This is a genomic window from Streptomyces sp. sk2.1 (assembly GCF_008120935.1).
Lineage (GTDB): Bacteria > Actinomycetota > Actinomycetes > Streptomycetales > Streptomycetaceae > Streptomyces.
The window spans coordinates 1-57671 of the sequence record NZ_RDBO01000021.1; the positions used below are offsets into that span (position 1 = coordinate 1).

Sequence of the window (57671 nt, forward strand, 5' to 3'; positions counted from 1 at the left end):
CCGGAATGGGTCGTGCCGGCTTCGGGCCGACCTCGGACGGGACGATCGTGGTCAGCTCGCCCCGGTAGGAGACCGGGTCCGGGCCCCAGACGGCCGCGCACACGTCCAGCAGCTCGTCCAGGACCGCGCCCCGCATGGGCCGTCCGCGGCCTTCCCGCGTCACGGCGGACAACACGTCGAACGCTCAACAGGCAAGTGTCATACGGTGGTTGTCCCACTGCCCGTCCGAAGGAGTGCACACATGCCGGTCCCGATCGGTCTCGGTCTTCCGCAGATGAAGCAGTACGACATCGGCCGCGACGTGGCCGCCGTGGCGCGCGCGGCGGAGGAGACCGGCTACGAGAGCCTGTGGGTCTTCGAGCGGATCGTCTTCCCCGAATCCCCCACGCAGGGGCTGTACGGCGTACCGGGGCTGCCGTGGCCCGAGCAGTACCGCGGTGTCGCCGACCCGCTGATCACGCTCGCGCTCGCCGCCGGGGCGACGGAGCGGGCCCGGCTGGGCACCAGTGTCCTGGTCGCGCCGCTGCACGTGCCGTTCCAGCTGGCCCGTTCGCTCGCCTCGCTCGACGCCGCGAGCGGCGGCCGGGTGGTCGCGGGGATCGGCACGGGCTGGTCGCTCGACGAGTACGCGGCGGCCTCCGTGGCCCCCTTCGAGAAGCGGGGCGCGGTCCTGGACGAGCTGCTGGACGTGTGCGCGGCCGTCTGGGGCCCGGACCCGGTCTCCTACCGGGGCGAGCTGACCACGATCGTCCCGTCCGAGGTCGGCCCGAAGCCGGCACGACCCATTCCGGTCTACCTGCCGGCGACCGGTCCGCGGGCCATGCGCCGACTGGTGGACCGGGCGGACGGCTGGATGCCCGTCGCGATGGGGGCCGACCGGCTGGCCGAGCAGTGGAAGCAGGTCCGGGACCTGGCGGCCGAGCGCGGCCGGGAACGGCCGCTCCACGTCTGCGTGCGGGTCAACGCCAGGTACAGCGCCGAGCCGGTCGCCGGGGCGGGCCGGGAGGCGTTCCACGGCGATGTCGCCCAGATCGTCGAGGACCTGGCGGCCCATGCCGCGACGGGCGTCCCGGAGTTCCTGATCGACCTCCAGGGCACGACCCGCGACGCCGCGGAGCTGATCGACGTGGCGGCCGAGGTGTACGCGGCGGCCCGTGCGGCGGGCGTCTGACGGCACGGGCCCGGGGTGAGGCACCGGGCGGCCCGGACGCATCCGGCGCAGATGTGCCGCGGCCTTCGCCGAGCCGTTCGCGGCCGCCTTCCGGTACCACTGCTCGGCCTCCCGCGGGCGGGCCCCTCCAGCAGCTCGCCGACGTCGAGCATGCCCATCGGTTCCCCGGTCCCGGCCGAGCGGCGGTACCACTGCTCGGCCTCCGCGAGGCGGTCGGTGTGGCGGAGGACGGTGCCGAGGTTGTTCATGACCTGCGGATCCCCCAGGTCGGCGGCCCGCCGGTACCACTGCTCGGCCTCGGCCTCCCGTCCCGCGCCCTGGACCAGGTGGGCGAGGGAGTACATGGCCGACGCCTCCCCCGCGTCGGCCGCGGCGCGCAGCCGTCTCTCGGCCTCCTCCGCCCGGCCGCCGTCCCGCAGCACCATGCCCAGGGCCGCCATCCCCGGTGTGCCGCCCCCGTCCGCCGCACCGCGCAGCCACGCCGTGCGGCCGGCCGAGGCGGCGTCCAGGCCCTGCCGACGCACGGCGGGGGCGCAGCCCTGCTCGGCGGCGCGCCGGTGCCACCGCGCGGCCTCGGCCGTTCCCGGTGGCGGTCGACCGCCGCGTTCCGGTGGGCGCGCACAACGGTCGAGTCGACCGGGACGACCCGGACCGGATCGCCCTCGACATCCGCCCGGGCGAGCGGGGCGGTGAGGACGCGCTCCCGGGTCCCGTCGATCGCCCGGTTCCGAAGCCGGGTGCGGACGCCCTTCCACGAGCCGTACGCGGCGGACAGGTGCGTCCGCTGCGAGCCGGTCCGGAAATCCCACGCGATCGCGTCGATCACCTGCCGGTGATCGCGTCACCGACTGCCCCGCTCCGGTGCCCGGCCAGGCGACGACGGCTCCGTCCGTGCCCACTGCGCGTCGGTCAACGGCACGACCGGACCAACGATCACATGTCGGCGCGGCGGGTCCGGCCGCTGTCAGCTCCTGCAGTCGGCCACGTTGTCACTGGTGCCGGGCACGGCGGCGGAGCGTGCGGCCTGGAAGTTGGCCTCGAACGCGTCGAAGACCGCCGGCGTGGTGATGCGCAGCATGGCCTCGTCGTTGTTGCGCAGGGCCGGGCCGCTCCAGTTGTGGCTGCCGGTGAACATCACCTTCTGGACGGTGCCCGCGTACATGCCGTCGACCATCCAGTTCTTCGAGTGCACGATCCGGTTGGGCGTCGTGGAGTCGCCGTCGTCGTCGTGCTGGTAGCAGCGGTTCGTGATGCCGGAGACGCCGTGCAGGGCGGTCCAGGTGCCGGAGTCGGTCTCGCTGTAGACCAGATCGACCAGGCAGCCCTGGCCCGCCAGCGTGCGCAGCTTGTCCGCGACGGCCTGCCGGGTGATCTTCAGCATCGCGGCGTGGACGGTGGTGCGGCGCGCGGTGCCCGCGGAGTCGGTCCAGCGGCAGGTGATGTTGTCCATCGCGTTGACCACGGTGTCCGTGGTCGCGTCGCTGCCCGCGCGGGGGAAGAAGTAGTACTTGTAGTCGCCCGCGTTGCCGTACGTGTAGGACCAGGCGGTGCGGTTCTGGGCCGGGAGACGGGTGAAGTAGTCCGCGTAGCCGTCGTACATGGCGGTGTTGCCGGCGACGGTCACCGAACTGTTCCAGTAACGGCTGTAGTTGGACGGCGTCAGGTTCGAGGTGAGCTGGACGACGACGTTCTTCTGGGCGCCGTCGCCGACGCTGCTCGCGAGCAGGAACTTGTTGTGGTTGATGCCCGTCTGCTCCGTGCTGAGGCACGAGCGGTCCTTGGCGCACAGGGCCACCCAGGAGGCGGCGGAGGTGCTGGTGCCGAGGCTGCTCCTGAGGAGGTCGTAGGAGGCCCGGTACTCCAGGGTGCTCTCGTCGAGGACGACCTTGACGCCGACGCCCCGGGCCTTCGCGGCGCCGAGGTCCGTGGCGATCGTCTCGTCCCACAGGTGGTACATCGCGAGCCGCAGGACCGAGCCGCTGTCCGCGTTCGCGATCACCGAGCGGACCTGGGCGCGGATGGCCTGCTGTTCGGCGGTGGTGCCGGTCGGCTTGTTGAAGACCGGGCCGGCGGGGACGGTCGCCGCGTCGGCGGTCTGCGCGGGCACGAGCAGCGTGGCCACGCAGGCGGTGACGGCGAGCAGCACGCCGGCCGCACGCCGGCCCGGCGCGGAGGAACGCGGCGAGGCGGACCACCGGGACAGGGGCCACGAGCGGGTTCTGGCGAGCGTCGGTATCATCGTCGGCTTTCCTCTTTCCTCGTGCTTACGCGCGGTGCGCTGTGCGGATCTCTCGGTGCGTCAAACCGGTTCAGCAAAGCACGACTTCAGCGCGAGGTCACCCGGTTCGGGCGCCGGTTTCCCGGGGCGTCGTGACCGGCCGCCGTCGCGGCGAGGCGGGCGCGCGGGGCGGTCGGCGCCGGGTACGGGTTGCTTGTGGCAAGGGCCCGTGCCGCGAGTATCCGCGGCACGGGCATCCGGCACACGATTCCGGAGAGGACCGACAGCCGGGCCGCCCGCCTGCGCAAAGGGTCACACGGCGGACGGTCACCCCGGCTTCGCCGAAGAGCGGTACGAGAAACGCGACACCATCGCACGGGCGATCAACCGGCTCAAGCACGCCGGATCAGCGGCCGCTCGCCACGACAGGCGCGGCCGCGTCTTCCTCGGCACCGCGACCGCCGCGGCCCTCGCCGTCCGGCTCCGCGCATGACCGGCCGGACAAGTCCCGGCCCGGTGGGTCAGGTCCGCATGCCCCGGCTCCACCGGGCGGGTTCGGTGAAGGGGTGCCCGCCCGGTGGCATCCGGGGTGCCGGTCAGCCGAGTGGCAGTTCCAGGACGGCTTCCCGGCCGGTCGGGGAGGTGATGGTGGTGGCGGCGTCCTGCTTGCCGGTGAACGCGTAGAGGCGGTCCCGGCTGTTGACGACCAGGGCGAGGCGGTGGCCGTCGGCGAGGTCGTGGGCGGCGGGCTGGAGCGTCCAGTCGACGGTCCGGTCCGTGCCGGTGTCCAGACCGGTGATGGTGAGGGGCTCGTGGGTGATGATCCGGGCGTTGCCGTCCGGGTCCACGTCGAAGAGGTAGGCGACCAGGGTCGCGGCGTCACCCTCCTCGACGCGGACGGTGAGCTCGATCCTGGCGGCGCCGCGGATGCGGCGCCCGCCCGCCAGTTCCTCGGTGGACCAGACCAGGAGCCGGTCCTGGTCGAATCCGGCCGGGTCGTAGGCCTTGGGGTTGCCGAACCACTCCTTCTGCCCGGTCTCCATGATGTCGTCCATGGCGGTGGCGGTGGTCTCGTACCCGGCGGTGAACGTCCGGCTCCAGCCCGCGGACGGCTTGTCGGACAGGGCGGCATCGCCGTCCCCGTTGCTGCCGCTCAGGTACCAGGCCTCGGTGCCGGTGGTGGCCTCGGACCAGGAGCCGAGCGATTCGCGCCGGGCTTCCTCGACGATCCGGTCGCCGCCGATGCCGGTCGGTTTGGTCTTGTAGGTGAACATCACCTGGCTGTTGACCACCGGCCAGTCCGGCACCTCGTCGGCCGCGCCGAGCAGGTGGTGGTCGAGCCAGGCGTATGCCTCCGTCATCGGTGTCAGGAAGCCCCGGAACGGGGTACCGCTCGGCATGCCGGTGATGCCGACGCCTTCCGGGGCGCCGTGGTCGCCGATCCACAGGTTCAGGTGCTTGGGAACGGTGAGCTTCTCGAAGGTCGCGATCGCCTCACCCGCGGGGAACAGGCTCTCGTGCCAGGTGTTGGAGTAGAAGGTCGGGACGGAACGGGAGTTGGTGATGTCCACGTAGGTCTCCGGGGAACGCGCGGTGCCCCACTCCACCACCTCCTCCATGTTCTGCCCGTCCTGGAAGTTCTGGAGGATGCGCCACGTCGCCTCGTCGAACTTCTCCTTCTCCTTGCCCTCCTCGGCTCCGGTGAAACCGATCAGCAGCTCCACGGCCTTCTCGTGCCGGGTGCCGTTGTCGTAGAGGCTGGTGGCCAGGTTGCCCCACGTGCTCAGGGCGACCACGGTGGCAACCCGGTTCTTCTCGTCGTGCGCGGCGACCAGCTGGCTGATCCCGGAGCCGTAGGACAGACCGAGGAACCCGACCTTGCTCGGCGTGAACAGCCCTTCCGCGTGGTCGATCACCGCCGAGCCGTCCGACCAGTCGTCCGGTCCGGCGACGCCGATGAACCCGTCGGACGTGAACGGCCCGCCCGGCTCGCCGAACCCACGGGGCGTGTACGCCAGGACGTGGTAACCGCGCGCCGCCAGGGAGAGGTAGCCCACCATGAACGGCATCCAGCCGTACGGGTTCCACCCGGCCGGCACGATCACCACCGGGCGCGGCTCCGAGGTCTTCTGCTTGATCGCGAACGCGGAGAGACCGATCTCCCCCGTCACGGCAATGCGCGGGAAGCTGACTCCGGCCTCCCGCAGGACCCGCTCCACCAGCTCCCGCAGCTCGTCCGGGAGCACCCCGGCCGGGGCCGTGCCCTGGAGGGCCGCGAGCAGGGCCCGGGCGACGGCGAGCACCGACGGGTTGATGTCGAGGCTCGCGCCGCGCCAGATGCCGTGGGCCGCGATGTCGGCGAGGGTCGCGTCGGTGACCGACGCGATGGGCTCTCCGCCTTCTGTGGTCATATGAACCGCTCCGTTCTTCTGTGGCTGGACGACCAGGACGCCCGCCGGGGCGCCAGGCGGATCATGGGCAGGAGCACACGCACCGAAACGGAAGGGCGACCGGCCGCACTCGATCGGATGGAGAACCACCAACCCGTGGTCCGGGGCAGCGGTGTACTCCGCGGACGGGCCGGGCCCGGCCGGTGGCCTTCTGCGAACAGGCCCGAAGGGGCGCGGCCACCGGCCGAGTCCGGTCGCGGCGGCCGTGAGCGGACCGTTGACGCGGCCATCGGCAGGTTGACGCCCCCGACAGACACCCGGCCGACGAAACGGGCGGCACCCGAAGAACCCATCGGGGCCGACCGGCCACCGATGTCGTCCGCCTCGACGGCCGGCCACCCCTGACGGGCTGCCGGTCGTCGCACCATCGGCATACGCGTGTGGGTCCCAACCGAGTACGCGTGGACGTGGCCCAGGAACGGGCGCCTCAGCGGAAGGCGGCGACATTCTCCAGGACCCACTGGTGGAACGGCCTGGCGGGTGATCCGGTGACCCTTGGGACCGTGTCGCGCACCGCCAGCAGTTCGTCGTTGACGTCCCCGCCCGTCACATCCAGCACCGCGTCCGCGGCCTCGGCTCCCAGGAACGTGGACATGTGCCGGTGGGCCTCCGCCCGATCGATCTCCGCACATGGCACCTCCCGCCCCAGGGCCGCCGCGATGGCCTCCACCTGCTGCCGGGCCGTCACCCGCTCCGGGCCGGTCAGCTCATACGTCCGCCCCTGGTGACCGGGCTCGGTCAAAGCCACTTGCGCCACCGCTGCGATGTCCGCAGGGTGAATCGTGGGCAGCCCGGTGTCCGCATACGGCACGCGGACCGTCTGGTGCTCACGGATTGACGCCGCCCACCACATGGCGTTCGAGGCGAACTGCGTCGGCCGCAGAACCGTCCAGGCCATGCCACTGTCCTTGAGCAGCTGCTCGACAGCCATGTTTTCGCGGGCGGGGCCCAGATGCGGATGCGTCTGGGCGGTGATGGACGACACGAGCACCACGTGCTCGACACCCGCTCGGCGGGCGGCATCGAGGATGTCGGCATCAGAGCCCATCCGCGACACGAGGAACAGCGAGCGCACTCCGTCCAGCGCGGACTTCAGGGAGGCCATGTCGGCGAAGTCGCCTTCCTTCGCCTCCACCCCTTCGGGGAACGAGGCCCGCGCAGCGTCACGGGTGAGCCCCCTCAGCGGCCCTGCACCGCACGCGTGCAGCCCCTTGAGCAGAGCGCTTCCTATGTTCCCGGTGGCGCCCGTCACGAGAATCACGTGTCTTCTCCCGTCGTCAGATGGTCAACCGGGGAGAACACTAGAACCTCAACCATGCTTGAGATCAAGATGATCGCCGGGCAGGGCGCCGACCGGCGAGCACCTCCTCCGCCACTCGGTCGGGCATCTCGCCACCGAGCACGCGGACACCGACGTCCGCGGCCACGGCAGCACCGCCGCCTCTCAGGCCCTGGATCGGCTTCCGGCCCCTGTCGCCCTTTCGGGAGTGGTGGCCGGTCGATCACGACGAGAGCGGGATGCGGCGTCGTGGAAGGTCGAAGAGGATCGCAGTCGGCTCGGTCGTACGCCTGCCCCTTCAGCAGCTCGGCCTTGGTGACGTTTCCTTCGACCGCTTCCGACGCGCAGGCGATGAGGGCGGCCCGGGCAGCCGCGTGATGGCCCTCGGCGCCGTGAGTACCTTCCCCGCCCTGCTGGACAGCACCCAGATCCACCCGGCTCTCGAAGAGAAACCCCACCCGGACCCCCTCGGCGTTCACAGCCTCTCGTCAACTTGGCCCGGTCTTCGTCCTGGCCGCGGTGACCTCATTTGTTGAGCAACGCACCCATGCCACGCGGAACGGCCGGCAGGCTGTGCCCATGGACATGGAAGTGCTCGGCGCAGACGACTACGAGTCGGTGCATCGGGCAAGCCGAGGTTTGGCGGCACGGTACGGGATGGTGACGCTCAACGCCATGATGGAGGCGTGGGAGGCGTTGGTGCAGGATGTCGAGGAGGGCTTCGACGCCGAACTCGCCTGGGAGTACGCGGACATGCTGCGTTGCCGCAGGTGGCTGGCGGAGGCGTGGCCCGTGTTCACCGACAGGATTCGAGCCGCGCGGCAGGCGGAGCTCGACGCGCTGGATGCCCGCTTCCAACTGGCTACCGTGCCGCTGCACGGCCAGGCGGACGATGCGCGGTGGCATTCACGGCGACCACTCCTGATCGTCGGCGACACTTTGCTGGAACTGCCTGGATCCTGGGCCCGGTGACACGTGCGAGCTGATGTCCAACCGCCGGCCGGATCACCGGAGAGTGCCTCTGGCCCGGGAAGGCAGGGCTTGTCCAGGGTCCTGTCCGCCCCTATGAGAGACGCTGTCCAGGTGTGCGTGGCATCGCGCGGATCGTGATCGCGGCTGTGGACGCTCTGGACGTGCACCTCGGGAAGACGCTGGGCGGAGCACGCCCTACCCGGCCCCGGCTCCCGCCATCCGGCGAACCAGCAGGGCCAGTCGGTCGGCGGTCGCTGAACCCCGCGGGACCGTGTGGGCGACGAGCAACTGGTCCGGATCACCGGGCAGTGCCAGCGTCTCGTAGCCGAACTCCAGCTCCCCGACGGCGACGTGCACCAGCCGCTTCACACCGTGAGTCTTCTCTTTGACCGGGTGGTCGGCCCAGAGCCGGCGGAAGTCCTCGCTCTTCGCCGAGAGCTCGCCGACCAGGGAGGACACCGCAGGGTCGTTCGGGTGCCTGTCGGCGTCCAGTCACAGGTACGCCACCGTCTCGGCGGCGACCGCGGCCCAGTCGGGGTAGTGGACGGGCGCGGTCGGATCGAGGAACACCTGACGGGCCTGGTTGCGTTCGGAGGGCGGCTTCCCGGAGAAGCCGGCGATGGCAGGTCTGCCGACCTGGTCGACATCTCCTCCATCGCCGCGCATGTCGCCTTCCCCGGCTATGCGGTCCACGGCGCGGCCAAAGCCGCCCTCACCCAGTTGTCCACCACGCTGCGCGCGGAACTCGGCCCCCGTGACGTGCGCGTCACGAACATCGAACCCGGCCTGACCGACACCGAGCTGGGACAGCACGTGGACATCCCCGCCCTGTCACAACAGCTGCAAGGCATGTTCGAGGTCATCGACGCGCTCTCCGCCGACGAAATCGCAGACGTGGTCGGCTTCGTCACCAGCCGCCCCCCGCACGTCAACCTGCGGCAGGTGATCGTCCTTCCCACCCGTCAGGCATGAGAAGCCGCAGCTCGACCGAACTCGTCCCCGGTGCGGTGATCGAACCACCGGACGCCCGTCAGCGTCGGCGGCCGGCTCCGGTGGTCGTCGCGGGACGCGGCCTCGGGGCCAGGGCCGCGCGCAGTGCCGGGGTGAGGACGGTGCGGGTCTCGGACGGGGTGAGGGCGGCCGGGGTGGGAAGGGGATTGAGGTAGCGGGTGTAGATCAGACCGCCGAGGATCGTCACCACGGCCGTGGCGCGGGCGGTGGCGTCCCGACCGCCGAGAAATTCAACAAGCCGGGCCAGCAGCTCGCGTTCCAGGTATTCGCGGATCACCTCGGCGGCCTCGTCGCCCCGGGCCGTGAGCTGCAGGAAGTCGGCGTCCTCCCACAGGCCCGTCACCGCGTCGATCAGTCGGTCGGGGAGGGTGGCCGGGTCACCGCCGAGAACGTCGTCCACCGCCAGCGCATTGGCGCACTGGAACTGCATCACGTCCGCGAACAGGCCCTTCTTCGAGCCGAAGTGGTAGGCGATCAGCGCCGGATCGACGTCCGCCACCGCGGCCACCGCACGGACCGTGGTGCCCCGGTATCCGCGCTCCAGGAACAGCGCACGGGCCGCCGAGACGATCGCTTCGCGGGTCGGGGGATTGCCGCGGGGACGACCTCGGGTGCGGGCAGGGGCGGGAGCGGCGTTATTCATCGGCGTTGAGCCTGCGTGGCGGGATCGGCACAGTCAAGGGCGTTCCAGCAATCACGCGAAGGGCTGACCCGACATCATGCGTATCGCAGTCTTCGGCGCCAACGGGCCGACCGGCCGCCACCTCACCGACCAGGCCCTCGCCGCCGGCCACGAGGTCGTCGCCGTGACGCGCCGTCCCGGCTCCCTCTCCTCCGGTCCGCCCGGCCTCACCGTGGCCGTCGCCGACGCCACCGATCCGGCGGCTGTCGACGCCGTGATCCCCGGGACGGACGCCGTCCTGTCGGCGCTCGGCACACGCTTCGGCAAGGAGACCATCACGACGTACTCGGCGAGTGCCACGGCCATCACCGGGGCCATGACGCGCCACGGCATCAAGCGGCTCCTCGCCGTCAGCTCCAGCATCGCCGACCCGAACTGGCGCCCCACCGGCGCGCACTTCTTCAACCATGTGCTCGACCCCCTGGTGAACCGCCGCCTCGGCCGCACCCTCCACGAGGACATGCGCCGCATGGAGAGCGTGATCCGGCGGACGGACCTCGACTGGACCCTCGTCCGGCCATCGGGCCTGTTCGAGCACCCCGTCGTCACCGACCACCACACTGCCGAGGCCAGCGCCGACGGCGTCTTCACCGCCCGCACCGACCTCGCCGCAAGCATGCTGCGCGAACTCGAGGAACGGCGATACGTCCGTACGGCCATGGGCGTCATCACCACGGCCGTGAAGCCGAACATCGCCAAGCTGATCTGGCACGAGGGCGTGAAGAAGAAGTGAGCCGGAGGGCGACCCCCGGACTCTCCGCCGTGGCCAGGTCATTCCTCACCGGCCCCCGCACAGCCACGCTCGCCACGCTGCGCCCCGACGACACCCCGCACGTCACCCCGGTCCGCTTCGCCTTCGACGCGGCCACCGGCCTGGTCCGCGTGACCACCCAGGCGGGAGCCCGCAAGGCCCGGAACGTCGCGGCGGGCGGCCCGGCGGCCCGGATCGCGCTCTGCCAGGCGGACGGCATCCGCTGGGTCACCCTCGAAGGCCGGGCCACCGTCACCCACGATCCCGCGCACCTGGCCGAGGCGGTCCGCCGGTACACCGAGCGCTACCGCACACCCCCGCACGACCCGCCGGACCTGGTCGTCATCGAGATCGCCGTCGACCGGGCCCTGAGCCTCAATCTCTGATCAATCCGACGCAGTGAAAGCGAAGTGACACCGCGATGCCCACCCTGCCCGTCCTCGACTCCACCCTCCACCACCACGAGTCCGGCGACCCGGACGGGCTGCCGTTCGTCTTCCTCCACGGCAACCCCACCTCCTCGCACCTGTGGCGGAACGTCCTGCCGGGCGRGGCCGCGCCCGGCCGCCGCCTTCTGGCCCCGGACCTCATCGGCATGGGCGACTCCGGAAAGCCCGACATCGCCTACTCCTTCGACGACCACGCCCGCTACCTGGACGCCTGGTTCGACGCCCTCGGCCTTGCCGAGGCCGTCCTCGTCGGCCACGACTGGGGAGGCGCGCTCGCCTTCGACCGCGCCGCGCGTCTCCCCGGCCGCGTGCGCGGCCTCGCCTTCACCGAGACGATCATCAAGCCGCTGGCCGGCGACGAGTTCCCGGCCGCAGGACGGGAGTTGTTCACTCTCCTGCGTACCCCCGGGGTGGGCGAGGAGATGGTCCTGGAGAAGTCGCTGTTCGTCGAGGGGCTCCCGGACACGCTCGCCACCCCACTCGCCCCGGCCGACCTGGAGGTCTACCGTCGCCCCTTCCCGACCCCGCGGAGCCGTCGCCCGGTGCTGGCCTGGACGCGCATGATGCCGTTGGACGCCGAGCCCGCGGACGTGGTGGCCCGCATCGAACAGTACGACGCCTGGCTGGCCGCCAGCCCTGAGGTTCCCAAGTTGCTGGCCGCGTTCGAGCCGGGCCCGGGCGCCATGACCGACCAGCGCGCCGTGGCATGGTGCGAGGAGAACATCGCAGGACTGGAAGTTTCCCGCCACGGCCCGGCCGGCCACCACTCCCCCGAGGACCGGCCCGAGGAACTGGCGGCGTCGATCGACGCCTGGGCCATCCGTCACGGGCTGGCAAGCCGATAGCCGCCCCACGACGAAACCGGCGGGCCGGCGCCCCGGTGGTTCCGGCGGCCGTCGGACCTTCTCGGGGATGGTGTCGTCGTTGACGGTCCCGGGTACCGGATCATCCGGGCCGGTGGCAACCTTTGACGCGGTCGCTCGCGGGCGACCACCCGCGTACGAACAGGGCGAACGTCCGGCAGGCTGCACTTCCCCCGGCCGCTGCGGCATCCGGGCGGGAGATCGGACGATGGGGCTCGATGATGTGGCACGGAGTGAGCGCGGTCGAAGTACCGGCGCCGGACAGATTCGACTGGTCCGTGGAGACGATCTCCAGTGCGCTGATGCCGTCGGCGCTCAACGCGCGGGACGCTGCCGCATTCCAGGCGGAGGGTGCCTTTCCGGGTCTCGGCCCTGTGCAGTTGTCGAGGTTCTCCTGCTCCCCGCTGCGCTCACGACGCCCCCGCCCTGATCCGTCGCGGAGACCCGGAGCAGTACCAACTGGGGCCGGTGACCAGGGGACCGGCCTGGTACGCGCAGGGAGGCAGTGAGACGGAGCCGCGTGCCGGTGACCTGGTGCCGTGGGACACCTCCCGCCCCTACGACTCCGGCTCGGGACTCGACGGCGGCGGTGTCGAGGTCCTGGTCCTGCAAATCCCTGAAGAGCGCTTGCCGTTGGCTGCCTTGCAGGTCGACCGGCTCATCGCCCGGCGCATGGACAGCACCACAGGCATGAAGGCCGTGCTGACCCAGTTCCTGGGCGCGATGGCCAAAAACGGATCGGAGTGCCGGCCGCGCGACCTGGGCAGCCTCGGCAGCGTGGCGGTGGAACCGACGGCCGCGTACCTCGTCCAGCAGCTGGGCGCTGAGCCGCAGCTGCCGGAAGCGGCCCGGGCACACGTGCTGCTGCGTCAGATCGACGCGCTCATCGAGCAGAACCTGGCGGACCTCGATCCGACTCCTCGCACCATCGCCGAGCGGCACCACATCTCGCTGCGCAGCCTGTACACGCTGTTCCAGGACCACGTCGACGGCCAAGGCCGGAGCGAGGGGGTCGCGGAGGCGATCCGCAGGCGGCGGCTGGAACGCTGCAGAGCCGATCCGGCGGGACGCTCGCGCGGCGGGTTCACCACCAAGCCTCGCCCGGCGGTCGAGCAGGGGCAGAAGCCCATGCCGACCGTGGTGACGGCGGGACGGCGCGGGGCCCGCCGCAGTTCGAAACGACGCCGGAGAAGGCCCGTGTGCCCCGCATCGGGCCGGTCCGGCCGCCGCGTTTCGACCCGGTCGATCACCGTGAGCGCCAGTGGTCGGGTGCGGAATCAACCGCCTCAGGCGCCACCGGGCCGCGGCCACGCGCCACGACAGGCCCGCAGTCCGCTCCGAAGCCGCTGTCCTCGTCGCGGCCGTCAGCGGGTGGCTGTGATCAGTACACGTCGCTACGGCTCGTGGTCCTGGCCGGCTCCTTCCCACGAATGCCGCGAAGACCTCCGCGTCACCGCCCTCCACTCCCTCCTCGTCCCCGCCCCTCGGACTCGGAGTGCCCGAGATCGCCCCGATCCCGCTGATGTCGCACCAGTGCGCACCCACCCCCTTCCATCGATAATTGCGCCGTGATGCGCATTCGCAAAGAATCTACGCACCGGCTCGAACATGACGCTTCATCAGGAAACTCGGCATCCGGCCGGTACCGGTACCGCGCGGAACCGCCGCCCGGCACCATGGAGCGCCCAGGCCAAGAACTCGATACGTCCACTCCGACCTGCTAGGACCCAGCCAGTCGGCCTGCCTGCTCATCTCATCAGGAGGTATCCATGAAGATGCTGATCAACGTTCCCGAGACCGTTGTCGCGGACGCGCTGCGCGGTATGGCCGCGGCCCATCCCGAGCTGACCGTGGACGTCGAGAACCGGGTCGTCGTGCGGCGGGACGCGCCCGTGGCCGGGAAGGTGGCGCTCGTCTCCGGCGGCGGTTCCGGGCACGAGCCGCTGCACGCGGGGTTCGTCGGCCCCGGCATGCTGTCCGCGGCCTGCCCCGGGGAGGTGTTCACCTCGCCCGTGCCCGATCAGATGGTGCGGGCGGCGGCCGCGGTGGACAGCGGGGCGGGGGTGCTGTTCGTGGTCAAGAACTACACCGGTGACGTGCTGAACTTCGAGATGGCCGCCGAGCTCGCCGAGGACGAGGGTATCCAGGTGGTCCAGGTGCTCGTCAACGACGACGTGGCGGTGACCGACAGCCTGTACACGGCCGGTCGGCGGGGCACGGGGGCGACCCTGTTCGTCGAGAAGATCGCCGGGGCGGCGGCCGACGAGGGCGCCCCGCTGGACCGGGTGGCGGCCGTCGCCCGGCGGGTGAACGAGTCGTCGCGAAGCTTCGGGGTGGCCCTCGGCGCCGTCACCACACCGGCCAAGGGCTCCCCCACCTTCGATCTGCCGCCGGGCGAGCTGGAGCTCGGCATCGGGATCCACGGCGAGCCGGGGCGGGAGCGGCGTCCGATGATGACGTCGCGGGAGATCGCGGACTTCGCGGTGGACACGGTGCTGGAGGACCTGCGACCGACCGGCCCGGTGATCGTGCTGGTCAACGGCATGGGGGCGACGCCCCTGCTGGAGCTGTACGGGTTCGGTGCGGAGGTCCAGCGGGTGCTGTCCGAGCGAGGTGTGGTGGCAGCTCGTACGCTCGTGGGGAACTATGTGACCTCGCTCGACATGGCGGGCTGCTCGGTGACGCTCTGCCAGGTGGACGAGGAGCTGCTGCGGCTCTGGGACGCGCCGGTGCAGACGCCCGCGCTGCGCTGGGGCCGCTGATCCGTCCGTACCGCATTCCGTCATGCCTCAGCGACAAGGAGATCATGTGCTCGACGCCGACTTCTTCCACCGTTGGATGACCGGGGCCGCCGCCCTGGTCGGCCGTGAGGCGGACCGTCTCACCGAGCTCGACTCGGCGATCGGGGACGCCGACCACGGCAGCAACATGCAGCGCGGGTTCACCGCGGTGACCGCCGTTCTGGACGAGGAGCGGCCGCGGACACCCGGCGCCGTGCTGATGCTCGCCGGCCGGAACCTGATCTCGACGGTCGGCGGTGCCTCGGGCCCGTTGTACGGGACGCTGCTGCGCCGTACCGGAAAGGCCCTGGGCGATGCCCCCGAGGTGACTCCGCAGCAGCTGGCGGACGCCTTCGGGGTGGGTGTGGCGGCCGTGGCGCAGCTGGGCGGGGCGCAGGCCGGGGACAAGACGATGCTCGACGCGCTGCTGCCGGCCGCCGAGGCACTGGGCACCTCGTTCGGGGCGGCCCGGGAGGCGGCGGAGAAGGGGGCCGCGGCGACGGTGCCGATGCGGGCCCGCAAGGGCAGGGCGAGCTATCTGGGCGAACGGAGCATCGGCCATCAGGACCCGGGGGCGACGTCCTCGGCCCTGCTGGTCGCCGCACTGGCCGACGCCGGGGAGAAGACGGACGGGGAACGGGCATGAGCGACGGGAAACAGGTCGGGATCGTGCTGGTCTCGCACAGCGGGCCGGTGGCCGAGTCCGTCGCCGAGCTGGCCAGGGGGCTCGCCGCGGGCGGCGCGACGGCTCCGGTGGCGGCGGCCGGCGGCACTCCCGCGGGCGGTCTCGGGACGAGCGCGGAGCTGATCGCCGAGGCCGCCAGGTCGGTGGACTCCGGTGCGGGTGTCGCGCTGCTGGTGGATCTGGGCAGCGCGGTGCTCACGGTCAAGTCGCTGCTGGCCGAGGGCGACGAGCTGCCGGAGGGCTCGCGGCTGGTGGACGCGCCGTTCGTGGAGGGCGCGGTGGCCGCGGTGGTCACCGCATCGGCGGGCGGTGACATCGCGGCGGTGGAGGCCGCGGCGACGGAGGCGTACGGCTACCGCAAGGTGTGAGGCGGGCGGAAACCCGCGACGGGCGGGCCGCACCGGGTGTCCTGGGTGCGGCCCGCCCGTACGTCGTGCCTGGGGCTGGGCGGATTCCGCCCGACCCGCCCGTACGCCGTCACGGGCCCGCCCGTACGTTGTCGCGGGGCCGGCCCGCCCCGGCGCACGCCGTGGCGCGGGGAAGGCCGTCGTACGGGCGGCCCGGCGCCGCCCGCGCCGGTCGTGGGCGCGGGCGGCGGCGGCCGCCGGTGGGTCCCCGGACGTCAGGCCGCCGGTGCGGCCCCGGTCGCCGTGATCCTGACCTGGGTCCGCTGCGTCGTGCCGTTGACCGTCACGGCCAGGGTGATCGTGCCCGGACGGAGCGCGGTGAGTGTTCCGCTGGACGGGTCGAGGACCGCGGTGTGCCGGGGGCGGGCGCCGTTCCGGTCACCGATGTGGACGTTCGGGGAGCCGGTCCAGTCCGCGGCCATCGGGAAGCCGACCGGGACGGCCCGGGTGCCCTGGGTGACCGTCGCCGTCACCTTCGTACGGCTTCCCGTGCCGAGCACCGGGGGCGCGTCGAGGTTCAGCGCGTCGACGTGCGCCCGGGTCTGCACGGAGACCCAGTCGGGTCCGCCCCGCCACGGCCGCAGGCGTGCGGCGGCCTGCTCGCCCGCGGTGACGCGGTCGGCGCCGACCATCGACCAGCCGGTGAAGCCGCCCTCGTCCGCGGCCCCGGCCGGGGCCTTGCCGGAGTTTCCGTTGATCAGGTACGGCACCCCGTCGACGTGCGAGGCGTGGAAGACCCCCACGTGGCTGCCGATGAGGGCCGCGCCCTTGCCCGTCGTGCGGCGGAAGTCGGCGAGCCACTGCTCGACCAGGGCCGCCTCCTTGCGGTCCCCCAGCTGGCTGCCCTTCTGCACGGTCGGGTCGCGCGGCGGCACGTGCTCGATCAGCATGACCGAGTCGACGGCGCGGTCCTTCGCCGCCGCGTCCAACTGGGCGCGCAGCTGCCGGATCTGGGCGAAGCCGCCGCCGCGCAGGCTGAGGCTGGAGGTGTCGAGCGTGACGAAGCGGGTGCCCCTGTGGTCGAACGTGCGCTGGGCGGGCCCGAATTCGCCGACGAAGTTGTCGATCTTCCCGCCCATCACCTCGTGGTTGCCCGGTACGTAGTACCAGGGCAGCGCGTCGCCGAGTTCCTCGGTGAGGACGCGGCGGGCGAAGGCCAGGTCCTCGGGCGCGCCCTCGTCGACCAGGTCGCCGTTGACGACCAGGAAGTCCGGGCGGGCCGCCCTGATCTCGCGCAGGGTGCGACGGGCCTGGGCGACGATCGCGCTGTCCGGGTCGCGGGCGACGAACTGGGCGTCGGACATCACCGCGAACCGCCAGTCCCGGCGCCCGGTCACGGCCGCGGTGTCGATCAGGTCGTCGGCGGGCGCGGCCTGTTCGGGAAGGTCGACGGTGGGCGGCACCTGGGCGGTGAGGTCGTCGATGACGATGTCGCCCGTGTACTGCTTGGCGGCCGCGGTCTCGGCGAGGTAGAAGCGGTGCACGGAGAGCGGCATGGCGGCTCCCTGCGGCACCGCGAAGGTGACCTCCCGCCAGCCGGTCCAGGTGACGTACGGGCCGCGCAGCAACTGGTCGGAGCCCGCGGCGTCCTTGAGGTGCAGGGTCGGCCAGGCGCCCTTGCCGTCGCCCTTGATCCACAGCTTGAACGACTGGGGCTGACCGGCCACGGTGACCGGCCCGGGCGGGGTGGCGTAGGCGGCGCGGGTGGCGGTGGAGCCGGTGAAGTCGTAGCGGAGCCGCAGTCCGGTGCCGGTGCGGCCGTCGGGGGTGGCCTCCAGCGATCCGCTCGCGCGGGCCTGGCTGAACTTCCAGGACCCGGCGTCGTCGAAGGAGGAGACCGGCTGCTCGGTGAGGCCGGCACTGACGGCGAGGACGGTGGTGGTACCCGCCGCGGTCGCCCTGATCAGTCCGGCGCCGGAGCCGGTGCGCGAGGCGACGGTGAAGGAGCCCCGGCCGTCGTCGCGGATGTCGAAGAGCGCGCGGTCGTAGTCGAGTGCGACGTCACGCGGTTCGACGGGGGCGCTGGTGCCGTGGGCGTCGAGCCCGACGATGCCGAACGTGCCGGTGGCCTTGGCGTCGGCGAGTCCCACCCGCTGGGTGGTGGGCTGGATGCGGGCCAGTTCGTCCAGGACCGTCAGGGTGGTGCTGCCGCGTGCCGGCCCGTGTGCGGCGCTCACGGTGGTGGTGCCGCCGCGGCGTGCGGTGAAGAGCCCGCCGCCGTCGACCGTGCCGACCGAGGCCGATGCGGTGCGCCAGCGCGGAGTGCCCCGTGCCGGGCCGTACGTCTCGTCGTACCCGGTCGCGGTGAGGCGTCGGGTGAGTCCGGGGAAGACCCGGTCGGGGTGGCCGCCCTTGACGGGGTCGACGCCGGGCGCGGTGGCCGCGGGCGTGCGGGGCTGCACCCAGAAGCCCTTGAGCCGACCGCTGCCGTCGGGGGCGGTGAGGGCGAGGCCGTTGGGCACGGTGCGTTCGCTGCCGTCGGACGGGCTGTTCTCCACCCGGAGCGCGTCGCTGCCGGGTTCGCGCGCGACGAGGGTCGACGATCCGCCGCCGTCCAGGTTGAGGGCGCTGTACGAACCGGCGCGCCGCATCATCAGGCCGAGTTCGGTGAGGGTGACGCCGCCGCTGTCGGCCTGTCGTCCGTCGACGGTGAGGACCTGCATGGTCCGGCCGTCCTCGGAGAAGCCGACGGCGGTGCGGGGCGCGGCGGTGTTGTTGCCCTCGCCGTCGTGGTTCTGCGCGACCCCGTCGACGACGAGGAGTTCCCGGCCGCCGACGGCGGTGCGCGGCACGGCCCCGGCGTCGGTGCGTGCCCGGTAGGTCAGGGAGACCGGGTCGCCGGGTTTCAGGGCGTCGAGTGCGGCGGCTCCGGCCTCGCGGCCGACCAGGACGGTGGTGCCGTCGGGGATCTCGCCCGATCCGGGGGTGTGCGAGACGGAGACGACCTTGCCGTCGCGTACCGTCGCTTCGGCGACCGGGCTCGCGTCGTCCACGGTCAGGGCGCGGTCGGCGGTTCCCCAGGCCGAGGTGTACGCGCCGACCCCGCCGGAGGGCACATTGGCGGCGTTGTACGCGGTGAGCGGCCGTTCCCCGGCCGGCAGGGTGAGCGTTCCCTCGAAGTACAGGCTCAGGACGCGGCCCGCGCTGTCGGGGCCGATGCCGACGGCCCGGTTGACGCCGGGGGCGGGCGACTGGACGGTGGCCCCGTCCTTGACGCCGATCCCCTCGGGTGCGCCGGTCTGGTTGATGTCGAAGAAGTCGGCGTTGATCGCGGCGACGGTGCGCCGGCCGCGGCCCGCGTCGTGTCCGGCGGCGAGTTCGGAGACGGTGCGCCGATCGGAGACCTTGCCGGAGGAGAGGTAGTCGGCGCGCACTTCGCCGCCGCCCAGGTCGACGGAGAGGTGGTCGACCCGCAGCCACTTGTCGGATTCGAGCCGGTCGTAGGAGTCGAGGCGGATGCCGGGGGCGATCGTACCGACGGTCATCGCGGACACGGTCGCGAGCAGCACGAGCGAACGCGTCGCCGTCCCGCGCCCGCGCGCGGCCCTTCCTCGTGGCCCGGTCGCCCGGCCGGCTGTGCCAAGAACCACAAATCCTCCTGGAATCAAGCGGGTTGCGCGGCCCTTCCCGCAGGCGGCGCATGCTGTCGGCGGACAGCATGGCCGTGCGCGTCGTCGCGCACCAGAGGGCATCGGGAACCTCACGGCGAACAGGGCACGTCGGTCCGATGGCGACACCGATCCTCGTGAAGGGAAGGTCCGCGGAATCCGACCCGAGGCAGCGTGCGCAATCCGCGGGGCATCGGATTCGGGAGGTCCTCGGCCGTCGGGCAGAACTCCCGGCACGGTTCCCATGGCGGAACACCGCAACCAGGGAAAGGTGGATAAAGTACGAAAGAAGGGGTCGTACCGTCCGGTCGACTGTTCGCGCACGGCGGCCCGATCAAAAATCTTCCTCAGGTGAGGAGCAGCACCGATGGTGGACGCGGTCCATGTCGAGAGCGAGTTCGCGCCCCTTCGCACGGTCGTCCTCGCACGGAGTGAATTCGCCACTCCGGCCGACGCGAGGAACAGCCCCGAGACCCGGTTCCTCCCGGACCCGGGCGCGATCGATTTCACCGGTGATCTGCGGGACGCGGACCCGGCACGGCAATCGCGGTGGGAAGCCGAGCGCGACGCCCTGGGGGAGGTCCTCGTTTCCTACGGGGTCGAGATCCTCCGGCCCCGGTTGCTGACCTCCGCCGAGAAGGCATTCACCGGGAGCGCCGGGTACGCGAACTTTTTCGCCAGGGACCCGTTCTTCACCATCGGCGACCATGTCATCGAGGGCTCCATGCGTTTCGCGCACCGGCGCGTCGAGGTGCTCCCCATGCGGGGGCTGTTCGCCGAACGCGTCCTCACGACCGGCGCGCGCTATGTCGCCACGCCCATGCCGGAGGTTCCCGAGGAGCACGACCCCGCCCTCGGACCTGGCCCGTTCCTGGAGGGCGGCGATGTCCTCGTCCTCGGCCGGCACGTCTTCGTCGGCACCTCGGGACTGGCGTCCAGCCCCGCCGGCATCGCCTGGCTCGCCCATTACCTCGCCCCGTTCGGCTACACCGTGGAGAGCGTCCGGCTCCGGCCCGACATCCTCCATCTGGACTGCGCGCTCGGTCTCGTCCGGGAAGGGCTCCTCGTCGCCTGCCCCGACGCCTTCCTCGACGGCATTCCCGAGCGTCTTCGCGCATGGGACCGGATCGAGGTGTCACTCGCGGAAACGGCCCGCCTGGCGACCAACGGACTTCCCGTCGATCCCGACACCTATGTCACCGACCCGGAATTCGCCCACATCGGCGAGCAGTTGAAGCGACGGGGCATCACGGTCGAGTACGTCGACTTCTCCGTCTCCCGGTCCTTCGGGGGGTCGTTCCGGTGCAGTACCCAACCGCTCCGCCGCACGGTGGATCCAGATCCCGCCACCTGACGGGAAACGGGATTCGCGCCTCCGGCATCTGCCCCGACCCGGGCCCGGCACCTGCCCCGACCTGGCTCCGGCTCCGGCTCCGGCTCCGGCTCCGGCTCCGGCTCCGGCTCCGGCTCCGGCAACACTCGCCCGGTCCGGCCGTCCTGACAGTTCGTCCGCCGTTCTCCCGTACGGACCGGCGGGCGGTTCGTCACTCGTCGTCGGTGCCCTGCACATCGACGGGCCGGGTCCCGTCGAAGGTGACGAGGATTCCGTACGGGTCGCCCATGCCGAGCCCGCTCTCGGCGAAGCGGATCATCCAGCTCCGGTCGGTCCACACCGTTGCCTCGGGGAGCCCCCACGGCGGCTCCGGAAGGTCCAGCCGGTCCAGTTCCCCCGCCGTGAGTCCGTACCCCTCCTCCCGGAGCCGGACGCGGCAGTACTCCCCGGCCCGGGCGACGAGGGCGTCGAACCGGCTCACGACGTCGTGGACGCGCCGGAGGGTGGCCGGCTGCGGTGGGGCGGGCGGTTCGATCACCAGGTTGACCACGGCCGGGTCGGCGCCCGCCGGTACCGGGAAGCCGCCGCTCCAGCAGGCCAGTGCGGGCGGACTCTCCACCAGGTTCAGCGCGAGCCCGGCGATGTGCAGGGTCGCGGGCAACTCCGCGTCGGCTCCGGACTCCCCGCCGCCCCGGTTGTCCGGCGGCACTCCGTCGGTGGACATGCGCCCAGCATAGGCCGGGGCCTCGCCCGCAGAGGACGCGCCGACGGGGCCGTCCGTTCCCTCCCGGCTCGCCCCGGCCGGTCCGGATCAGGTTTTTCTCCGCCTCCGCACCAAGTCCGACCGTGCCGGTGCACGTGAACCGCACCTGCCTGTGCCGCCGACAGGACAACACCCGGCCGGCCTCCGCCCGATCACGTCCGCAGGGACGACCCCGCGCACCGTCGCGGGGTCGTCCCTGCGGACCGACCGGCTCGGTCCTGATGGCGTGTCGGGTTCAGTGGACGGACAGCCCGCCGTCGACGAAGATCGCCTGTCCGGTGACGTAGCCGGAGGCGCGGCCGGCCAGGAACACCGCCGCTCCGGCGAAGTCCTCGGCCAGGCCGTTGCGGCCGACCATCGTGCGCGCGGCCAGCGCGGCCACCTTCTCCGGGTCGGAGGACAGCCGCGCGTTGAGCGGGGTCATCACGAAGCCGGGGACCAGCGTGTTGCAGGTGACGCCGTGCGGCGACCACGCCTCGGCCTGGGAGCGGGCCAGCGACTCCAGCGCTCCCTTGGAGACCCCGTAGGCACCGCTCTGGACGAACGCCCGGTGCGCCTGCTGGGAGGTGACGTGGATGATCCGCCCGAAGCCCCGCTCGGCCATGCCGGGCCCGAACCGCTGCCCCAGCAGGTACGGCGCCTCCAGGTTCACCGCCATCGTGGCGTCCCACACGTCCTCGCCCAGTTCGTCCATGGGTGGCCGCAGGTTGATCCCGGCGCTGTTGACGAGGATGTCGGGCTCGCCGAACACCTCGGCCGCCCGTTCCGCGGCCGTACGCACCCCGTCACGGGTGCTCAGATCGGCGCTCACCCAGGCCGCCCGGCAGCCCTCCGCGACCAGCTCGTCGACCGCGGCGGCCAGTTCCGGCTCCTTGCGCGCCACGATCACGACGCGCGCGCCCGCCCGTGCGAGGGCACCGGCGATCGCACGGCCGATCCCGGAACTGCCGCCCGTCACCACGGCGACCCGGTCGTCCAGCGAGAACAGTTCGGAGAGATAGCGCTGCGAGGTCATGTCCGCACCCTAGACGGCACGTCCACGGCGGCGGGATCCGGGCGGGCGTTTCAGGAGAGACGCACCGGAAGGGTGGCGAAGCCGTACGAGATGAAGGACTCCAACGGCTCGGCCGGTGCCGCCCCGTCGTCCGGGGACAGGCCGGGGAAGCGGTCGAACAGGGCGGGAAGGGCGATCGAGGCCTCCAGCCGGGCCAGTGGGGCTCCGACGCAGAAGTGGACGCCGTGGCCGAAGGAGAGGTGCTCCTTGTCGGGCCGGGAGACATCGAAGCGGTCCCCGTCCGGGCCGTGGCGCCGGGGGTCCCGGCCGGCCGCGGCATAGGTGGCCAGGATCGCGTCGCCGCGCGCGAGGGTGACTCCGCCGGGAAGCTCGATGTCCTCGACCGCGTAGCGCAGCGGGAGGTTGGCGACCGGCGGGGACCAGCGCAGGGTCTCCTCGATGACGTCGTTCCAGGAGAACTCGCCGTCCAGTACCCGGGCGAGCTGTTCCGGGTGGGTGAGCAGGGCGTGGACGGCGTTGCCGATCAGGTTGACGGTGGTCTCGTGGCCGGCGGAGACGACCAGGAGGAGGGTGTCGACGAGTTCGTCCTCGGTGAGGCGCGAGCCCTCCTCGTCGCGGGTGGCGATCAGGACGCTGGTGAGGTCGTCGGCGGGCCGCTCGCGCCTGGCGGCGACCAGGTCCGTGAGGAGCGCGTACGCCTCGTGCAGGGTGGCGAGGGCCGCCTCCGGCGCCGCGGTGGTGTCGAAGATCTCGCCGACGAGGCGTGCGGTGTCGGTCCTCCGGTCCTCGGGGACGCCGAAGAGCTCGCAGATGACGGCCACCGGCAGCGGGTGGGCGAAGGCGGCCCGCAGGTCGGCCCGGCCGTCGGGGGCGGCGGCCATCCGGTCGAGCAGCGTCGCGGTGATCTCCTCGACGCGGGGCCGCAGCGCGTCCGTCCGCCGTTTGGTGAAGGCGGGCGCGACGAGCCGGCGCAGCCGTCGGTGGTCGGCGCCGTAGGCGGTGAACATGTTGGTCACGCCCACCCAGTTGTTGATCCAGCCGTCCCGGTGCTTTCCCTCCCGCCAGGCCGGCCAGTGCCGGTTCGGGTCCTTGGACACCCGGTCGTCGGTGAGGAGTTGCCTGAGCACCTCGAATCCGGCGGGGGCCCACGCCCTGATCCCGCCGGGGAGTTCGACCGGGGCGGCGGGTTCGTGGCGCCGGAGTTCCGCCGCCTCGCCGTGGATGTCGCGCCCCGCGGGGTCGATGACGATCGGCTGCTGTCCCATGGAGATCTCCCGTCTGCGTTGCGGCACGGCCGGAACGGGTGTCTGCGGTACAGGAGTCCATCGTCGGGGTGGTGCGACGGAGCGTGAAAGGGCGTGCGACGGCGCACAGCGGCCGGGGCGACGGCCCGCGCGCCCCGGGTGGTGATGCGGTGACCGGCCGTCCGCCGTACGACGGGCGGCCGGGGCGGATGCGCCCCGGCCGCGGGAAGGCGGATCCGGTCCGCTCAACCGTTGGGGAGGATGACCGCGCGGCCGTTGATCTTGCCGTGGTGCAGTCGCTCGTACGCCAGCGGCGCCTCGTCCAGGCCGTACGTCTCGACGTGCACCTCGACCGCTCCGGCGTGGGCGAGTTCGAGCACCTCGGCGAGTTCGGAGCGCGAGCCCCAGTACGGGGAGGTCACCGTCGTGTTGTACGGCAGGGAGCCGAAGCCGACCGGCAGTGCCCCGCCGCCGAGGCCGACGACGGTGACGTCGGAGTCGATGGCGGCCGAGGCCCCGGCCGTGACGACGGTGGGCGGCGCCCCGACGAAGTCGAGGACGACCTGCGCCCCGGTCCCACCGGTCAGTTCGCGGACCTTCGCCGCGGCGTTCTCGTCGGACAGGACGGTCTCGTGGGCGCCGACGGCGCGGGCGAGGGCGAGCTTGTCCTCGGAGACGTCGAGGGCGATGACCCTGACGGCCGTCATGGCGCGCAGCAGCTGGATCGCGACGTGGCCGAGGCCGCCGGTGCCGATGACGACGGCGGTGGCTCCCGGCACCAGCTTGGGCAGCGAGCGCTTGATCGCGTGGTACGGGGTCAGTCCGGCGTCGGTGAGCGGTACGGCCTGGACCGGATCGAGGTCGCCGAGCGGCACCAGGTGGCGCGGGTCGTCGACGATCATGTACTCGGCCATGGCGCCGGGCGCGCCGAGTCCGGGCGGCATGATGCCGAGCTCCTTGGCGCGCAGGCAGTAGTTCTCCTTGCCCTCGGCGCACTTGACGCAGGTGCCGCAGCCCCACGGGCCGTAGACCGCGACGGAGGTGCCGACCGGGAGGCCGTCGACGCCGTCGCCGAGGGCGGCCACGGTGCCGACGCCCTCATGGCCGAGGGTGAGCGGCAGCGGGAAGGGGATCTGCTCCGCGGGCCAGCTCATCACGGCGATGTCGGAGTGGCAGACGCCCGCGGCGGTGACCTCGATCAGCACCTGGCCGGGGCCCGGTTCCGGGTCGGGCACGGTGACGACCTCGGGTGCCGCGCCGGCGGTGCGGTACTGGACGGCCTTCATGGGATTCTCCTCGCTCTCTTCGTTCCATTGCTCGCCCCCGTTCGGTCGTTCCGCCACTCAGGAGGCGGAGTAACCGCCGTCCACCAGGTGATAGCTGCCGTGAATGAAGGAGGCGCGGTCGGAGAGCAGGAAGGCGGTCAGTTCGGCGACCTCCTCGGCCGTGCCGAGGCGTCCCGCGGGGTGCAGCGAGACGAGGTGGTCGCGGGCCGGGCCGTCGGTGTCGCGCAGCAGCGGCGTGTCGATGAAGCCGGGGCCGACGGCGTTGACGCGGACGTTCCGCGCCGCGTACTCGAGGGCGGCCGTCTTGGTGAGTCCGACGACGCCGTGCTTGGCGGCCACGTAGGCGGGCGAGCCGGCGAAGCCGTTGGTGCCGAGGATCGACGACATGTTGACGACGGCGCCGCCGCCCGCGGCGACGATGGCGGGGATCTCGTGGCGCATCGAGTAGAAGACGCCGCTGAGGTTGGTGGCGACGACCCGGTCCCAGTCCTCGACCGCGTACTCGCCGGTGGGGTTGCTGGGGCCGCCGATGCCCGCGTTGTTGACGGCGAGGTGCAGGGCGCCGAAGGTGTCGACGGCGAACCGGACGCCCGCTTCGACGGAGGCGGGGTCGGTGACGTCCATGGCGACCGCGGCGGCCCGGGCGCCCGCGTTCTCCAGTTCGGCGACCGCCTTGCGGGCGGCGGCCTCGTCGTAATCGGCGACGACGACGGACGCGCCGCCGGCGGCGAGGCGGTGGGCGAGGGCCAGTCCGATGCCGGAGGCTCCTCCGGTGACGAGGGCGGTCCGACCGGCGAACTCCTGGTCGGCGGGGGTGAGGGGGGTGCTCATGATGGTGCGTTTCCTTCCGTGGTGCTGTGCGGCGCCGGTCCGGCGGGAAGCCGCATGAGCAGCTCCCCGGAGAGGGCGTCGAATGCCTGCCCGACCAGTCGGGGCAGGTCTTCCCGCAGTCCGGCCCGCGCCCAGGCGGCCTGGGCCGCCAGGAGCGCCCCGGCGCCCGCGGCGACCGTGACGGCGGGGCGGAGGTCGCGGTCCGGATCGACTCCGAGCCGCTCGGCGACGATCGCGACCGAGTCCTCCTGGGCGTCCACCCGGATGTGGTGGAACGCCGCGTAGAGGGTCGGCTCCCGCTCGGCGAGGACCAGCAGGTCGAAGATCCCGGCGCGCCGGTGCCATGCCTGCGCGCCGGGGTCGTCGAGCCAGTCGTGCACGGCGCGGCGGTAGGCGGTGAGCGGGGGTTCGCCGGCGGGGCGGGCCCGCAGGGCTTCGTTGATCCGGTCGCCGTCGCCCCGGACCGAGTCCAGGACCGCGGCTTCCTTGCTCGTGAAGTACCGGCTGAAGGTGCGCCGGTCGACGTCCGCGCGTTCCGCGATCTCCTCGACCGTCACGTCCCGCAGTCCCCGTTCGAGCACGAGCTCGGACGCGGCCTGCGCCAGTGCGTCCCGGGTCCTGCGGGCCTTGCGGCTCCGCCGTTCCGGGCTCTTCCGTTCCGGATTCATGGTTGTACCGTACACCTGAAAATGTCCCGACGCGACACAAGTCTCGTCGGGACATTTTTTGGCGCGAAGTGCCGTAAGGAACGACTGCGGGACGCCCTTCCGGGGCTCTCCCCTACCTGTCGGCCACGTACGGAACCGGCCGTTCCAGGGGCCCCGTGTCCGGCGGTCACCGGGCGCTGAACACCTCGGCGGCCCGGCGGGCGCCGTGCCCCGGCTCCCCGGTCCGGCGCGATTCGGCCGCCGTCGTCCGGCGCAGGGCGAGCGCGGCGATGTCGTCCCGCCGTACGCCGCCGGAGAACGCCTCCAGATCCGCGTGGAGCGCGTCCAGTACCTCGTAGGGCTCCAGTCCCGTCCAGCGGGGCAGCCGGGTGTCCAGCGGGTAGAAGGCGCCGGACGCGTCGCGGGCCTCGGTGACCCCGTCGGTGAAGAGCAGGAGCGTGGCGCCGGGCGGGAAGTCCAGCGGCTCCGAGGCCCGGGCCTCGGGGCTGAGCTCCGCCATGCCCAGGGGGACGGACGTACGGCGCAGCGGCAGCGCGCGGGCCGTGCCCTCGTGCAACAGCCGGGGCGGCAGATGGCCGCAGTTGACGGCCCGGACCCGGTCGCTCCCGTCGAAGCCGAGCACCAGGGCGGTGACGAAGCGTTCGGTCTCGCCGGTCTGGGCGGAGAACGCGTTGTGCCGGGCGACCGCGTCCTCCAGGGCGTCGACCACCCCGGTCAGGTCGGGCTCGCGGATGGCCGCCTCCCGGAACGCCCCGAGCACGGCGAAGCCCGCCCCGATCGCGGCGAGCCCCTTGCCCTGGACGTCCCCGATGATCACCCGGGTCCCGTAGGGCGACTCGACGACCTCGTAGATGTCGCCGCCGACCAGGCCGTCCTCCTCGATCGGCGTGTAGATGCCGTGGGCGAGGATCTGCTCGGTCGGGATCGGCAGCGGGCGCAGGATCTGGCGCTGGAGCGCGCCGGCGGCGGAGCGCAGCCTGGCTATCTCGGCGGCGTGGCGGATCCGCAGCGCGCACGATCCGACGCCGAGGAAGCAGGCCAGCGCGGTGAAGGCCACGCTGATGGTGACGTCCCAGAACGTCCCGCCGGTGACCAGGCGCGAGCAGACGACGACGATCATCGTCCAGGTGGCCACGCCCACGGTCTGCCGGATCGTTCCGAAGACGGAGATCAGAGCGGGGACGACCACCAGCAGGGGTACGAGATGCAGGTCCTTCCCGGTCTCGATGTCCAGGAGGACGACCAGGGTGGTCAGCAGGGCCAGCCCCGCGAACAGCGCCGGGTTGCCGACCCTCGGCGCACGTGCGGCGGCCTCCCCCGCGTCCGCCGTGCCCGGGAGCGCCGCTCCACGTGTCGCACGCCGACGCCGGCGACGCCCGATCGTCACAGCTGACTCCTCCCGCGCTCCGCCGGCCCCGTGCCGGCGTCCGTTCCCAGTCCACCCGGTCCGACGGGGGCGGATCACGAGGCTTACGGCCCGTCGGCCCCTGCCGAAGGTCCCCGCGCGAAGCGGGTACGGACCTTCGGCCCGGATGTCTCGGGCCGAAGGTCCCCCCTCCGGAGGCCGGGGTCCGGGCGACGGACGCCGCCGGCTGCCGGGGCGTGTCGCCGGACATCGTGCCTCCGGGACGGTCCGCGGGGTGTGCGGGTCAGTGTGCGGCGGGCACGGCGTGTTCCGGTACGAGCGCCCCGAGGAAGGACGTGCGGCGGCGGAGCGCGAATCCCAGCGATTCGTAGAGCCGGACGGCGTCGGTGTTGGAGGCCGCGGCGTGCAGGAACGCCGTTTCGCCGCGCTGCCCGATCTCGTGGACGACGGCGCGCACGAGGCCGGTGCCGAGCCCCTGGCCGCGTACCGACTCGTCGGTGCAGACGGCGCTGATCTCGCTCCAGCCGGGCAGGCGCAGCCGTTCGCCGGCCATCGCGACGAGCACCCCTTCGCGCCGGACGCCGAGGTAGGTGCCCAGCTCGACGGTGCGGGGCAGGAAGGGCCCGGGCCGGGTGCGCTCGACCAGGGCGAGCATGTCGGGCACGTCGGCGGGTCCGAGCCGTACGGCCTGCGGGAACGGGGCCGCCTCGACCCCGGCGTCGACGAGCTGGACGCCCTCGGCGTCGAAGAAGACCTCCCAGTCCTTCGGCGGCGGCTCCCGGAAGGCGGTGATGGCGATGGCGCCCCCGGGTCCGGCGAGCGCCGCGGCGTCGGCCCAGTCCTCGGCCTCCGGCTCCTCCGGGAGCGCGACCCAGGGGGCCACGTCCACCGGGTAGCGCAGGATGCGGCCGCGGCGCTCGGCGAAGTGGCCGTGCGGGCCGGTCAGCGCGGCGCGGACCGGGTTGTCCAGCGGGTGCGGGTCGGCGGCGGGGTGCCGGGGGCTCATCGGGCCACCTCGATCACGATCTTGCCGAGCACGTGCCCGTCCTCCACGGCGCGCAGCGCCCGTTCCGCCTCGGCCAGCGGGAAGGTGCGGGTCACCCGCGCCCGCAGGACTCCGGTGACGGCGAGGTCCGCCACCGCTTCGAGGACGGCGGAGGTGCGGGCCCGTGCGACGGCCGCCCCGCCGAGCTCCACGGCCAGCGGCTTGCCGCCCGCGCTGATCAGTGCGGCCGGGTCCGCGAGCAGCGGGGCCGCGGCCCTGAGGGTGTCGCCGCCGACCAGGTCGAAGACCGCGTCGATGCCGTCGGGGGCCGCCGCCCGGACCCGTTCGGCGAAGCCGGGGCCGGATGCGACGTGGATCGCGCCGAGCGACTCGACGAAGTCCTTCTTGGCGGCGCTCGCGACGCCGATGACCCGGACGCCCCCGTGCCGTGCGAGCTGCACCGCCGCCGTTCCCACCCCGCCCCCGGCCCCGGTGACCAGGAGGGTGGCGCCGGGGGCCGGGCAGAGCTGCCGGATGCCGTCGTACGCGGTGGCCGCCGCGACCGGCAGCACCGCCGCGTCGACGAACGACAGTCCGGCCGGCTTGTGCGCCGTCACCGCCACGGGCAGCAGGGTGTACTCGGCGTACCCGCCGGTCACCGGGTTGCCGAAGACCTCGTCCCCGACCGCGAAGCCCTCGACCCCCGGCCCCACGGCCTCGACGACCCCGGCGGCCTCGCTGCCGAAGACGGTGGGGAACGGCTGCGGCTCGCCGCCCGGCCTGACGTACCCGGTGCGCAGCTTCCAGTCGACCGGGTTGACCCCGGCCGCCCGGACCGCGACGAGCAGTTCGCCGGGCCCCGGCACCGGCACGTCCCGTTCGACGAGTGCCTCCACCTCCGGTCCGCCGTTGCGGGTGAACACGTACGCCTGGGGCATGGGTTCCCTCTCCTGTTCCCGGTACCGGCGGCCGGACCGGTCACCGGCCGCCACAGCAACAGCAAAGCCCGCGTGCCTGCGGGTATTCCCCCGGGACGAGGTGTTCATCGATCCGCAACGACCGGGCCCGCCGTCCGGGTCGTGCCGGGTCCGCGGGTCCGGCGCGTCTCGGCCTGGCGGTCCGGGGTCAGCCGGTCGGGCCCGCCGGGCGCGGGTCGACCGGGGTGAGCACCCCGAGCCGGTCCTCGACCGCCAGGGCCGCGTCCAGGCACAGGTCCTCCCGGAAGGCGCGTCCGACGATCTGGACCCCGCAGGGGAGCCCGTCGGCCAGGCCCGTCGGCACGGCCACGGCGGGCACGCCCACGAAGCTGGTCACGGTGCACAGACGCATGCCCGAAGCGACCCGGTCCCGGCCCGCGCCGTCGCGCGACTCCAGTCCCGGCTCGACCGGCGGTTCGGTGAACGAGGGGCCGAGCAGCAGCGGGTACGCGTCGAGGAACTCGGCCCACGAGCGGCGGATGCCCATCCAGGTGCCCATCAGCTTCATGAACTCGTCGGCGCTCGCGGGCGGCGTCCGCTCCATCGCCATCGCGATGTAGCGGTCCCCGCCGTCGCCGAGCAGCTTGCGCACCACCGGCCAGGTGGGGGCGAACTCGGTCACGGTGATCCGGCCGTACGCGTCGAGCGCCTCGTCGATCCGGGGCACGTCCTCCACCTCGCACACCTCGTACCCGGCGTCGCGAAGGGCGTCGGCGGCGGCCCGGACGGCCCCGCGCACGGCGGGGTGGACGCCGTGCCCGCCGGGGTCCGCCACGACCGCGACCCGCACCGGGCCGGGCAGCGGTTCGCCGCGGAGGGGCACCGGCACGGCCCTCGGGTCGCGCGGGTCGGTCCCGGCCAGCACCTCGTACGCCAGCCGGAGGTCGGCCACGCTCCGGGCCAGCGGGCCGTCGGTGACCAGCATCTGGGAGGCCGGGCCCGGGTCGTCCGGGCCGAGGACGCGGTGGTCCGCCGGGAACCGGCCCGTGGACGGCTTCAGCCCGGCCACGCCGCAGAACTGGGCCGGGACGCGCACCGATCCCCCGGAGTCGTTGCCGAGTCCCAGCGGTGCCATGCCCGTGGCGACGGCCACCGCGTCGCCCCCGCTGGAGCCGCCCGGGGTCAGTCCGGGGTGCCACGGGTTGACCGTGTCGCCGAACAGTTCGCTCCGCGTGTGCATCCCCGCCAGGATCAGGGTCGGCATGTTGCTGTGCCCGATGGGGACGGCCCCGGCCGCGCGCAGCCGCGCCACCGGGGGCGCGTCGGCGCGGGCGACCAGATCGCGGAACCGCTCCGCGCCGAACGTGGTCGGCACGCCCTCGACCGGGGTGCTCTCCTTCACCGTGAACGGCACGCCCGCGAGCGGCCCCAGCTCCTCGCCCGCGGCCCGCCGCCGGTCCGTCCGCGCCGCGTCCGCCCGTGCGCGCTCCGCCATGAGCCGGGTGACCGCGTTCACCCGCGGGTTCACCTCGGCGATGCGCTCCAGGTGGCTGTCGATCAGTTCGACGGCCGAGATCCCGGCGGTGCGCACCGCCTCCGCCTGCTCGGTGGCGGACATCTTCCACAAGGGGTCCCGCACGGCGGTTCCTTCCTCCCCGGCGCGCGCCCGGACGGCGCGCGGTCTCCTCCGGCGCACGTTCCGATGCGCCCGTATCGGAACGGTACCCCGGAACCGATACGGGCGCATCGAATAAACTGCACCCCGGACAGGAGTCACCGGGAGACACGGACAGGAGGCGGCCGGACATGCCCAAGCAGGTGGATCACGCGGGTCGGCGTCATCTCATCGCCGAGGCGGTCTGCCGCCTCGCCGACGAGCGCGGTCTGGAGGGCGTGACCCTGCGCGACGTCGCCGCCCGCGCACAGGTCTCGATGGGCGCCGTCCAACGGTGCTTCCGCACCAAGGAGGAGATGCTCGTGTTCACGCTCGGGCACATCGGCGAGCAGGTGGGCGAGCGGGTGCGCGCCCGCCTCGTCAGGAGCCCGGCCCAGTCGGCCCGCACCGCCCTGGGGCACGCGGCCACCGAGGTGTCGCTGCTCGAGGAGGAGCGCCACGCCGAGGCCAGGGTCTGGCTCGCCTTCCTCGCGCAGGCCGCCGTGGACGAGTCGCTCGCCCGGACGCTCCGGTCGAACTACGCCGCTCTGCAAGGGGTGTTCGTCCGCCTCGCCGCGGAAGCCGCGAGGACCACCGGGCACACCGGGAACGTCGAGGGCACCAGGGAGGCCGGGCGCGCCGGGGAGGCCGAGGGCACCGAGGACACCGGGCGCCCCGGGGAGGCCGAGGGCGCCGCGCCGTTCGACCCGCTCGTCGAGGCCCGCACGCTCCTCGCCCTCGCGGACGGCCTCACCGCACACGTCCTCATCGGCCATCTCGCGCCACGGGAGGCACGGGAGGTCGTCCACACCCACCTGGAGAACCTCTGGGAGCGCCTCTCCCGGCCCGCCCGCACCGAATTCTGATCGCACATCAGGCATTGCGGGCGCGTCCGGTACGGTGACCGGAGCCCGGGAGCCAAAGATTGCCGCACCGTCGATTTCGACTCAACTACCGTTGGATATGCGCCGATCGGTCCCCATTGCGCCGACGGCTGTGGCAGTCTGAGGGAGACCGCCCCACCGGGCTCCCCCGTACCGGTGGGGCGGTTTCGCCGTCCCGGCCGTGCCGCCCGCCCGGCCCGCCGCCCTTCTGCCGTCCTTGTGCACGGACATGACGGTGCATCACGACGATTCCCGGCCATTGCCGCCGCGCGGCCCGACCGACTTCCCGCTTCCCCGCATGAGATCTTCCTCCGGGGGCAGGTGCTCACACCTCATGGCCTTCGACCAGGGGAGCGTGACGAGATGACGGCGCACACTGCGCGGACCGCCGGTGCGGAGCGGGCCGGGAGCACGGACCGCGCACGACCGGTACCGGGCGACGCACCGGCCGGCACCGGCGCGGATCCGGCGGCCGGCCCGGAGCCCGACGGGGGCGCACCGGCCGCGGGGACGGCCGGGGACAGCGGCGGACTGCCGTGGATCGAGGACGCGGGGAAGGTCGCCCCGGCCGACGCGCGCGAGCTGTCCCGGCTGTTCTTCGACCGGCTCCGGGTCCTGGAGGAGGGGACCCCCGCCCATCAGTACGCGCGCAACACCCTCATCGAGATGAACCTCTCCCTCGTCCGGTTCGCCGCCGGGCGGTTCCGCGGCCGGGGCGACGACATGGAGGACATCGTCCAGGTCGGCACCATCGGGCTGATCAAGGCCATCGACCGGTTCGACCTCTCCCGCGAGGTGGAGTTCACCACCTTCGCGATCCCGTACATCACCGGGGAGATCAAACGATTCTTCCGCGACACCACCTGGGCGGTGCACGTCCCGCGCCGGTTGCAGGAGTTGCGGGTGGACATCGCCCGGACCAAGGAATCGCTGGTCACCGAGCTCGATCGCGACCCCACCGTCCCGGAGCTCGCCGAGCAGCTCGGGCTGAGCGAGAACGAGGTCACCGAGGGCATCGTGGCGGCCAACGGATACGCGGCGGGCTCGCTGGACGTGCCGGCCGCCCCGGCCGGCCACGGGCGGCCCGACAGGCGGGGGCGCACCTTCGCCGATGTGCTCGGCGGCCCGGACCCCGCCCTGGAGACGGTCGAGAACCTGCACGCGCTCGCACCGCTCCTCGGCTGCCTCGACAGCCGGGAGCGACGCATCATCGACATGCGTTTCGGCCAGGAGATGACGCAGGCCCGGATCGGCAAGGAGCTGGGCATCTCGCAGATGCACGTGTCCCGGCTGCTCGGCCGGATCCTCCACAAGCTCCGCAGCGGGATGTTCGTCGAGGAATGACCCCCGCCGCGACGGCCCCGGGCCGCACGCAACACACGGATCCGTGTGCCCCGGGCGGCGGGGCTCAGCCGGCGGTGGCGTCCGGGGCGCGGCCCGCGTAGTACGTGGCGATCATGTCCTCGCCGCCGTGTCCCGCCGCCTCGGCGCGCGCGAAGCGTTCGGCCGACGCCTCGACCAGGTCCAGCCGCACCCCCGACGCCCGCGCCGCGTCCAGGATGAGCCGGGTGTCCTTGAGCGCGGTGGACAGGGCGAAGCTCGGGGCGAGGTCGCCGGAGAGGACCGCGGCGGACTTCCCCTGCAGATAGGCGGTGTCCAGCGGGCCGTCCTTCATGACGTCGAGGAAGGTCCGCGGATCGACCCCCAGCCCCTCGGCGAGGTTGAGGCACTCGGCGATGTTGTTGACCATGGTGATCACCCAGGTGTTGACCACGAGCTTGAGCCTCGAGGCCGCCCCCGGGGTCCCGTCGACCCAGACCGTGCGCCGCCCGATCGCGTCCAGCACGGGTTCGACCCTTCCGCGGGCGGCCGCGGGGCCCGCGACGAAGACCGTCAACGCGCCTTGTTCCGCAGGCTGTTTCGTACCGGAGACCGGCGCGTCGAGATAGACCGGTCCCAGCTCCGCCGTGCGCCGGGCGAGGTCGGCGGTGGCGTCGGGCCCGACCGTCGTGCTCTGGAGCAGCACCTGACCGGTGTGCAGTCCCCCGGCCGCGGCGTCGAGCGCGGCGGCCACGGAGGGTCCGTCGTTGAGCATGGTGAGGACGACGTCGGCGCCGCGCACGGCCTGCTCGGCCGTCTCCGCGACCGTGGCGCCGTCGGCCGCGAGCGGGACCGCCCTGGCGTGCGTACGGTTCCAGACGCGGACCTCCAGTCCGGCCCTGAGCAGGCTGCGGGCCATGCCCGATCCCATGGTTCCGGTGCCGAGGACGGCGACGACCGGCCGCTGCGGGGCGGTTTCGGTGGCGCTCGGGGTCATTGCGCGGGCTCCCTTCGTCGGCCGCGCCCCGGGGGCGGTGCGCGGCGCCGTGGTGCTCAGGATTGCCGCCGCGCCCCGTCGAGGACGGCAGCGTGCACGGCCCTGGCGAGTCGCGCGCCCCAGCGGGAGCGCGGCCCGGCGAAGGGTTCGGCGGGGCGGGGCCCCGGGGCGGGCGCCGCGACGCACACGGCGTCGGTGGGGGTGCCCGAGCAGTCGAGGCCCGCGTCCAGGAGCGCCTGGACCTTGGCCTCGGTGGCGGTGGCGACCGCGTTGACGAGCGCGGCGTCGGAGAGCGGCACGGGGAGGGTGACGACGATGTTGATCGTGCCCGGGGGCGGCGGCCCCGGTGTCCCCTCCGCCGGGGCGGCCGCCCAGCCGCGCACGCCCAGGCCGCAGGTGGCGGTCGCGGTCGCTCCCCCGTCGGTCGCGCGGGTGTGCGCGGTGACGTCGGCGGCGGTCATCAGTCCCGCGCCGGGGCCGGTGAGGCCTTCCGCCGCGGCGATCTCCGCGAGGTGTCGGTCGGGGTCCAGGCGGGGGTAGCCACCGGGCACCTGGGCGTTGAGGATCCACTCGCGCGGGCCGATGCCGCCGCCGAGCACGGCGCTGGAGCACACCCGCCACCCCGGTCCGAGGCGCCACACCAGATGGTGGAGGTCCGCGCCGTCCTCGTGCCGGGCCAGCAGTTCGCCGCGCTGCTCGGGCAGCCGGATGCGTACGGAACCGATGGGGGCACCTCCGGTGGCGCGGCTGGACGGGGTCGGCTTGTGACCCGTCGATCATATGTGCCGGGGGTCCGGCGGCCGGGCGGGCCGCCCTCGGCGGTCGTACCGCGCCGGCGGCGCCGGACCCCGGCCCGGTCCCCGCCCCCGCATCACCCGATCGGCCTAACCCCGTGCGGGGACGTGCACCACCGCGGCGGGCGGTCAGCGCCGAACCGCCGGAGGTGCGGCCGCCGGATGCCGGGGGCCGGGAGGTTGCAGCGCCCATCCGGGTGAGGCGCGATGGAATTCGGACGCGCCTCATCTGATGGACCCAGCCACAGGACGCGCCCGGGCGAGGAGGAATCGGTCATGGGAACCGCTGGCGGTTTCACGGATTCCGGAGAGCTCGACGGCCTGACGGTGTACGACACCGATGGTGAGAAGGTCGGCAGTGTGGGCCGGGTGTACGTCGACGACAACACCGGCCGCCCGGACTGGATCACGGTGAAAACCGGGCTGTTCGGCATGAAGGAGAGTTTCGTCCCGCTGGCCGGGGCCCGCCGGGTGGGGTCCGACCTGCACATCTCGCATCCGAAGGAACGGGTGAAGGAAGCGCCCCGGGTGGACGCGGACGCCCATCTGTCCGTGGCGGAGGAGGAAGAGCTCTACAACCACTACGGCCTCCCCAGGAACACCGCCACCTCGTTCGGCGACCGGCCGGGAGCCGGTACCACGGGAGCGGCCGGTACCGGCGCCATGGGCGCGGCGGGCACCGGACGCGCCACCGGGACCGGCCGGACGCCCATGCCCGGCACCACCGCCTCCGGCGCGGGAACGGCCCGTACCGCCTCGTCCGGCATGTCCGGCACCGGCGCGGGGCAGAGCGGGCGCCGCGGGACCGGGGCGGCCGGCACCGCCCGTCCGCTCGTCGGCGCCGGGGCGGGCTCCGAACGGTCCGCCGCCGACCTGGGCGGCAAGGAGGAGATGATCCGCTGCGAGGAGCAACTGCACGTCGGCACCGAGGAGTACGAGAGCGGGAAGGCCCGGCTGCACAAGTACGTGGTCACCGAGAACGTCACCCGGACCGTGCCCGTGACGCACGAGGAGGTGCGCCTGGTCCGCGAACCGCTCCAGCCCGGCGACCGCCCGGCGGGGCGTGCGGACATCCGCGAGCAGGACGTCGAGGTCACCCTGCACGCCGAACGCGCCACCACCCGCAAGGAGACCGTGCCCGTGGAGCGGGTGCGCATGGAGACCAGGAAGGTGACCGAGCAGAAGGAGGTCTCCGCCGAACTCCGCAAGGAGCAGATCGACTACGCGGACGGCACGCAGACCGGCGGCAAGGACATGGGCGGCGAGTTCGGCCGGGGCCGGAGCCGCTGACCTCCCGGGCCGGGTCCACGAGTCCCGCCGTACGCCCCGCGGGGCGCGTCCCGCGGTGTCCGGTGCGTACCGGGCGCCGCGGGCCCGGCGGGACTCCACGCGGACGGCCCGGGGACGGCCCCGCGCACCGCGGCCGTCGGCCGGGCCGTGTCCGGTGGACGCCGCCCCGGCCTACGGACGCTGGAGGGCGAGCACGGCGTTGTGCCCGCCGAATCCGAAGGAGTGGCTGACGGCGCGCCGGACGGTCCGGTGCAGGGGCTGCTTGGTGACGCAGTCGATGTCGAACCCGGGCGCCGGCGCGTCCAGGTTGGCGATCGGCGGTACGACACCGCGCTGGAGCGTGAGGACCGTCAGCCCGGCCTCGATCGCCCCGGCCGCCCCCATGCAGTGCCCCAGCACGCCCTTGGGCGCGGTCACGGGGGGCCGGTGGGGGTAGACCCGGGCGATGAGGGCGGCCTCGGTGGCGTCGTTGGCCGGGGTCGCCGTGCCGTGGGCGTTGACGTGGTCGACGTCCTCGGCCGCCCAGCCCGCGTCGCGCAGCGCGGCCTCCACCGCCGCCTGGGCGACCGCGCCGGACGGATGCGGGCGGATCGGGTGGTGGGCGTCGGTGGTCGCGCCGGTGCCGGCCAGCAGGGCCCGGGGCGCGGCGCCCCGGGCATCGGCGTCGTCCGCCCGTTCCAGCACCATGACGGCTGCGCCCTCCCCCATGACCAGCCCGGCGCGGTCGGCCGCGAAGGGCCGGCAGAGCAGGGCGGGATCGCCGTCCTTCCGGGCTCCGGCCCCGGACCTGGCGAACCCGGCCATGGCCACCGGGTAGACGATCGACTCGGTGGCTCCCGCGATGGCGATGTCGCACTGCCCGGTGGCCAGCAGGTCGCGGGCGACGGACAGCGCCGTGGCGCCGGACGAGCAGGCGGTGCAGGGCGCCAGGCTGGGCCCGGTGGCCTTCATCTGGATCGCGATCTCGGCGGCGGGCATGTTCGGGATCGTGAGCAGGATGCCCGACGGGGAGGTGGCCCCGGCCCCCGACCGTTCGAGCACCACGGCCTGCTCGGTCAGTGAGGCCGAGCCCCCGCTGCTGGTGCCGACGACCACCGCGACCCGGCCGCCGTCCCACCGGGCCGGGTCGAGTCCGGCGTCGGCGACCGCCTCCCGGGCGGCGAGGACGGCGAACTTCACGTATCTCCCCATGCGGAAGGCCGCACGGCCACCGATCGCGGCGTCCAGGTCGATGCCGTCGACGACGCAGGCGAAGTCGATCTCGCACCCCTCCAGTTCCGCGACGGTGCGGGCCGGCGAGACACCGGCGCACACACCGTTCCAGGTGGACTCGGTGTCGCTGCCGACCGGAGTGATCATGCCCAGGCCGGTGACGGCGATGGCCGGTTTGTTCATCGGGCGCTGCTCATCGCGCTCTCGCCGACCACCAGCGTCCCGCCGTCGGTCGCCTCGATGAACCGGGTGATGTCGGCGAGGGTGGCGTTCTTGGGGATCCGGTCGAAGTCCTGGTCACCGTCGGCGGTCTCCCTGAGGAGGACGGCGAACTCGGCGGCGGCCAGGGAGTCCATCTCCAGGCTGTCCATCGTGGAGTCCGGGCGGATCTCGCCGACGGGCACTTTGAAGGTGTGCGTCAGCACCTCGGTGATCTTGGGATGAATCGCACTCATGATCTTCCTCTTCGTCGTTCGGCCGTCGTCCGGCCGTCTTTCGGTCCGGCTGCCGGGCCCGGGGGAAGCGTCGTCCCCACGTCGGATCAACTGGGTGGAGTGGCTCCAGTTACGCCTTGTGCCGAACCGATTCGGCACCGCTCTCCCCGCGCCCCGCGCACCACCGGGCCAGAACCGCCGTCGTACCCCAGAAAGCCAGCAGGACCACACGGACCCCAAGAGCCCCGGCAGCCTCCCCGACCCGGCAGGGACGCACGGCTGTTCCCATGCCCCCCATGGCCCTCATCGCCCCTCCTCGGCCGTCGTCCGGTCCCCGTCCGTGTGCCAGGAGGCGGCCGGATCGTCGTAAGCGTCCAGGTAGTCGGCACCGGCGATGGGCCAGTCGGCGAGCACCTGCGGCGGCAGCGCGAAGGACTCGACGAGGTCCGGGAGCCGGGGGGCGACCGCGGCGACGAGCTCCTCCACCGCGTCCGGCAGCCCCAATACCTGACTGACCGTCAAATAGCCTGCGGCCAGCAGATCACCGCTGTTGCGGGCGACGACGTCGAGCGCGAACAGCCGTTGCAGCTCGTCGAGCCGGTCCCTGGCGGGCCCCTCGGGCAGGGCGGCCACCGCCTCCGCGTACGCCTCGGCCGCCTGGCCGCACGCGTGCGCCTCCACCCCGCGCAGCGCGGGCCCGGACGCCGCGTTCCAGCGGGCCAGCCGGTCGCCCTGCGGGGCGAGGCCGATCCGTTCCCGGGCCCGCGCGAACCAGATCCGTTCCAGTGCCGCGAGCAGCCCGCCGAGGAATCGGGGGTCGTCGAGCGCGCCGGTCGTCGCGGCGGGGGGATCGTCGGACCCGGCCGACGGGGCGGCGAACAGCATCTCGGCGGCCGCCTTGGCGTGGATGGCCACGTTGTCGCCCTCGGCGGTGATGGCGCCCTCCACCCCGGTGACCAGTTCGCTCATGCCGTTGTGCTCCAGGAGCGCCTGGGCCCCGCAGCGTTCCCGGCACTCGACGATCACGGACCTCGCCCGCCAGGTGATCCATCCCTTGGCGACGGCGACCAGCCGCTCCGCGTCCTCCCGTCCCTCCCCCGGCTCCGCCCGCTCCCAGCGGTCCAGGGCCCTGCGGTGCAGCAGGCTCATCGCGAAGACGGTGGCCATGGCGTGGGCGAGCGGGCCGTGGTGGCTGCGATGGGCGATCACCGGCACCGGCCGCGAGCCGCGGGGGCCCGAGATGTACCGGTGCCCCCCGTAGCGGACGGCCACGGCGAGCGTCGCGCGGGCCGAGCCGACCGCGCAGGCGGTCATCGAGATCTTGCCGGAGGTGACCCGGCCGATCGAGGCCAGGAAGCGGCGCCTCCGGTTGGCCACGGCGCTGCTGAACTCCCCGTCGTCACCGATGCGTCCGTGCTCCCCGCCGAGCAGCGCCGCACGCTCCACGAAGACCCGGTCGAAGGAGGTCAGGCAGTGGTCCACCGGGCTGCCGGTGCGGGCGGGCAGCCGGCGCACCCGGATGCCGGGCAGGGCCCGTACGGCGTCGGTGAGCGGCACGAGGAAGAGGAAGACGCCGTGGTCGTCCCCGTCGACGATCAGCCGGGCCGCCACCAGTCCGGTCTTGGGGCCGCCGACCGGGCTGGTGTTGGGCATGAACTTCTGGGCCCCGGCGTGCGGGGTGTGCAGCACGAACCCGTCGCGTCCGCGGTCGTAGGAGGCCGTGGTCTCGACGGCCACGGCGTCGTTGCCGTGCGCCACCTCCGTGCAGAGGAAGGTGCCGACGCTGCGCAGCCGGAGGAAGTCGGAGAGGTCGCGGGGGGTGTCGCCCCCATGGTCGAGGAGGCTGCCGAGGAAGAGGTTGTAGTGGATTCCGGCCACCGTGGCGAGCGCCGGGTCGACCGGTCCGAGCCACTCGTGCAGGGCCGCGAGGGCGCGCGGGTCGGCGGCCAGCCGGGCGCCGCTGTCCAGGCATTCGTTGAGGACGCGCAACCGCTCGTACACGAGGGCCAGGCGCTCGTCGGGGGTGCGCAGGTCGGGGCGGCGGAACGGTTCCGTGCTGATCATCCGTCGCCAGAAGCCGTGCTCCCGGCGGAAGTCCTCGCCGAGGAGGACACCGGTGAGCAGATCCGTGGACCGTTCGGCGGAAGGGCTGTCGATCGTTGCGGTCATGAAAATATAACGATCAAGCAATGGCGAGGACACCCGGTTCCGTGCGCGGCGGGCCGTCGCCCGCGAACCGCTGGAAGGCGAGCACGACGTTGTGCCCGCCGAAGCCGAAGGAGTGGCTCAGCGCCCGCTCGACGCGCTGGGGGCGGGGCTCCTTGACCACGCAGTCCAGGTCGAACCCGTCGGTCTGCGAGTCCAGGTTGGCGATGGGCGGTACGAGGCCGTGCTCCAGGGTCAGTACGGTGGCGGCCGCCTCGATCGCCCCGGCCGCGGCGAGGGTGTGCCCGAGCACCCCCTTGGGGGCGGTCACCGACGGGCGGTGGGGGAAGAGCGACGAGATCAGGGCCGTCTCCATCGCGTCGTTCAGCACCGTGGACGTGCCGTGCGCGTTGATGTGGTCGACCTCGTGGGCCGCCCAGCCCGCCTCCGCCAGCGCGGACTCGACGGCCTTGCGCGCCCCGCCGCCGTCCGGTGCCGGGGCCGTGGGGTGGTGGGCGTCGGTGGCGGAGCCCGCACCGGTCAGCAGGGCGCGCGGGCGGGCGCCGCGGGCGAGCGCGTCGTCCGTGCGCTCCAGTACGAGCACGGCGGCGCCCTCGCCGATCACGAAGCCGTCCCGGTCGGCGGCGAACGGCCGCGAGGCTCCCGCCGGGTCGTCCCCGCGCAGGGAGAGTGCGCCCATCCCCGCGAAGGCGCTCACCACCAGCGGGGTCAGCACGGACTCCGCGCCGCCGGCCACCACCACGTCGCACCGGCCGTCGGCCAGCAGGTCGCGGGCGACGGCGAGCGCCGTCGCCCCGGACGCGCAGGCGGTCGCCGGTGCCAGGCTGGGGCCGTGCGCCCGCAGGGCGATGGCCACCTCCCCGGCGGCGGCGTTGGGCATCATCATCGGGACCAGGAGCGGCGAGACCGCGTCCGGTCCGCCGTCGTCGAGCCGGCGCACGTTGTCGACGAGGACGGAGACCGCGCCCACCCCGACGCCGAGCACCACGCCGACCCGGTCGCCGTCCCACCGCTCGGGCGCGAGACCGGCGTCCGCCACCGCCCGGCGGGCGGCGACCAGCGCCATCTTCACGAACCGCGCCATGCGCCAGACCGCCCGCCCGCCGACGGCCCGGTCCAGGTCGATCCCGTCCACCGGACAGCCGAAGTCGACCGGCAGCCCGGCCAGCTCCTCGCAGCCGCGGGCCACCGAAACCCCGGCGCACAGCCCCTCCCAGAAGGTTCGCTCCTCCGCGCCCGCGGGCGTCACCAGCCCCAGTCCCGTCACCGCGACACCCATGCCGACCCGCGCCATGTCCCGCCCCCTCCTCCGTAATCGATCACGCCTACCGGTTGTCGAACGGCAGTAGCCCCGGGGAGGATGCGGCCCATTACCCGAACGGGTCATTGACACCCCCGATGGGTCGAACGGCTGCGCGCGTCGTGGTGAGTGTTCCCACCCGGTCGCAGCAGTGGCGGCGCGCCGTGCGCGGCGCCGCGGGCCGGGGTGCGGCGCCCGGTGCTCAGGTCCGGTCGAGTGCCGTCGCCAGCTCCGTCGCGTCCGGCGGGTTGGCGCCGGCCCGGGAGACGGTCACGGCGGCGGAGGCCACCGCGTGGCGCAGGACGTCGGCCACCGTGTCCCGGTCCGTCGCGCGCAGCCGTTCCCGGCCGTCGGCGCCGAGCAGTCCGTGCGCGGCGAGGGCGTGCAGGGTGCCCGACATGAAGGCGTCGCCCGCCCCCACCGTGTCGACGACCTCGACGGGCAGGGCGTCGACCGCCACCCGTGCGCCGGGCAGGACGGCCAGCGCGCCGTCGCCTCCCCGGGTGACCATGACCAGGGCCGGGCCGGTGGCCAGCCACCGTTCGGCGACCCGTCCGGGGTCCTGGCCCGGGTAGAGCCACTCCAGGTCCTCGTCGCTCGCCTTGACCACGTCGCCGAGTGCGACGCACCGCTCGACCCTGCGCACGGCGGCCCCGTGGTCCCCCATCAGTTCGGGCCGCACGTTGGGGTCGTAGCTGACGGTCGCGGACGCCCGCAGCGACTCGACGGCGCCGAGGACGGTCGCCGCGCCCGGTTCCATCACCGTCGCGACGGAGCCGATGTGGACGTGGCGCGGGGTCCGGTCCAGGGCGACCGGGCCGAGCGTCCAGGTGATCTCGAAGGTGTACGCGGCCCGGCCCACGGCGTCCAGGGTCACGGCCGCGGACGGGGTGGCGGCCGCGGCTCCGTCCGTGCGCACCTCGACGCTGGCCCCGGTCAGGTGGTCCCTGATCAGCCGCCCGTTGTCGTCCGGGCCGAGCTGGGTGAGCAGGGTGGTGTCGTGTCCGAGCCGGGCCAGGCCGAGGGCGACGTTGGCCGGGCTGCCGCCCGGGTGGACCCGGTCGGCCGTGCCCGGCAGCCGGACGATGTCGGCGACGCATTCGCCGATGACCAGCGGGTCGAGTCTGTCGAGCATGGGGGTGGGATCTCCTGGAGTGCGGTGGCGGGGCGTCCTGGACGTGTCGGGTCCGATCCTGCCGTGTGCGCGACGGGTCCCCGGCCGCGGCACCCGCCCGCGCCCGCCCCGCGCGCAGGGACCGGCCGGCGGCGCCGGGGCGCGGCAGGCGAAATCCCCCGGTGTCCCCCGGGTCCTCCGGGGCCTCCGGGGCCGGGGGACCCGGTCCGGGCCGCGCTCCAGGGGCACGGTCCGGGTCCCGCACGGGCCGCGGTACGGGGCCGCGGGGCCCGCGTGGGGCGTGCTCAGTGCCGGGCGGCCTCCAGCGCGTCGGCCACCAGGGTCAGGAAGTGCGCGTGGGCCCGCGCGCTGCAGACCGGTTCGGGGTTCCACGGCACCACCCGCGCGGCCCGTTCGATCGCCGCCCAGTCGGTGTTCGCCCGGAGTCCGTCGAGCGGCGCGGCGTTGGACCGGATGTCGGCGAGCACGACGGCCGGGGAGAGGGCCGCGGCCTGCGCCCAGTCGACCGTGGACCAGCTCGCCCCGGGCCCCTCGGCCGGTTCCACGACGTCGACGCCCAGCTCGGCCAGCACCCGCAGCTCGGGCCACGTGCGGGGGCGGGCGAGGTGGACCTGCTCCTGTCCGGCCGGGGAGAGGGCGAGGACCCGGGGGCCGGACGGGGCGGCGGCGAGCGTGCGCAGCCGGTCCCGGGCGGCGTCCAGTTCCCGGGTCGCCGTCGCGGGCTCCGCCGCGCCGAGCGAGTGGGCCAGCCGGGCGAACCGGTCGCCGATCTCCGCGAAGGTGCGCGCCCGGCCCACGTCGATGACGACGACCGGGACCCGCTCCTCCAGGTGCTTGGCGGTCTCCGGCGCGAGCCCGTAGACGTGACCGGCGCCGTAGCTGACGGCCACCACGAGGTCGGGCCCGCCGCTCAGCAGGGTGTCCACGTCCAGGTCGCTGCCGGCGCCGAGGTAGGCGACCTCGTCCGGCGGCAGCGATCCGGTCTTCGCGGCGTCCGGCACGACACGGTCGTCGTGGTCCGAGCCGAACAACCCGCTCGGACGTATCCCGTGGTCCCAGAGGGTCGCCCCGGCCTGCACATAGGCCAGGATCCGTTCCGGGCGGCGGTCGGCGGTCGCCAACTGCCCCCGGTCGTCCGAGAATTGCCACACGGCCCGCTCCCTCACGTCATACGCTCCTCGCCGCCGTCCGGTCCGCCTCTTGTCCCGGGTTCGTACACCTGTACCTGCCCAGCGGACCGCCGGGGCATCCCTCGGCGACCGCTGCCCCGCGGCGGAAACGGCGTGGATCCGCCCCTCAGGAACCGGTGTCCGGGTCGATGCCGAGGCCGGTGAGGAACGCCGCGGCCGCCGGGGTGGGGCGGGACCGGCTCCAGACCAGCCGCTCCGTCCGGGCGGGCGCGTCGCGGACGGACAGCACGCGCACTCCGGTCAGTCCCGCCGCGAAGGCGGCAGGCAGCATGGCGATGCCGAGCCCGCTGCGGACCAGCCGGACGATGAAGTCGGTGCCGCTGACCTCGAACGCCACCTCGCGGGAGAGCCCCATCGCCGCGAACGCCTCCTCCGACTGCGCCCGCGCGGCGGTGCCGTCGGGGTAGTCGACGAACATCTCCCGCGCCAGCCGGTCCAGGCCCACCTCCGTCCGCCCCGCCAGGGCGTGGGTCGGGGCGACGACGGCGACCAGCTCGCCGGTGCTCAGCTCGTGGTCGCTCACCCCCTTCGGCCGGTAGCTCGGCAGCACGCCCAGGAACGCCACGTCGAGCGTCCCGTCCCGCACCTCCTGGACCAGGTCCTTGCTCGCCCCGTCCCGCAGGACGATGCGCACCTTCGGGTAGCGGAGGTGGAACGCCCGCAGCGCGGCCGGGATGTCGACGGCGGAGACGGTCGGGATGGCGCCGACCGCGAGACGGCCGCGGACCTCCCCCGCCGCCGCGGCGACCTCGGAGCGGGCCCGCTCCGCCGCGTCCAGCGCCTGCCGGGCCTCCGGCAGGAACACCTCGCCCGCCGCGGTGAGCCGCACCCGGCGGCTGGTGCGGTCGAAGAGCCGGGCCCCCAACTCCTTCTCCAGCCGGGCGATCTGATGGCTCAGCGCGGACTGGACGACCAGGCATCTCTTCGCGGCGCGTGTGAAGCTGCCCAGTTCGGCCACCGCGACCACGTACCGCATCTGCTGGAGTTCCATCCATCCATCGTGAACCACGATCGATGAAATGAAAAACATGTGTTGGACTCATAAATGGAGTTCACGGAGGCTGTGGGCATGGCTCCTTCCACCCACATGACCCGAGGCCGGGCCGTCGCCCGCGCTCTTCCCGAACCGCCCGTGCTCAGCCGCGGCCTGGTCCTGCTGATGGCCGTCGCCGCCGGTCTCTCCTGCGCCGGGAACTACTTCGCGCAGCCGCTCCTGGACCTCATCGAGCTGAACCTGGGCATCGGGACCACCGCGGCGGGGATGGTCGTGACCGCCGCGCAGGCCGGGTACGCGCTGGGGCTGATCCTGCTCGTCCCGCTCGGGGACGTCCTGGACCGCCGGCGGCTCGCCGTGGGCCTGTTCGCGCTGACCGCCCTCTTCCTCCTGGTGACGGCCGTCGCCCCGGGCGGCCCGCTGCTGATCGCCGGGACCCTGCTGACCGCGCTGGCCTCCGTCGGGGCGCAGGTCGTGGTGCCGTTCGCGGCGGCCCTCGCGGCCCCGGCCGAACGCGGCAGGGTCGTCGGCGTGGTCATGTCCGGGGTCCTGCTCGGCGGGCTGTTCGGGCGGCTGGCCGCGGGCGCGCTGTCCGAGCTGGGCGGCTGGCGGACCGTGTACTGGGTGAACGCGCTGCTCATGGCGGTCATGGCGGTGCTCCTGCACCGCCGGCTGCCCCGGTTGCCCCGGACGGGCGATGCGGCCGCGATGTCGTACACCGGACTGCTGCGCTCCACGCTGTCCCTGCTGCGGCAGGAGCCCGTGCTGCGCCGACGGGCGGTCATCGGCGCGTTCTCCATGGCCTCGTACAGCGTGCAGCTGACCGCGCTGACGTTCCTGCTGACCCGGGAACCCTTCGGCTGGAGCGCCGCCGCCATCGGGCTCTTCGGACTGGTGGGCGTCATCGGGGTGGTGGGCATGAACATCGCGGCCCGGCTGAGCGACCGGGGCCGGGTGCAGGCGGTGTCGGGGGCGGCGGCCGTGCTGCTCACGCTCTCCTGGCTGCCGATGCTGGCCGGCGGGTCGTCGCTGCTGTGGCTGACGGTCGGGGTGGTCCTGCTGAACATCGCCCAGCAGGCGGGGCTCAACAGCGGCCAGCACGTGATCTACGCGCTCCGTCCGGAGGCCCGCAGCCGGATCAACTCCGCCTACATGACGCTGTTCTTCATGGGTGGTGCGGTCGGGGCGGCACTCGCCTCGGTGGTGTGGTCGCGGGCCGGCTGGAGCGGGATCTCCCTGCTGGGCGGGGCGCTCGCCGCGGGCAGCCTGGTGCTGTGGGTCCTGGAGCGGGTGCGGGCGGCCGCCGGGGCCCGTGCCGTCACTCGTTGACGGCGGTCAGCAGCACCACGGCGTCCTCCAGCGCCAGCAGCCCGTGCCGCTCCTGCGGGATCGGGTGGAGCGCTCCGGCGCCCAGCTCCGCGTCGCCCGAGGGCGCCGTGAGCCGGACCCTGCCGCGGAGCACCTGGAGGGAGGCCGCGGCGGGGGCGTTGTGCTCGTCGAGGGCGGAGCCGGCGGTGAGGGAGATGACGGTCTGCCGCAGCGGCCCCTCGTGCAGCAGGCGGTGGGCGCTGCGGCCGTGCGCGGAGTCGCGGGCCGCGGCCAGGTGCTCGTCGGCGAGGGCATTCAGGTCGTCCATGTGCCCACTGTGCCGCAGCCCCCGGTCCGCCGCGATCCTGACGCGGCCCCGCGGCGCCGCCGGACGGCGCGTCCGTCCGGCGGCACGACGGGCGAACGGGCCGCCGGGGCCGAGGGGGACGGGCGTCGTCAGCCGTTCGCGGTCCACCGGTACCTGACGTCCGGTTCCCGCTCCTCGTTGCGGCTGCCGTCGTCGAACGCGATCGCGGTGAAGCCGTGCCGTTCGTAGAAGGCCCGCGCGTCGGTGTTGCGCCGGAAGACGTACAGCGTGAGCTCCCCGGCCGAGGAGCGGCGCGCCCGGTCCAGCAGCAGCGATCCGATGCCCCGGCGCCGCGCGTCGGGGCGCAGGTACAGATGCTCCAGCTCGGCCCCGTCGACGGAGACGAACCCCAGCGGCTCCCCCGGCCCCGTCCCGTTCCCGGTACCGGCCTCCGCGATCCACACCGCCGTCCCGGGCAGGACGACATGGGTCATCCAGGCGAGCGTGTCCTCGTCGCTGTGCACCTTCGGCAGGTACGGCATGGCAGCGGCGCGGGAGGCGAGGAAGAGCCGGGTGAGCGGACCGGCGTCCTCGGCGGTGGCCCGGCGCAGTTGTACGCCGCCGTCCCGTGCGTGCCCGTCCGTCGTCATCTCGTCCGTCGTCATCTCGCTCCTCCTGGTCCGGCCCGAATCCCGCCACGTCGTGCGGTGCGCGGTGGACCGTCCGTCGTCGTGGACGAACATATGCCGGGGCGGCCCGGTGGTTCCACGGGATTGGCCCGCCGCCGGGTGCCCCCGCGCCGCCCGGTCCGCGGCGGGGCGGTCGTCGGGCGGCACCGGCCACCCGCGAAGATGTGGCGGGGGAAGATCACGACGACCGACCGATACGGAGGAGTGGGCAGATGCCGCACGAACGAGCTGGACAGCCGGCCCGGCCGGAGGACCTCACCGATGTGGCCCGGCTGGTGACGGCGTATTACGCCCTGCGTCCGGATCCGGCCAAACCGGACCAGCGGGTGGCGTTCGGCACCTCCGGCCACCGCGGTTCGTCCACGGCCACCGCGTTCAACGAGGACCACATCGCCGCCACCAGCCAGGCCATCAGCGAGTACCGGGCGCGCCGGGGCACGGACGGTCCGCTGTTCCTGGGGGCCGACACCCACGCGCTGTCGGAGCCGGCCCGGGTCACCGCCCTGGAGGTGTTCGCCGCCAACGACGTGACCGTGCTCGTCGACCCGGCCGACGGGTACACCCCGACGCCGGCGGTGTCGCACGCGGTGCTCGCCCACAACCGGGGCAGGACCTCGCGGCTCGCCGACGGCGTGGTGGTCACCCCGTCCCACAACCCGCCCGGCGACGGCGGGTTCAAGTACAACCCGCCGAACGGCGGACCGGCCGGGTCGGACGCCACCGGCTGGATCCAGGACCGGGCCAACGAGATCATCGCCGGCGGCATGAAGGACGTGCGCCGGATGCCGTACGCCCGTGCGCGGGCGGCGTCGACCACCGGGACGTACGACTTCCTCGGTTCGTACGTGGCGGACCTGCCGTCGGTGCTCGACCTGGACGCGATCCGCTCGGCCGGGGTGCGCATCGGCGCCGACCCGCTGGGCGGCGCCTCCGTCGCGTATTGGGGCCGCATCGCCGAGGAGCACCGGCTCGACCTGACCGTGGTCAACCCGCTGACGGACCCCACCTGGCGCTTCATGACGCTGGACTGGGACGGGAAGATCCGGATGGACTGCTCCTCGCCGTACGCGATGGCCTCGCTGATCGAGCAGCGGGACCGGTTCCAGATCGCGACGGGGAACGACGCCGACGCCGACCGGCACGGCATCGTGACCCCGGACGCCGGGCTGATGAACCCGAACCACTACCTCGCCGTCGCCATCGGCTACCTGTACGCGCACCGCGACCGGTGGCCGGCCTCCGCGGGGGTCGGCAAGACGCTGGTCTCCTCGGGGATGATCGACCGGGTCGCCGCCGACCTCGGCCGCGAACTGGTGGAGGTGCCGGTCGGCTTCAAGTGGTTCGTGGACGGGCTGCTGGACGGCTCGCTCGGCTTCGGCGGCGAGGAGTCCGCCGGTGCGTCGTTCCTGCGCCGGGACGGCTCGGTGTGGACGACCGACAAGGACGGCATCATCCTGGCGCTGCTCGCCTCCGAGATCCTCGCGGTGACCGGCGAGTCCCCCTCCCAGCGCTACGCGGCGCTCACCGAGCGGTTCGGCGAACCGGCGTACGCCCGGATCGACGCCCCGGCCGACCGCGCGCAGAAGGCGGTGCTCGCCCGGCTGTCCCCCGAGCAGGTCACGGCCGACACCCTGGCCGGCGAGCGGGTCACGGCCGTGCTCACGGAGGCGCCGGGCAACGGCGCGCCGATCGGCGGCATCAAGGTGACCACGGAGAACGCCTGGTTCGCCGCCCGTCCCTCGGGCACCGAGGACGTCTACAAGATCTACGCGGAGTCCTTCCTGGGCGGTGACCACCTCGCCCGGGTCCAGGAGGAGGCGAAGGCCGTGGTCTCCGCGGCGCTGGACGCCTGAGCGCCGGTCGGGGGCAGGGTTGCGGGGCAGCGGGGTGGCGGCCTTCGCCCGGACCAGCCGGTCGACCTCGTCGGGCATCCAGCCGGGCTCCGTGAGCAGGGGCGTCGCTTCGGCCGTATTCCCCTCGCCAGAGGTGGTCATCCGGTGCAACAGGTCGGTCACGGTCGGCCGCTGATCGGGCTCCTTGGCCAAGCAGGCCGCCACGATCCTGCGCAGTTCCGGCGGAAGGGCGTCGAGGTCGGGCTCCTCGTACACGGCGCGGAAGTGCAGGGCGTGAGGGGTGCCGGTGCCGAACGGGCCGATGCCGGCAGCGGTGTGGGCGAGTACCGCGCCGAGCGCGAAGACGTCGCTGGCGGGCCCGACGGACCGGCCGGTGAGTTGTTCCGGGGACATGAAGCCGGGCGTGCCGATCGTCATGCCGGTGTGGGTCAGCGCGCTGGCCTCGCTCGCTGTCGAAATGCCGAAGTCGATCACTCGGGGGCCGTCGGGGGCCAGCAGGACGTTGGAGGGCTTCAGGTCGCGGTGCACGACGCCGGCGGCGTGGATCGCCTCCAGTGCCTCCGCCAGACCGGCGCCGAGTGCCAGCACGTGCTCGGTCTGCCACGGCCCGTGCCGGGCAACCGCCTCGCCCAGCGACACACCGGATACGTAGACGGTCGCCAGCCAGGCCGGGGAGCCGTCGGGTTCGGCGTCGACGACCCCGGCGGTGAAAGCCCCGTTCACCCTGCGGGCCGCCGTCACTTCACGAACGAAGCGGCGTCGGAAGTCCATGTCCCGGGCCAGCTCCGGACGCACCACCTTCAGTGCGACCGGGCGACCACCGGGCGAACGCCCCAGATACACCTGTCCCATGCCGCCCGCGCCGATCCGCGCCACGATCCGGTACCGCCCCACCTGCCGCGGGTCCTCCGGCTCCAGCCCGTCGAACACGACCCCTCCTCTGCGAACGGCACAGCCCTCCCAGGCACTGACAGCGCATCATGCCAGAACGGGTCGGGTGGGAGAGGGAAGCGTCGGCGGGGCCACTGGGGCGCAACTGCCCAGGCGGTATCCCCCTCCGTTCGCCTGCTCCGCGAAGCTCACCCGGCCTGCCGGGCCGAACACTTCCCGGACCTGGAAGACGTGCCCGAGAGCATGGTCGGGCTCGTACGTCAGTGCCTGGAGAAGGCGCCGGGGAAGCGGCCCGCGTCCGCGGAGTTCACGGCCCGCACCGGCATCGGAGGGACGGCGGGGCCGTGGCTGCCGGGCGAGGTGTTCGACCGGCTCGGGCGGCATGCGGCGCGGTTGCTGGACCTCGACCCGCGGGTGCGGACGCCGGGTGGGCCGGTGCGGACCGACGCGACCGGGGGAATGCTGCCGGACGCGGAGCCGGCCGCCCCGCCCGCGAGGCGGGCGTCATGACGTTCGTTCTCGCCGGCTCGCCGTGGACGCACAGCCACCCCGCGCCGGCCGTCCGCGAGGTCTGCGCCGCCGACCCTCATCTCCTCAGCACTTTACGTGCACCGACAATAGTTGCAAGCGCGGGTATAATGAGTTCAGTGATATGTCGTCGGGCTCACTGCCACCGTTCCGCCCGACCCGGTCGAGGAGCCGCTCATGACCGCCACCGATCCGGCGATGACCGCACTGGCGCACAGCTGGTCGGCGCTCTCGCTGCTGCACGGCCGCATCGAGAGCGGAGTCGAACGCGCGCTCCAGGCCTGACACCGGCTGAGCGCACGCGAGTACTCGCTGCTGGATGCGCTGAGCCGCCGGCACGACGGCGAGGGCGGGCACCTGCAGATGCGGCAGGTCGCCGACTCCGTCGTCCTCGGCCGGAGCGCCACCACCCGGCTGGAGGACCGCGGACTGCTCTCGCGCCACCTGTGCCCCACCGACCGTCGGGGCATCTGCACCGACGTCACCGACGACGGCCTGCGTCTGCTGGAGGAGGCCCGCCCCACCCACGAAACCGCCCTGTGCGAGGCACTCGACCGGGCGGCCGCCGACCCCGCGCCGGCGCCCCTGGTCCGGGCCGTCCAGCACCTGCGGAGCGAGACCCGGCCGACCTGACCCGCCGACGAGGGCGAGGACCGGGCCGCGCCCGGCCGGTCACCGGGACCGTACGGACCTTCGGCCCGGTCCGTGCCCGGCCGGCCGGACACCACAGCACCGCTCACCGGGCGGATCCTTCAGGGGCGTGCCGCGCGAACCAGCGGGCGACGGGCTCCGCCGTCACACCGTGCAGGACGACACTGAGCAGGACGGTCGCGGCCGTCACCTGGAAGACGAACGCCCCCTCGTCCGGCGGGAGCTGGGTGTACGCGAGGACCGCGAAGACGATCGAGGTCACCCCGCGGGAACCGAGCCAGCCGACGGTGCTGCGCTCGGCCACGTCGAAGCCGACACCGGTGAGCGAGGCGTACACCGGTACGAACCGGAGCACGGTGAGGGCGAGCAGGGCGTAGCCGACGACCGCCAGGGGCAGACCGTCCTGCGCGAACTCGTCCGCGGCCAGCTTGCCGAAGGTGAACCACACCGCCAGGGCCATCACATGGGCGGCGTCATGGGTGAGTTCGAGATTGTCGTGGCCGACGGCATGCGCGGCGTGGGCGTACCACAGGCCGCAGACGAACGCGGCGACGAAGCCGTTGCCGCCGATCAGCACCGAGGCCGCGTACGACAGGAACGGCAGGGCCAGGGCCGACAGGCGCAGCCCGGCCGGCCGCGCCCAGCCGGAGTCCAGGGAACGCCGCACCAGCAGGGAGGCCAGCAGCCCCACGACCGTGCCCACGAGCACGGCGAACGCCACACCCTTCAGGGCGTTCAGGACCAGGGACGCGAAGGACTCCCCCCGGGGGGAAACGATATTGGCCACGCAGAACACGAACAGCGGCGAGATCAGCCCGTCGTTGAAGCCGCCCTCGACGTTCAGCGCGGCCCGTACTCGCAGGGGCACCCGCTCGTCGCGCAGGAACGTCGCGACCGGGGCGAGGTCCATCGGCATCACCACGAGCGCGGCCACGCCCAGCAGCCACCAGCTCGTACCGGGGAAGAGCGCCGCCCCGGCGAGGGTCGCGAGGCCCACCGAACCCGGGAGGGCCAGACACAGGAGCCGGCCCTCCCCCGCCGACCTGCCGATCCGCTCGTAGTTCCGGGCCTCCGTGGCGTCCGTGAACAGCATGACGGCGAGCACCAGCTCGACGCCCTGCTGAAAGGCGTGCGCCTCCAGGTCGAGGGGGACGGCCGGGTCCTCGCCGCGGGTCAGCACGATCCCGGCCACGGCGAACGCGATGGGCGCGGTGATGCTCCACCGGGCCAGCCGCTCCGACACCAGGGTCCACACGAACAGCAGTGACACAAGGACGAGAAGAGCGAACACGGGGACTCACAGACGCGGGGCTCACGAACGAAGAAACGCGCGAACACGCGGACACGGGAACGCGCGAACACACGGATGCGGGAACGCGCGGACACGTGGACGCGGGAGGCAGGAGGGCGACGAAACGCTTCGTCGGACGCTAGCCCGCGGTTCTCCGCCCGCCTCGGCGCACGGGAAAGCCGCGCACGGCGGTCACCCGGACGGCCCCCGTACGGTCGGTCGGATCACACCACGGACCAGCAGGGCACGCCCGACGGCCAGGGACACGGCGGCGGAGGCGAAGCCGAGGACCGCACCGGCCGCGACATCACCGGGATAGTGGACGCCCGTGTGGACGCGGGAGTAGCCGACGGCGACGGCCAGCGCCCCGAGCGGCACCGCCGCCGGGGGCAGCACGACGCCCACCGCCGTGGCGAACGCGGTCGCCGACGCCGTGTGACCGGACGGGAAGGACGCCGACTCCGGCATGGGCACCTGCCGGGCCACGATCACCCGGGCCTGCTCCCGGTCGGGCCGGCGCCGGCGGACCATCCGCTTGCCGAACAGGTTCGCCGTCGCCGACGCCAGCGCGACCGCGCCGACCCCGGCCACCGCCGCCCTGCGGGAACGACCGGGCCCCAGCGCGAGACCGGCCGCGACGGCCAGCGAGATCTTCGAATGGTCGGCCGTGTGCGACAGCCGCCGCAGCGCACGGTCCAGCGTGGGCGTGGGGGTGGCGGCCACGGCCGCGTACAGGGCCCCGTCGACCGCCTGCAGATCGCCCAGTACGGCCGCCGCGGCACGGCGGACCGATGCGACGGACGCGGGGGAGTGGTACTCAGACACGGTGCCGCCCTCCGGGGGTTTCGCCGGCCCGGCCGAACGCGAGGTCGACGAGCCGGTGCCAGTCCATGGGCGGAGCGGGTGGGGCCACGCCCGGCCGGTCGCGCGGCACCAGGACCCGCAGCGCGCCCGGCCGCGACGTGCACACGACCGGCGTGGACATGCACAGCGCCTCGCCGTCCACCGCCACGGGGATCTCGTCCGTGTCGGAGGTCACCTCGACCCGGTGCGCGGACATGGCGGTCAGCCCCGTGGACTGCGCGCCCCGCACGGCCAGGTCGGCCGCCTGCACGGCACTCTCCACCCGGACGCCCAGCACCCCCAGCACACCGTCGTCGAGCCGGGGCCGACGGCCGTCGCCGGTGATGTCGTCGGGGGAGACATACGGGTTGTTGCTGATCAGCAGCGCCTGCTGGGACGAGAGCTCGACGCCGTCGACCCGGGCGTCGAGCCGCCGCGCCCCCTCGCCGACGAGCAGGTCCGGCATCAGGCTCAGCGCCGTGCCCGCCTTGTCGTCCCGGTACTCCGGGTGGTGCACGACATCCGCGTACACGCCGAAGGACACGGTGTTGACGAAGCTCCGGCCCGCGACGTCACCGAGGTCGACCCGCAACTCCTCGCCGTCGGTCAGCGCGTCGAGGCAGCGGGCCGGGTCGGTACGGTCGAGGCCGAGGTCCATCGCGAAGTGGTTGCGGGTACCGGCGGAGACCACGAGAAACGGCAGGTCGTGCTCGACGGCGACCGCCGCGACCAGCGCCTGGGTGCCGTCGCCGCCCGCCACCCCGAGCAGATCCGCGCCGTCGGCCACCGCGTCGCGGGCCAGCGCGGCCACGTCTGCGGGAGCGGACGGGTCGAGCAGGATCACCCGGGCCCCCAGCGCCTCCGCCCGCTCGACCAGGCCGAAGCGCTCCACCTTCCCGTCCCCGGACTTCGGGTTCATGATCAGTGCCGGGCGCCTCGGCCGGGGCGCGGCGACCGCCCGCTTGGGCCGCCTCGGACGCGACCTCCGCAACGCCGCCCGGGCGCAGGTCAGCGTCACGGCCCAGCACAGGAGCCCGGCCGCCGCCGTCGGCCACAGCCCGTTCTGCGCGAAGAGCAGCACGACGCCGACCGGCGCGGCGACCGCGACGAGAGCACCGCACAGCCGCACCACACCGCGGTACGCGAGGAACCACCACACACCGACGGCGCACGCGACCAGCCCGAGCAGCCCGGCCCCGATGACCAGCAGCCCGCCCTGGCCGAGCGGGAACCCCAGCACGATCACGGCCCCGATCGCCGCCAGCACCGCCAGCCGCGCCAGCACCCGGGCGGCCGTGCCCCCGCCGGGATCCGCCGCCCGTGTCCCGCCCGTGTCTCCTCGACCCATACCGTGTTCCGCCTCCCGGCCTCGCCCGTCACTCCAGTCTGCGTGCTCCCGGGCCTCGTATCATCCCGGCCGCGCCGGGCGGTTGAGCACCGCGTCCCGCCCGGGACGTCCTCAGCCCCGTTCGCCGAGCCACCGGTGGACGGCGAGCGCGGTCGTACGGGCATGTTCCTCCAGCACGGTGAAGTGGTCCCCGGGAACGGTGACTTCGGTGTGCGGCAGGCTCCAGCCCGGGGCGGGGCCGGTGCCGGGCAGTTGGTCCCGGGCGCGTACGTACAGGGTGGGGCAGGCGAGCGGCGCGGGTTCCCAGTCGCGGAAGAGCTCGAAGTACCCGGCCATGGCGGTGAGCCGATCGGGACTGGTGGAGGCGAACTCCGCCGCCCGGCGCAGCATGTCCGACGTCATCGTGGTGAGCCCCCGATCCTGGTCGCCGTGCACGGAGGGATAGGTGTCCACCAGCACGACGGCCGCCGGGGCGGCGCCCTCGGACTCCAGCCGCTCGGCCACGGCGTGGGCCACCCAGCCACCGGCCGACCGCCCCAGCAGCACCGGGGGGCCTTCTTCGGCCGCGACCGCGCGGACGGCGGCGGCCTGGGCGGTGACCAGGGCGTCCAGCGCGGCGGGCAGCGCCTCCCGGGGCTCGAACCCCGGGTGCCGCACCGCGGAAACCGGCCGCAGACCTCGCAGCCCGGCGGCGAGGCGCGCGTACTCCTGGGGCCCGGACAGCGCGCTGAGCGCGGGGAAGCAGACCAGCCGGGGCCCCGTGCCGCGCGCCGCGAGCACGGCGGGGACGTGCGCCGCGTCCGGAGCCCGGTCGCTGTCGAAGACCGGGCGCAGGCGCGCGGCCATGGTGAGGAGTGCCATGCCGTCCCAACTCCGCCCCCCGGCGCACGCGGTGCGGAAGAGGGTGCCCAGGGAGTCCGAGGACTCCCCGGCCTCCGGCGCCCCGGAGATCCGCCCCGGAACCGGGGCATCCGGCGCGGCACCCGCCCCCGGATCGTCTCCCGCGTCGCCGTGGTTCGTGCCGTCGTGGTCCGGGCCGCCTTCCGCGTCGCCGCCGGCCCGACCGTCTCCCGCACCGCCGTCCGCCCGTCGGCTCGCGAAGTCCGCGGAAGGGGTTTCGGCGACATGCCGCCGCGTCAGCTCGACGGCGAGCGCACGCGGCGTCGGGAAGTCGAACAGCAGCGTGGACGGCAGCGCCAGCCCCGTCCACGTCGCGAGCTCGTTGCGCAGCTCGACCGCGGCCAGGGAGTCCAGCCCCAGGTCCGCCAGCAGGGCGTCCTCGTCGATCTCGGCGGCCTCCTCCCGGTGGCCCAGGACGCGGGCCGCCATGGTCCGGACCCCGGCGAGCAGCACCCGGCCCATCTCGTCGGGGGAAGCGGCCGCCGGCCCCCGGCCGGGCCGGTCCCCGTGGCCCGCGCCGACGGCGGGGGGCCGCGGCCGGTTCGCCGCCTCGCCCCCGCCGCCGAGCGCGGCCGGGGCGAGGCGGGCCGCCACCACCACGGGTTCGTCACCGGCCACGGCGGCGTCGAAGAGCGCCAGGCCCTCGTCCGGCCCGAGCGGGCCGAATCCGGAACGGGCCATCCGCCGCAGATCCGCGTCGCCGAGGTGCGCCATCATGCCGTCGTCCTGCCGCCAGGGGCCCCAGACGATCGACGTACCGGGCAGCCCGAGCCGCCCGCGGTGCCGCGCCAGGGCGTCCAGCACGCAGTTGGCCGCGGCGTAGTTGGCCTGGCCCGCGGAGCCGAAGACCCCCGCCACCGAGGAGAACAGCGCGAACACGGCCAGATCGTGCCCCCGGGTCAGCTCGTGCAGGGCGAGGGCGGCGTCCGCCTTGGGACGCATCACCCGCCTCAGGCGGTCGGTGGTGAGCGCCGCGACGACACCGTCGTCCAGCACCCCCGCGGTGTGCACGACACCGGTCAGCGGATGGTTCGCCGGCACCGTGTCGAGCAGGGCGGCGAGCGCGGTCCGGTCCGCGACGTCACAGGCGTGAACGCCCACCCGGGCACCCGCCCCGCGCAGCTCCGCGACCAGTTCCCGCGCCCCCGGGGCGTCCGGCCCGCGCCGGCCGGCCAGCAGCAGATGCCGGACGCCGTGCGCGGCGACCAGATGCCGCGCCACCAGCGCGCCCAGGGAACCGGTGCCGCCGGTGACCAGGACGGTGCCCTCCGGGCCGAGCGCCCGCCCCTTCCGGGGCTTCGGCGCCGCCGCGGCCAGGGGCACCAGCCTCGGTACGTACACCGTCCCTCGGCGCACGGCCGCCTCCGGCACCCCGGCGGCCGGCAGGGCGGGCAGCGCACGCCAGGAGTCGGGGTGCTCGTCCACGTCGACCAGGGCGAAGCGGCCCGGGTTCTCCCGCAGGGCCGAGCGGACCAGTCCCCACACCGGGGCGTGCGACGGCACGGAGGCCGCCCCGGGACCGGCCTCGGCCGCGGGGAGGGGATCGTCGGGCAGGGCGACGGCACCGGACGTCACGAGGACGAGACGGGAGCCGGACAGCCGCGGCTCGGCGAGCCACTCCCGTACGAGCCCCAGCGCCCAGTCCGCCGCCCGCAGCAGATCGGCCGCCGCGTCATGCCCGCCGCCGGTCGCCACCGGCAGCGGGCACGGGGCCACGACGACGGCCGACGACGCGTCGCACGCCGCCGGACCGGGGTACACCGGGACACCGGAACCCGGCGGTGCGAGCGCCGCCACCAGCCGTGCGCCCGCCGTGCCCAGAACCCCCCAGCGGGGCACCGCCCCGGGTGCGGGCGACCCGGCCGACGGCGCCCAGTCCGTCCGGTGAAGAGCCCCGGCGGCTGCTTCGCCGACCGTTCCGGAGCCCGCGTCCGCCACAGCCGGTCCGGTACGCGGAA

General features: G+C 73.7%; 46 protein-coding genes and 6 pseudogenes (1 of these 52 running past the window's edge). 18 read left to right on the plus strand and 34 right to left on the minus strand.

Annotated features, from left to right (window positions below):
* A pseudogene (locus EAO76_RS46010) lies at positions 1-133 on the minus strand (LLM class F420-dependent oxidoreductase); the annotation flags it as partial.
* 108 nt (positions 134-241) lie between these two features.
* Between EAO76_RS46010 and EAO76_RS10685 the strand changes: the two are divergent.
* Positions 242-1171 carry an LLM class F420-dependent oxidoreductase gene (locus tag EAO76_RS10685; RefSeq protein WP_148835690.1) on the plus strand — a complete coding sequence of 310 codons (930 nt, stop codon included), beginning with the start codon at positions 242-244 and terminating at the stop codon, positions 1169-1171.
* A gap of 185 nt (positions 1172-1356) precedes the next feature.
* Here the strand turns inward: EAO76_RS10685 and EAO76_RS47535 are convergent.
* The 4 genes and pseudogenes from EAO76_RS47535 to EAO76_RS10710 all read right to left on the minus strand — a co-directional run.
* A pseudogene (locus tag EAO76_RS47535) lies at positions 1357-1611 on the minus strand (tetratricopeptide repeat protein); the annotation flags it as partial.
* A gap of 524 nt (positions 1612-2135) precedes the next feature.
* Positions 2136-3410 (minus strand): phospholipase D-like domain-containing protein, encoded by a 1275-nt coding sequence (locus tag EAO76_RS10700; protein WP_148835692.1) that lies wholly within the window; start codon positions 3408-3410, stop codon positions 2136-2138.
* A 575-nt stretch (positions 3411-3985) separates the two neighbouring features.
* Positions 3986-5800, minus strand: a complete 1815-nt coding sequence (locus tag EAO76_RS10705) for a CocE/NonD family hydrolase (protein WP_148835693.1) — start codon at positions 5798-5800, stop codon at positions 3986-3988.
* Between the two features lie 466 nt (positions 5801-6266).
* On the minus strand, positions 6267-7100 hold the full coding sequence (locus EAO76_RS10710; protein ID WP_148835694.1) for an NAD(P)H-binding protein: 834 nt from the start codon (positions 7098-7100) through the stop codon (positions 6267-6269).
* Between the two features lie 597 nt (positions 7101-7697).
* Here EAO76_RS10710 and EAO76_RS10715 point away from each other — a divergent pair.
* Positions 7698-8090 (plus strand): hypothetical protein, encoded by a 393-nt coding sequence (locus tag EAO76_RS10715; protein ID WP_148835695.1) that lies wholly within the window; start codon positions 7698-7700, stop codon positions 8088-8090.
* Between the two features lie 195 nt (positions 8091-8285).
* On the opposite strand, the pseudogene EAO76_RS46015 reads toward EAO76_RS10715, so the two are convergent.
* Positions 8286-8756 (minus strand): annotated as a pseudogene (locus EAO76_RS46015) (hypothetical protein).
* Here EAO76_RS46015 and EAO76_RS46020 point away from each other — a divergent pair.
* Positions 8703-9062, plus strand: a pseudogene (locus EAO76_RS46020) (SDR family oxidoreductase); the annotation flags it as partial. The pseudogenes EAO76_RS46015 and EAO76_RS46020 overlap by 54 nt on opposite strands.
* 58 nt (positions 9063-9120) lie before the next feature.
* Here EAO76_RS46020 and EAO76_RS10725 read toward each other — a convergent pair.
* Positions 9121-9744, minus strand: coding sequence for a TetR/AcrR family transcriptional regulator (locus tag EAO76_RS10725; RefSeq protein ID WP_148835697.1), 624 nt, complete (start codon positions 9742-9744; stop codon positions 9121-9123).
* 76 nt (positions 9745-9820) lie between these two features.
* Between EAO76_RS10725 and EAO76_RS10730 the strand changes: the two genes are divergently transcribed.
* From EAO76_RS10730 to EAO76_RS10765, 7 genes are all read left to right on the plus strand, one after another.
* Complete coding sequence (locus EAO76_RS10730) at positions 9821-10516, plus strand: NAD(P)-dependent oxidoreductase (protein WP_148835698.1); 696 nt, start codon at positions 9821-9823, stop codon at positions 10514-10516.
* Positions 10517-10545: 29 nt separating this feature from the next.
* Complete coding sequence (locus EAO76_RS10735; protein ID WP_262375372.1) at positions 10546-10920, plus strand: TIGR03618 family F420-dependent PPOX class oxidoreductase; 375 nt, start codon at positions 10546-10548, stop codon at positions 10918-10920.
* A gap of 35 nt (positions 10921-10955) precedes the next feature.
* The gene (locus EAO76_RS10740) at positions 10956-11828 is read left to right on the plus strand and encodes a haloalkane dehalogenase (RefSeq protein WP_148835700.1); all 873 of its coding nucleotides are present in this window, start codon (positions 10956-10958) and stop codon (positions 11826-11828) included.
* Between the two features lie 369 nt (positions 11829-12197).
* Positions 12198-13418, plus strand: coding sequence for a hypothetical protein (locus tag EAO76_RS44465; RefSeq protein ID WP_187438551.1), 1221 nt, complete (start codon positions 12198-12200; stop codon positions 13416-13418).
* Positions 13419-13615: 197 nt separating this feature from the next.
* Positions 13616-14608, plus strand: a complete 993-nt coding sequence (dhaK, locus tag EAO76_RS10755; protein ID WP_148835701.1) for a dihydroxyacetone kinase subunit DhaK — start codon at positions 13616-13618, stop codon at positions 14606-14608.
* Positions 14609-14654: 46 nt separating this feature from the next.
* Entirely contained in the window at positions 14655-15272 is a 618-nt protein-coding gene (gene dhaL / locus EAO76_RS10760; RefSeq protein WP_148835702.1) for a dihydroxyacetone kinase subunit DhaL, read from the plus strand.
* Positions 15269-15679, plus strand: coding sequence for a PTS-dependent dihydroxyacetone kinase phosphotransferase subunit DhaM (locus tag EAO76_RS10765; protein WP_148835703.1), 411 nt, complete (start codon positions 15269-15271; stop codon positions 15677-15679). The genes dhaL and EAO76_RS10765 overlap by 4 nt, the downstream gene beginning before the upstream one ends.
* A gap of 254 nt (positions 15680-15933) precedes the next feature.
* Here EAO76_RS10765 and EAO76_RS10770 read toward each other — a convergent pair whose 3' ends face one another.
* Positions 15934-19203 (minus strand): phosphodiester glycosidase family protein, encoded by a 3270-nt coding sequence (locus tag EAO76_RS10770; protein WP_262375373.1) that lies wholly within the window; start codon positions 19201-19203, stop codon positions 15934-15936.
* 490 nt (positions 19204-19693) lie between these two features.
* Between EAO76_RS10770 and EAO76_RS10775 the strand changes: the two genes are divergently transcribed.
* Positions 19694-20680, plus strand: a complete 987-nt coding sequence (locus tag EAO76_RS10775; RefSeq protein WP_187438552.1) for an amidinotransferase — start codon at positions 19694-19696, stop codon at positions 20678-20680.
* Positions 20681-20870: 190 nt separating this feature from the next.
* Here the strand turns inward: EAO76_RS10775 and EAO76_RS10780 are convergent, their stop codons facing one another.
* The 10 genes from EAO76_RS10780 to EAO76_RS10825 form a co-directional block, all read right to left on the minus strand.
* Positions 20871-21383, minus strand: coding sequence for a hypothetical protein (locus EAO76_RS10780; RefSeq protein WP_148835705.1), 513 nt, complete (start codon positions 21381-21383; stop codon positions 20871-20873).
* Between the two features lie 274 nt (positions 21384-21657).
* Positions 21658-22437 (minus strand): SDR family NAD(P)-dependent oxidoreductase, encoded by a 780-nt coding sequence (locus EAO76_RS10785; RefSeq protein WP_148835706.1) that lies wholly within the window; start codon positions 22435-22437, stop codon positions 21658-21660.
* Between the two features lie 50 nt (positions 22438-22487).
* Positions 22488-23702: a cytochrome P450 gene (locus EAO76_RS10790; protein ID WP_148835707.1), complete on the minus strand. Its 1215-nt coding sequence runs from the start codon at positions 23700-23702 to the stop codon at positions 22488-22490.
* A 224-nt stretch (positions 23703-23926) separates the two neighbouring features.
* Entirely contained in the window at positions 23927-24967 is a 1041-nt protein-coding gene (locus EAO76_RS10795) for an NAD(P)-dependent alcohol dehydrogenase (RefSeq protein WP_148835708.1), read from the minus strand.
* 57 nt (positions 24968-25024) lie between these two features.
* Positions 25025-25798: an SDR family NAD(P)-dependent oxidoreductase gene (locus EAO76_RS10800; RefSeq protein ID WP_148835709.1), complete on the minus strand. Its 774-nt coding sequence runs from the start codon at positions 25796-25798 to the stop codon at positions 25025-25027.
* Positions 25795-26466, minus strand: a complete 672-nt coding sequence (locus EAO76_RS10805; protein ID WP_148835710.1) for a TetR family transcriptional regulator — start codon at positions 26464-26466, stop codon at positions 25795-25797. Before EAO76_RS10805 ends, EAO76_RS10800 begins: the two co-directional genes overlap by 4 nt.
* 166 nt (positions 26467-26632) lie before the next feature.
* On the minus strand, positions 26633-27853 hold the full coding sequence (locus EAO76_RS10810) for a PP2C family protein-serine/threonine phosphatase (protein ID WP_148835711.1): 1221 nt from the start codon (positions 27851-27853) through the stop codon (positions 26633-26635).
* A 262-nt stretch (positions 27854-28115) separates the two neighbouring features.
* A complete protein-coding gene (locus EAO76_RS10815) occupies positions 28116-28838 on the minus strand; it encodes a GNAT family N-acetyltransferase (RefSeq protein ID WP_148835712.1) in 723 nt (240 codons plus the stop codon).
* On the minus strand, positions 28835-29755 hold the full coding sequence (locus tag EAO76_RS10820; protein WP_148835713.1) for an NADP-dependent oxidoreductase: 921 nt from the start codon (positions 29753-29755) through the stop codon (positions 28835-28837). The genes EAO76_RS10815 and EAO76_RS10820 overlap by 4 nt, the downstream gene beginning before the upstream one ends.
* Before the next feature lie 187 nt (positions 29756-29942).
* A complete protein-coding gene (locus EAO76_RS10825; protein ID WP_262375375.1) occupies positions 29943-31373 on the minus strand; it encodes an amidase in 1431 nt (476 codons plus the stop codon).
* Between the two features lie 167 nt (positions 31374-31540).
* On the opposite strand from EAO76_RS10825, the gene EAO76_RS10830 reads away from it, so the two are divergent.
* On the plus strand, positions 31541-32254 hold the full coding sequence (locus tag EAO76_RS10830; protein ID WP_148835714.1) for a TetR/AcrR family transcriptional regulator: 714 nt from the start codon (positions 31541-31543) through the stop codon (positions 32252-32254).
* A 381-nt stretch (positions 32255-32635) separates the two neighbouring features.
* A complete protein-coding gene (locus EAO76_RS10835) occupies positions 32636-33616 on the plus strand; it encodes an RNA polymerase sigma factor SigF (RefSeq protein ID WP_148835715.1) in 981 nt (326 codons plus the stop codon).
* 64 nt (positions 33617-33680) lie between these two features.
* Here the strand turns inward: EAO76_RS10835 and EAO76_RS10840 are convergent, their stop codons facing one another.
* Together EAO76_RS10840 and EAO76_RS10845 are read right to left on the minus strand one after the other, a co-directional pair.
* Positions 33681-34589: an NAD(P)-dependent oxidoreductase gene (locus tag EAO76_RS10840; protein ID WP_148835716.1), complete on the minus strand. Its 909-nt coding sequence runs from the start codon at positions 34587-34589 to the stop codon at positions 33681-33683.
* 56 nt (positions 34590-34645) lie between these two features.
* Entirely contained in the window at positions 34646-35272 is a 627-nt protein-coding gene (locus EAO76_RS10845; RefSeq protein ID WP_376302385.1) for an adenosylcobinamide amidohydrolase, read from the minus strand.
* A gap of 387 nt (positions 35273-35659) precedes the next feature.
* On the opposite strand from EAO76_RS10845, the gene EAO76_RS10850 reads away from it, so the two are divergent.
* A complete protein-coding gene (locus EAO76_RS10850) occupies positions 35660-36673 on the plus strand; it encodes a PRC and DUF2382 domain-containing protein (RefSeq protein WP_148835718.1) in 1014 nt (337 codons plus the stop codon).
* Between the two features lie 171 nt (positions 36674-36844).
* Here the strand turns inward: EAO76_RS10850 and EAO76_RS10855 are convergent, their stop codons facing one another.
* The 7 genes from EAO76_RS10855 to EAO76_RS10885 form a co-directional block, all read right to left on the minus strand.
* Entirely contained in the window at positions 36845-38068 is a 1224-nt protein-coding gene (locus EAO76_RS10855; RefSeq protein WP_148835719.1) for a beta-ketoacyl synthase, read from the minus strand.
* A complete protein-coding gene (locus EAO76_RS10860) occupies positions 38065-38340 on the minus strand; it encodes an acyl carrier protein (RefSeq protein WP_148835720.1) in 276 nt (91 codons plus the stop codon). Before EAO76_RS10860 ends, EAO76_RS10855 begins: the two co-directional genes overlap by 4 nt.
* Before the next feature lie 282 nt (positions 38341-38622).
* Positions 38623-40488 carry an acyl-CoA dehydrogenase gene (locus tag EAO76_RS10865; RefSeq protein ID WP_148835721.1) on the minus strand — a complete coding sequence of 622 codons (1866 nt, stop codon included), beginning with the start codon at positions 40486-40488 and terminating at the stop codon, positions 38623-38625.
* A 13-nt stretch (positions 40489-40501) separates the two neighbouring features.
* Entirely contained in the window at positions 40502-41779 is a 1278-nt protein-coding gene (locus EAO76_RS10870; protein ID WP_148835722.1) for a beta-ketoacyl-[acyl-carrier-protein] synthase family protein, read from the minus strand.
* Between the two features lie 208 nt (positions 41780-41987).
* Positions 41988-42920 carry a carbohydrate kinase gene (locus EAO76_RS10875; protein WP_148835723.1) on the minus strand — a complete coding sequence of 311 codons (933 nt, stop codon included), beginning with the start codon at positions 42918-42920 and terminating at the stop codon, positions 41988-41990.
* Positions 42921-43204: 284 nt separating this feature from the next.
* A complete protein-coding gene (locus EAO76_RS10880) occupies positions 43205-44086 on the minus strand; it encodes an ABC transporter substrate-binding protein (protein WP_148835724.1) in 882 nt (293 codons plus the stop codon).
* Between the two features lie 130 nt (positions 44087-44216).
* Positions 44217-45101 (minus strand): LysR family transcriptional regulator, encoded by an 885-nt coding sequence (locus EAO76_RS10885; protein WP_148835725.1) that lies wholly within the window; start codon positions 45099-45101, stop codon positions 44217-44219.
* A gap of 78 nt (positions 45102-45179) precedes the next feature.
* Here EAO76_RS10885 and EAO76_RS10890 point away from each other — a divergent pair, with 78 nt between their 5' ends.
* Positions 45180-46433: an MFS transporter gene (locus tag EAO76_RS10890; protein ID WP_262375376.1), complete on the plus strand. Its 1254-nt coding sequence runs from the start codon at positions 45180-45182 to the stop codon at positions 46431-46433.
* Here the strand turns inward: EAO76_RS10890 and EAO76_RS10895 are convergent.
* A complete protein-coding gene (locus tag EAO76_RS10895; RefSeq protein ID WP_148835726.1) occupies positions 46423-46740 on the minus strand; it encodes a cupin in 318 nt (105 codons plus the stop codon). The two genes, EAO76_RS10890 and EAO76_RS10895, sit on opposite strands and share 11 nt — an antisense overlap.
* A gap of 128 nt (positions 46741-46868) precedes the next feature.
* On the minus strand, positions 46869-47384 hold the full coding sequence (locus EAO76_RS10900; RefSeq protein ID WP_262375377.1) for a GNAT family N-acetyltransferase: 516 nt from the start codon (positions 47382-47384) through the stop codon (positions 46869-46871).
* A gap of 236 nt (positions 47385-47620) precedes the next feature.
* On the opposite strand from EAO76_RS10900, the gene pgm reads away from it, so the two are divergent.
* On the plus strand, positions 47621-49261 hold the full coding sequence (gene pgm, locus EAO76_RS10905; RefSeq protein WP_148835727.1) for a phosphoglucomutase (alpha-D-glucose-1,6-bisphosphate-dependent): 1641 nt from the start codon (positions 47621-47623) through the stop codon (positions 49259-49261).
* A gap of 201 nt (positions 49262-49462) precedes the next feature.
* On the opposite strand, the pseudogene EAO76_RS10910 reads toward pgm, so the two are convergent.
* Positions 49463-50113: pseudogene (locus EAO76_RS10910) on the minus strand (serine/threonine-protein kinase); the annotation flags it as partial.
* Positions 50114-50383: 270 nt separating this feature from the next.
* Between EAO76_RS10910 and EAO76_RS10915 the strand changes: the two are divergent.
* Both EAO76_RS10915 and EAO76_RS10920 read left to right on the plus strand, forming a co-directional pair.
* Entirely contained in the window at positions 50384-50662 is a 279-nt protein-coding gene (locus EAO76_RS10915; RefSeq protein WP_148835728.1) for a hypothetical protein, read from the plus strand.
* 195 nt (positions 50663-50857) lie between these two features.
* Positions 50858-51313 (plus strand): annotated as a pseudogene (locus tag EAO76_RS10920) (MarR family winged helix-turn-helix transcriptional regulator).
* A 103-nt stretch (positions 51314-51416) separates the two neighbouring features.
* Here the strand turns inward: EAO76_RS10920 and EAO76_RS10925 are convergent.
* The 4 genes from EAO76_RS10925 to EAO76_RS10940 form a co-directional block, all read right to left on the minus strand.
* Positions 51417-52601, minus strand: a complete 1185-nt coding sequence (locus EAO76_RS10925) for a cation:proton antiporter (protein ID WP_262375378.1) — start codon at positions 52599-52601, stop codon at positions 51417-51419.
* 213 nt (positions 52602-52814) lie between these two features.
* Positions 52815-53447, minus strand: a complete 633-nt coding sequence (locus EAO76_RS10930; RefSeq protein ID WP_262375379.1) for a phosphatase PAP2 family protein — start codon at positions 53445-53447, stop codon at positions 52815-52817.
* Entirely contained in the window at positions 53440-54813 is a 1374-nt protein-coding gene (locus EAO76_RS10935) for a diacylglycerol kinase family protein (protein ID WP_148835730.1), read from the minus strand. Before EAO76_RS10935 ends, EAO76_RS10930 begins: the two co-directional genes overlap by 8 nt.
* A 111-nt stretch (positions 54814-54924) precedes the next feature.
* Positions 54925-57671, minus strand: partial view of a type I polyketide synthase gene (locus EAO76_RS10940; RefSeq protein WP_148835731.1) — the 3' end only. It continues 5599 nt past the right edge of the window; 2747 of the gene's 8346 nt are visible here — the last part of the coding sequence; its start codon lies off the right edge, out of view; its stop codon occupies positions 54925-54927.

Coding starts and splice junctions, on each gene's coding strand:
- EAO76_RS10685 (WP_148835690.1), top strand. CDS start 242: ATGCCGGTCCCGATCGGTCTCGGTCTTCCGCAGATGAAGCAGTACGAC.
- EAO76_RS10700 (WP_148835692.1), bottom strand. CDS start 3,410: ATGATACCGACGCTCGCCAGAACCCGCTCGTGGCCCCTGTCCCGGTGG.
- EAO76_RS10705 (WP_148835693.1), bottom strand. CDS start 5,800: ATGACCACAGAAGGCGGAGAGCCCATCGCGTCGGTCACCGACGCGACC.
- EAO76_RS10715 (WP_148835695.1), top strand. CDS start 7,698: ATGGACATGGAAGTGCTCGGCGCAGACGACTACGAGTCGGTGCATCGG.
- EAO76_RS10725 (WP_148835697.1), bottom strand. CDS start 9,744: ATGAATAACGCCGCTCCCGCCCCTGCCCGCACCCGAGGTCGTCCCCGC.
- EAO76_RS10730 (WP_148835698.1), top strand. CDS start 9,821: ATGCGTATCGCAGTCTTCGGCGCCAACGGGCCGACCGGCCGCCACCTC.
- dhaK (WP_148835701.1), top strand. CDS start 13,616: ATGAAGATGCTGATCAACGTTCCCGAGACCGTTGTCGCGGACGCGCTG.
- EAO76_RS10765 (WP_148835703.1), top strand. CDS start 15,269: ATGAGCGACGGGAAACAGGTCGGGATCGTGCTGGTCTCGCACAGCGGG.
- EAO76_RS10770 (WP_262375373.1), bottom strand. CDS start 19,203: ATGACCGTCGGTACGATCGCCCCCGGCATCCGCCTCGACTCCTACGAC.
- EAO76_RS10775 (WP_187438552.1), top strand. CDS start 19,694: ATGGTGGACGCGGTCCATGTCGAGAGCGAGTTCGCGCCCCTTCGCACG.
- EAO76_RS10780 (WP_148835705.1), bottom strand. CDS start 21,383: ATGTCCACCGACGGAGTGCCGCCGGACAACCGGGGCGGCGGGGAGTCC.
- EAO76_RS10785 (WP_148835706.1), bottom strand. CDS start 22,437: ATGACCTCGCAGCGCTATCTCTCCGAACTGTTCTCGCTGGACGACCGG.
- EAO76_RS10790 (WP_148835707.1), bottom strand. CDS start 23,702: ATGGGACAGCAGCCGATCGTCATCGACCCCGCGGGGCGCGACATCCAC.
- EAO76_RS10795 (WP_148835708.1), bottom strand. CDS start 24,967: ATGAAGGCCGTCCAGTACCGCACCGCCGGCGCGGCACCCGAGGTCGTC.
- EAO76_RS10800 (WP_148835709.1), bottom strand. CDS start 25,798: ATGAGCACCCCCCTCACCCCCGCCGACCAGGAGTTCGCCGGTCGGACC.
- EAO76_RS10805 (WP_148835710.1), bottom strand. CDS start 26,466: ATGAATCCGGAACGGAAGAGCCCGGAACGGCGGAGCCGCAAGGCCCGC.
- EAO76_RS10815 (WP_148835712.1), bottom strand. CDS start 28,838: ATGAGCCCCCGGCACCCCGCCGCCGACCCGCACCCGCTGGACAACCCG.
- EAO76_RS10820 (WP_148835713.1), bottom strand. CDS start 29,755: ATGCCCCAGGCGTACGTGTTCACCCGCAACGGCGGACCGGAGGTGGAG.
- EAO76_RS10830 (WP_148835714.1), top strand. CDS start 31,541: ATGCCCAAGCAGGTGGATCACGCGGGTCGGCGTCATCTCATCGCCGAG.
- EAO76_RS10835 (WP_148835715.1), top strand. CDS start 32,636: ATGACGGCGCACACTGCGCGGACCGCCGGTGCGGAGCGGGCCGGGAGC.
- EAO76_RS10840 (WP_148835716.1), bottom strand. CDS start 34,589: ATGACCCCGAGCGCCACCGAAACCGCCCCGCAGCGGCCGGTCGTCGCC.
- EAO76_RS10850 (WP_148835718.1), top strand. CDS start 35,660: ATGGGAACCGCTGGCGGTTTCACGGATTCCGGAGAGCTCGACGGCCTG.
- EAO76_RS10855 (WP_148835719.1), bottom strand. CDS start 38,068: ATGAACAAACCGGCCATCGCCGTCACCGGCCTGGGCATGATCACTCCG.
- EAO76_RS10860 (WP_148835720.1), bottom strand. CDS start 38,340: ATGAGTGCGATTCATCCCAAGATCACCGAGGTGCTGACGCACACCTTC.
- EAO76_RS10865 (WP_148835721.1), bottom strand. CDS start 40,488: ATGACCGCAACGATCGACAGCCCTTCCGCCGAACGGTCCACGGATCTG.
- EAO76_RS10870 (WP_148835722.1), bottom strand. CDS start 41,779: ATGGCGCGGGTCGGCATGGGTGTCGCGGTGACGGGACTGGGGCTGGTG.
- EAO76_RS10875 (WP_148835723.1), bottom strand. CDS start 42,920: ATGCTCGACAGACTCGACCCGCTGGTCATCGGCGAATGCGTCGCCGAC.
- EAO76_RS10885 (WP_148835725.1), bottom strand. CDS start 45,101: ATGGAACTCCAGCAGATGCGGTACGTGGTCGCGGTGGCCGAACTGGGC.
- EAO76_RS10890 (WP_262375376.1), top strand. CDS start 45,180: ATGGCTCCTTCCACCCACATGACCCGAGGCCGGGCCGTCGCCCGCGCT.
- EAO76_RS10895 (WP_148835726.1), bottom strand. CDS start 46,740: ATGGACGACCTGAATGCCCTCGCCGACGAGCACCTGGCCGCGGCCCGC.
- EAO76_RS10900 (WP_262375377.1), bottom strand. CDS start 47,384: ATGACGACGGACGAGATGACGACGGACGGGCACGCACGGGACGGCGGC.
- pgm (WP_148835727.1), top strand. CDS start 47,621: ATGCCGCACGAACGAGCTGGACAGCCGGCCCGGCCGGAGGACCTCACC.
- EAO76_RS10935 (WP_148835730.1), bottom strand. CDS start 54,813: ATGGGTCGAGGAGACACGGGCGGGACACGGGCGGCGGATCCCGGCGGG.